A 57,671-nucleotide genomic window follows, 5' to 3' on the forward strand; every position below is an offset into this window, starting at 1 on the left:
CTTGTTTGTTTAGTTTTCAAAGAACAATTTTGTACGTTGTCACTCAGAAGCGACATTTGTTATATTATCATGCTCACAAAATTAAATCAACAACTTTTTTTAAAAAACTTCAGGAAGAATTTAAACAAAACTTCTCTAGTTTCGTTGTCGTTAACAGCGCGGTTTTTAATATACAACAAGCTAATAGCATACGTCAATACTATACAAATAAATTATTTAATTAAATTTACCAAAAATAAATGATAGTTAAGCTGCCTCATACTCAAAACACAAAAACCAAAAACCTAACAATTATTATATTTAACACATACATTTCATTTATATTTCGGAAACTAATAATTGTTTAGTTAAAATTGTAGCTATCCTAGCTTATCAGAAACTTCACACTGTAATTATGAGACTTTTCATTATTATGTTACATAATTTAATGATATAATTAGTTTAGTTACATTAAACCGCCCTGATTTTCACTATAGATGGAGGACGATATTATTGATTGAAAATGGAATATCTACAGATGCTATTGTTTTAGTTGCAGGCATCCTTTTAATTGTCGGTGTCTTAACCACGAAATTTTCTTCACGTCTTGGCGTGCCCTCTCTTGTTCTCTTCATGATGGTTGGTATGGCGATGGGAAGCTTTATATATTTTGATAACGCTAAGGTCGCTCAAATGATTGGGGTTTTAGCACTGGTTATTATCCTGTTTGAAGGTGGAATTCAAACAAACTGGTCCTCCCTACGACCGGTAATTATACCATCTCTCTCATTAGCTACATTTGGTGTCTTAATAACGTCTGGAATAGTAGCACTTGCAGTAAAATTGATTCTGGGTTTTGGGTGGCTAGAGTCTATTCTGTTTGGAGCTATTATTGGATCAACGGATGCTGCCGCTGTTTTTGCCGTCCTTAAAGGACAGAATATTAAACCGAGACTAGGCGCAACATTAGAAGCTGAATCAGGATCAAATGATCCCATGGCTGTATTTTTAACCGTTGCGATGATTGAGATGATTACTATCCCTGATTCGAGCATTTTATCCCTTATTGGTTCATTTTTCGTCCAAATGTTTGTTGGAGTCATTTTAGGTTTAGCCTTTGGAAAGATAGCTGTGTGGGGACTAAATCGAATTAACCTCGATGCTGGGGGATTGTATCCTGTATTTGCAACAGCCTTTGCCCTCCTAACTTACGGTATTACTGCTTTCTTTCACGGTAGTGGCTTACTAGCCGTTTACATTTCTGCGATCATTATCGGAAATTCAGATATTGCCTTTCGCCACTCCATTTTCCGTTTCTCAGAGGGCTTGGCTTGGATGATGCAAATTACGATGTTCGTTATTCTAGGGCTCCTCGTTTTCCCAAACGAATTATTTACTGCCGGAAATTTGCTCAATGGTATTTTAATTTCTATAATCCTTATTCTTATAGCGAGACCGGTGGCAGTTTATCTTTCTACAATCAAAATGAACTACGATCACAGAGAACGCATTTTTCTATCCTGGGCTGGTTTAAAAGGTGCTGTACCAATTGTATTGGCAACTTTTCCGTTACTGGCAAATATTGAAGGAAGCCACGAAATATTCAATGTCGTCTTTTTCGTTGTCTTAATCAGTTGTTTAGTTCAAGGCTCTACCATTACGCAATTAGCTGAGAAACTACATTTAGTAGGACCAAAGTTGTCTGAGCCTACACATTCTTTAGAATTAATCTCATTAGGTAAGGCAGATGCCGAAATGCTCGAATATCGGATGGAAGAAGACGCTGAAATTGTTGGCATGAGTTTATTAGATATTCCCTTCCCACCTGGTTCGCTTGTCAATGCTATTATTAGGGAGGATAAGTTGATTCCTCCAACTGGAAACACGGTATTAAAAGGGGGAGATTTTTTATACGTCCTCGCCCCTAGAAAACAGAAGAAAAGTATTAAAGAACTTCTTTCTAAAAAGAAAGACATGGGTACAGAACAAGTTGGTTAATAAAACCCAGCAACACGCCAATGTGTTGCTGGGTTTTTATTTTAGAAACTAATCATTACCTTTTAGTGATTATCCCAAAAACACTAAGTATATCAAAAAAATTTAACGAAATTTTTTTCGACAAAAAAACCCTAGCAATCTTCTAAATCCTTGTTATAATGATTTAAGATTTATTGAATACTTCATTGTAAAAAAAGGTGGGCATTATGGGAAAGACTACTTGTAGGTACGTTATTAACGCTTTAGGCAAAGGTGGAGAAACCTACTATACCCATTGCAAGGATAAAGCTGAAGTAAAAAAGTGGTTAGCTGAGCATGAGCACAGACTGTCAATGAAAGATGTAAAGATCATTGATAAGAATAAACACCCACTCTTGAATTGGTTATCCTTCCGATTTTAAAAGACAAGTAAAAGGCCGCATTCCAACTGGAGTGCGGCTTTTGGCATTTCGTTATTTCCCGATAAACATTTGAGTCCAGTGATGTCCTGAAGAATCATATCCTACACCGATATGAGTAAAATCCCGACTAAGAATATTCTTACGGTGTCCTGGGCTATCCATCCATGCCTGTACCACATCTTGTGGAGTTTGCTGTCCTTGAGCAATATTTTCTCCTGCAGTCTTATAGGTAACACCATTATCACGCATCATGTCAAAAGGTGATCCATACGTCGGACTTGTGTGTGAAAAATATCCATTTTTGCGCATATCTTCTGATTTCTTTTGGGCGACTCCACTTAATTTTGTATCTGCTTGTAAAGCTGGCAAACCATTTTGTCTACGCTGCTCATTTGTTAAATCAATTACCTGTTGGGCTGCCTGACTAATATTTGCTGGTGCCTGCTGCTGTTGTTGTGGTTGTTGTGGTTGTGCTGGTTGTGCTGGTTCCTGTTGATTAGTTGGAGCTGGTTGCCCAGATTGTCCTTGTTGAGCATTATTTGGTTCATTCTGTTGCGGAGTGTCTTTTCTCTGCTCCTGCTGATCATCCTCGCCTTGGCCATAGTGGCGTTCACCACGGCGAATTGGGACATATTGATACTTCGCTTCTCTTACTAAGATGGCTCTCGTATGTGGGTAATTTTTACTCGATTTATTTGTTTTATAACTGGAGATATTCATCTCCTTATTCTGGTTATTCTTACTATTTTTCTTTGTATTCGAGTTAGCCCCATATAAATTTACATCATCTTCACCATCGGCTCGATAATTATCGATGCCATTTCCACGGTTATTTGATTGGATTCTATTTCCGTTTCTTCTTGTTCCGGTAAAGTTTAAATCACCAGGTTCCTTTTCATAGTCCTCTGTTAGTGGACCATTATTATCAATACCATTATGGTCTTGTCTACCACTGTCATCGGTACGCCCGTTATTTCCTAGAATCCCCATTTGACTCCCTGTACCTGATGTCCCTACTTGATTGTTTCCTGTTGATTGATTTGTATCATTCGCACCACAGGCGACAAGACCTAACATTAAAACACTGGTAGCAATCAACCCAAGCTTTTTACTTTTCAAATTGTCCTTACCTCCTTTTGCATTTATCCCTCTTATTTTTCATTTTATTTACGAAAATATAGGTGGGAATTAATGAAAGGAGCCCCAAAAGATTGCTATTCAAACCATTTTCCCGTACATTTACCATATAACTGTTGAAAGGTGGATTGGTCTTTGCTCATCTCGCATCCCTATATTAAAGTACAACGGAAAATTACGGATAATGTACAACATATGATTGAAACAGAAGAATACTTAACACTTTTTTACGATAGTATAGAAAGTGAAACAGACTACTTTCGACTTCACGATATTTTAGATATATCATTTAAGTCCCTCACTAACAACAGTGGATTTTTATACCTCCATACAACAAGAGGTGTCTACCCTTTTCATACCAAATCTAATCCCCAGAAATTTATCCATACCTATCATAAGTTGAAAGAGAATGGTATCCGTTAACTCAATAAAATCAAACCCCATTTCACAATGAAATGGGGTTTAAGCATCTAGAAAAACCTTTTCCTACCTCTATCTTCCTTTAAAATCTCAACTGCTTCACGGAACCTTTGAGAGTGGACTATTTCCCGCTCACGTAGAAATCTTAATCCATCATTTAAATCTGGATCATCCGACATATCGATAATCCATTGATAGGTTGCTCTCGCCTTTTCCTCTGCCGCGATATCCTCATATAAATCCGCAATTGGGTCTCCTTTAGCCTGGATATACTCAGCAGTAAAAGGGTTCCCCGCAGTATTGTGATAAAATATAGCACTATCATGATTCACGTAATGGTCAGCTAAACCCGCCGCTTTCATCTGTTCAGGAGTTGCGTCTTTTGTTAATTTATATATCATTGTTGCAATCATTTCAAGATGAGCAAATTCTTCTGTCCCGATATCGTTAAGGAGTCCAATGACCTTATCCGGTATGGTATACCGCTGGTTAAGATATCTTAAAGCTGCAGCCAACTCCCCATCAGCCCCACCATATTGCTCAATTAAGTATTTCGCTAGCGTTGGGTTACACGTACTTACTTTTACGGGGTATTGTAATTTTTTCTCATAAATCCACATTACACACGGCCTCCTTACCTTATAAGTTGGGCTCCTACAATTTCACCTAGATTGACATCCATTTAAATTTGCCACGGCCATGGTGCTGAGCCCCAACTCCAATTCGCATCAGTGAAACTATTTCCGAAGTTTTGCAAAGGACCATACCTAGCTTCAAATTCCGTTTTCAGCTTTTTCGAATACTGAGTAAATTGATTAAATTGTTGCATAGCCGCCTGGTCATGCGGATGTGTATCAAGGTAAAGATTCAACTCAACAATCGCAAAGTCTACCGCTTGGATCTCCTCAAGTCGATCGTAGTAATCTTGTGGAAGTTGCTTTTGTTTCATCTATTTCCCCCTCTTTTCGCTTCATATGGATTTTCATAGTATTCATAAAAAACTGGCCATAAGGTTCCACGATATAGAGCTTCCTTCGGGGAAAATTGTGGTAAATTAGGTGGTTGAAAACCTATATAAAGTTGCGGTGGTGTCCAATAGTACTTAACCCCTATTGGTCGACAAGGATCAAACGGGCTGTGAAAAGGCTGATATGCCTTAATATTGGTAAACTGAGCCTTTGCTTGTTCGGACACAAAGCGCACCCCTTTCCTTTTCTCAATCATTGAATTATACACACACACAGATTGTCTATATGACCAAATAATATAGAGGCTCTCGGTGTTTTGTCTGAAAACTTGGAAATCTAAAGGAGAAAAGGAAAGGTTCAGCGAATATATGTTGATAATAGACCTTAAATCTAAAATTGGAGGTGGATCAATAGATGCTACGGGCTGAAAAAATCGAGAGGGAAAATTCTCTAGATGCAATTGAATTTTATTTTCAAAAAGGTTGGACAGATGGACTTCCGATTGTTCCCCCAACAGAAGAAAGAATTTATGAAATGTTAGCAAGCGTAAAAATGAGTCCGGACACCATAGTGGGTTCGATTCCAGAGCGAGGTCGTGTTTTTACCGCTGAACTAGTTGCCATTAATGCTGTCATGGCTGGTTGCTTACCAGGTTACTTTCCAGTAGTCATGGCTGCTGCTCAAGCCATATCAGAGCCAGATTTTGGTTTACACGGTCCAAGTGCAAGTACTCATGGTGCAGCTATTATGATTGCTGTAAATGGACCAATTACTAAGCAAATTGGCTTAAATGATGGCGCAAATGCATTAGGACCCGGGAATCGCGCAAACGCAACAATAGGGCGTGCCATACGACTTTTAATGATTAATGCCGGTGGCTCCCCGGAATTCGACAGATCGACACTTGGAACACCAGCGAAATATAGCTTCTGCTTCGCGGAAAAGGATACCGATTGGGAACCATTGCACGTTCAAAGGGGTTTTAGGATAGAGGAAAGCACCGTTACAGTTTTTGCATGTGAAGGTCCAAACCAGATCCAAAATCACAGTGCTCTTAGATCGGAAAACATTTTGAGGACAATGGCTGATCGAATGTCTCCACTGGGGAGCTTCAATATTGCAAGTGAAACAGAAATGGCCGTCATTCTCTGTCCAGAACATTACCAGCACCTGAACAAAGATGGATGGACAAAAGAAACTGTCCAGCAATTTTTATATGAACATGCTGCAAGAACTGTAAGTGAAATGAAAAAAGGTGGAATCATCGTGGAACCCCTTTTACCTAATGATGATAAAGTCTATAAACACGCAGTTCCCTCCCCTGACCATATCCTTTTGATGGTTGCTGGGGGCGAGGCAGGTCGATTTTCCGCCTGTATGCCTGGATGGTTTAGTTACAAACAATCGAAAGCGATTACAAAATCGATTAAAGCTGCAACTGGATTCACATGAAGTGAGTGTTGATCACCAATCCGTGCGGTTGGACTGTACTTATTAACATTTGAGCAATGAGACTAACCAATAGAGGGGAGACTTTATCATTGAGCATTATTGTTTATAATCCTACAAATGGTCCTAGTGTAAAAGAGAAGACTATGGCAAAGAGGAACCATCCTTTAGAAAACAGTGTAATCGGATTAATTGATAATGGTAAAAAAAATTCTAATGTAGTGATTGAACGAGCTGCATTTGGATTAAAAAACAAATATAAACTAAAAGAGGTCTACATCCATAATAAAAAATCCTTCTCCCATGGCCTAAACCCAGCGGAAGCAAAAATGCTTGCCGAAAAATGTGATTTTATCATCACTGGGGTTGGGGATTGAGGATCATGTAGCTCGGGCAGTTTGCTCGACGGAATTATTATGGAAGAACACGGTATCCCAACTGCGGTAATTATTACTAGCCCATTCTTTGCCTCAAGTAAGGCAATGGCAGTCTCTCAAGGGATTCCTGATTACCCTTTTGCTACGATTCCTCATCCTATTGCAGCGACTGAAGAATTAGTCTTACACGATTGGGTAGACAATATAATAGACGAGATAGAGAAGATACTTACAAGTGAAGAATCCTAAATCCCCATTAACATAATGATTGGATTACTAGCTATCGATGACCGTAGTACCTTTCCTTAGGGCCTAATTTCCACACCTTTCCGGGTCATTGGCTAGTCAAATTGACTTCTTTGATTTTGCCACTTCTGAATCAGCTAATATCAAATCATAGGATATAACTGCCAGGCTATTGTTCAACTGTCTAAGGATTAAAATCTCTCCTGTGGATAATCTAGTAGTGAAACTTTTACAAAAGGAGATGACACCATGACACAATCTCAAAGCCAACGAGAAAGATTTTGGAGAGAACGGAAACAAGAACAAAATCCGCATGGAAAAGTAAAATCCTTTGAACAGCTAGCCGAAGAAACCGGCAAAACCGAGAAAAGCAAACGTTCGTAGAAAGTTAGCAGTCCTCTACAGAAATAATCCGCCAATGTGGTGGGTTATTTTTATTTAACCAAATTAATTTATTGAACATTCCCACAAATTTAGATATAGTACGTATATAATGTTTCAAATGGTGAGGTGGACTGAATGCGACCAATAGTATTAGGGGTTTTAGCAGCGCTTTTTTTTGCTGTTACGTTTGTCGTAAACCGAGCGATGGACCTGGCTGGAGGTAGTTGGATTTGGAGCGCTTCCCTTCGATACATATTTATGGTTCCTTTTTTAGTCATTATTGTTTTAACACGTAAAAACCTTAAACAGCTGTTTTCAGTTATGAAAGAACACCCCAGAAGTTGGTTAGTCTGGAGCTTTATTGGATTTGGGTTATTCTATGCTCCCCTTTGCTTTGCTGCCGCGTACTCTCCTGGTTGGTTAATTGCAGGAACTTGGCAAATCACGATCATTTCAGGTTCCCTCCTAGCCCCACTCTTTTGGGTCACACTGGGGAACAAGAAGGTAAAAGGAAAAATTCCCCTTAAAGGTCTTATGTTGTCTATGATCATTCTAATAGGAATTATCCTGATGCAAATTGAACATGCTCAATCAATTCCTTTGGCTACAGTATTATTGGGAATTCTGCCAGTTATTATCGCTTCCTTCGCCTATCCACTAGGAAATCGTAAAATGATGGAAATCTGTGATGGTCGTTTAGATGCCTATCAAAGAGTTCTTGGAATGACCCTTGCTAGCTTGCCACTTTGGTTTCTATTATCGATTTATGGGTTATTTACAGTCGGAGCTCCTACTTTACAACAAGGCATACAGTCTTTAATTGTTGCTATTTCATCAGGGGTTATTGCAACCGTTCTATTTTTTATGGCTACTGATATGGTTAGAGGGAATATGCAAAAGCTAGCTGCTGTAGAAGCAACACAATCCATAGAAGTCCTGTTTGCATTAGTTGGAGAAATCATCATTTTATCCCTCCCGATTCCTACTCCACTTTCCTGGCTGGGGATATTAGTGGTGATTATAGGAATGGTCATTCATAGCTATGTATCAAGCATTGAAAAAGGACCTGCTACCACAACGATTAATGCTTAAGTTAACCTGAAAAGAGGCCAACATTTCGATGTCGGCCTCTTTCTTTGATTTGAATATTTCTTCTTCAATCAACCAGTATTTCTTAACCCAGCAGCCACACCACTAATGGTTAACAATACTTGTGTCACGAGTTCTTCGTCCGGCTCTTCGGTATTACGAATTTCTTTAATGAGTTCCACTTGGATAAAGTTAAGTGGGTCAACATATGGATTTCTTCGGTGGACAGATTCTTTAATGTTTGGAGTATGATCAAGCAACTCTTCATCCTCAACGATTTTCAAAAGAATCTCTTTTGTTTTGTTATATTCCTCAACAATATTAGAGAAAATTCGATCGGCCACTTCTTGATTCTTCACCAATTGGCTATACTCTTTTGCAGTAGTAATATCAGCCTTCATTAGGGCCATTTGCAAATTATCAATGGTTGAGCGGAAAAATGGCCACTCCTCGTACATTTCCTGCAGAAGTTTTAAGTTCTCTTCACTTTCTGCTGCAAAGCTTTCTAGCCCTGAACCTGCTGCATACCATCCTGGTAAAAGCTGGCGACTTTGCGTCCAAGCAAATACCCATGGAATCGCCCTTAAATTTTCAAACTCTGCGCTATTTTTTCGACTCATTGGACGAGAACCAATATTTAAGCCACCGATTTCCTGTAATGGTGTCGCTTCATTAAAATAGGTGATAAAATCAGAATCGGCAAAAACAAGGTCTTGATATTTTCTTAAAGACACTTCCGACATTTTCTCAATTGCCTCTACCCATCTTGCATCACGGTGATGCGTCTGTTCAGACTCATTTAAGACATGGGCAGCTGCACGCACTAAGGTTGAAGTGGCCTGTTCAAGACTTCTGTAGGCAATATCTTTAATTAAGTATCTAGAAGAAAGAACCTCCCCTTGCTCGGTAATTTTAATGCCTTCACCAAGAGTTTCTAACGGCTGGGACATTAAACTGCGATGCAATGGACCGCCTCCACGGCCAAGTGAACCTCCACGACCATGGAAAAACTTCAAGCCAATCTGATATTTCTTCGCCATTTCATGGATTTCAACCTGCGCCTTGTATAATTTCCAGTTCGCCGTTAAGGTTCCACCATCTTTACTTCCATCTGAATATCCTAGCATGATTTCCTGTTGGTTATTCAACTTTTTCAGATGTTCCCGATATAAAGGCATCTGGAACAGAGTTTCCATAATCTCTCGGCCAGCAGTTAAGTCATCTATCGTCTCTAACAATGGAGCCACATTCAAATCACTCTCCACTGCTCCATCTGCATGTAAGCGATAAATTCCCGCTTCTTTAGCTAATACAAGAACCTCAAGAATATCACTAGGTGATTGTGTCATCGAAATTAGATAAACGGATATAGACCTTTTCCCAAATGATTTATGCGCCTTTTTAATCAAGTTAAACACATCAAGCATTTTTTGAGTTTCCTTTGAGTAATCCTCATGCAACAATAGTAGGGAACGAGGATCAACAAGAATTCCTTGTAGGACCTTGATCTTTTCCTCTTCTGTTAATGCTTGATAATTCTCAGTGACTCGTGCTTTACGAAGAATTTCAGTAATGGCTGCTTCATGTTCCCCGCTATGGTTTCGTATATCAAGTGTAGCAAGATGGAAGCCAAATAGTTGTACCTGACGAATTAGTTTTTGTAGCATCTTTAGTTCGTGATTCGTTGGGTGATGCTGGTAAATACTTCTCTTAACCTGGTATAAATCTTCTAGTAGTTCTTCTGCAGATCTATAACCAATCTCAGACTCGCCAACTTCCTTTAAACGGTGAAGAATAACTGCAAATTTCCGGCGATAAACTTCATTTTCAATCGGCCATCTTCTGTTTTCTTCTAAATATGTTTCCTCTTCTTTTGGAAGAGATTCTAATAATTCAGTGCTTACTTTTACTCGCGTTGTTGCATGACTCATTCTCTTCATTAATTCAATAAGCACGTTTTTATACTTTTTCAATACAAGTCGTTTTTGTTTATTTAATGTTTCCCAAGTAACCTCAGGCGTAACATGCGGGTTTCCATCGCGGTCCCCACCAATCCAGGAGCCAAAATGCAAGAAATTCGGTACTTCCCACTGATGTTGTGGAAAGTGTTCCTCTAAACTCTCTTCTACTTCTTGATGGATTTCAGGAAGTACATCAAATAGAGTTTGGTCGAAATAATATAATCCATTTCTGACCTCATCAATAACTGTTGGTTTGCGATGACGTAGCTCATCAGTCTGCCAAAGAGCCATCATTTCATTATAGAGGCTTTCTTTTAATTTTTTTCGTTCCTTTGCAGAAAGCAATGGATTATCTAATGTTTTTAATATATCGGCAATCCGTTTTTGAAGCTCTAGGATTGACCTCTTAGTAGCCTCCGTAGGATGTGCTGTTATGACTAATTCCAGTGAGATTTTCTCGAGAACATTCTGGATAATTTCTGAACTAATTTGATTTTCTTTTAGTGCCTGAACCGCATGGTCTATAGAACCTGGTTGCGCTTGCACATCGGCTTGAAGTTGGTATTCTCGGCGTCTTCTAATCCGGTGATTTTGTTCGGCAATATTAACGAGATGAAAGTATACCGCAAAAGCACGAATAACTTGTTTTCTCATCTCGGGATTTAGTCCTGCAATTTCCTGTTTTATCTCATTATAGATTTCTGTATTAAAATCATTCCGAAGGTCCTTACACATCGTTCGAATCTTTTCTACCTTGTCTAAAAGTTCAATCTCACCCTGATAGACTAGGATTTCTCCAAGCATTCCACCTAACATTTTCACGTCCCGGCGCAATGGAAGACTACTATTATTTGTCACTAAACCTGTTGTCATTCTTTTCACCTTCCTACTGTTACAGTTCTTAGAATTTTTAAATAATATAACATAACTTTGGGAAAAGGTGTAGAAAAAAGTATTATTTTGATAGTATTTTTCTTTATTTAGCAGAAATTAAGGATATTTTCCTATGAAAAATTGATTCTTATTTAGAATATTTTAGAAGATACCCAGCGTAAAAAAAACGACACTCCTTAGAGTACCGCTTTTTATTCATCCTCTATTCTATCATTCATTTTGTCTAACATAGAAATTGCATCAACTAAATGATTATTAAAAATTTGTTTGGCTACCTCTAATAGTTGAATAATCATCGGGTCTCTAAGAGAATAGATCACTTGATTGCCTTCTTTTCTCCCTGTCACAATATTTTTGTTTCGTAGTACGGTTAGCTGTTGGGAAACGGCAGATCCCTCGCTCCCAATAAGTAGCTTCATCTCATTTACATTTTTATCTCCTTCTGACAATAATTCAAGAATCCGAATACGGATAGGATGGGCAAGTGCTTTAAAAAAATCCGCTTTAAACCTCTGCATTTCAAGATCCAATCGTTCTTCCTCTCTTTCAACTAGGGTCTTTTCTTTGCTCCACTTTGTGTTATTACAATTAAAACTCCTTGAATACGCTAGCTCTATTCAGTACACAGCCTGAAACTATTAACTAGAAAAAGCTGGCTGTTTCTCAACCGCATCATTTTTTGCTCCAGAAAGTTTATCGCATTCTCTAAAAGCAAAATGCTTACAGCCTAGGCATTTATTTTGATTGATTTCATTAAGCGCATAATTGATTGCTTCTCCTGTATGATCAAAAAAGTGATCTTCTCCTATGGTATCATATAACCCTGTTTTTTGTAGCAATTCCCTAGGTTGTTGTTGGATACCAGAAATAATCACAATTCCATGCTGTGAAAAATGGTTGACAATACTCGCAAAGTTGGATTCCCCTGTCGTATCCATAAAAGGAACCTTCCCCATCCTTAGCAGTAAAACCTTTGGCCGAAAATGAATGGTATTCATAATCGAATGTTCGAACGTTTGAGCTGCCCCAAAAAACAACGGGCCTTCTACATTATAAATGCTAATTTGTGGACAATCATGGGTTTGGGAGACAATCTGACTTTCCACTTTTTCATGTTTTTGATTCGGCAAGACCTTTGTGATCACCATTACATCACTCATTCGCTTCGTGAATAAAATTACCGCTAACACTAAACCTACTTCCACAGCAGCAGTTAAATTTACAAAGACAGTTAATAAAAAGGTTACAGTAAGAATAAGAGAGTCTGCAGTTTTTGTTTTTAATAGATGATAAAAAACATGTCTTTCGCTCATATTCCATGCGACTACCATAAGAATTGGTGCCATACTTGCAAGGGGTATTTTCGATGCATAAGGAGCGAACAATAACAAAACAAGTAGAACGACCACCCCATGGATGATACCAGACATGGGCGAAACTGCCCCGTTTTTTATATTAGTTGCGGTTCTGGCAATAGCTCCAGTTGCTGGAATCCCGCCAAATAAAGGTGCTACCATATTAGCAATTCCCTGCCCCACTAACTCTCGATTGCTATTATGTTTGCTATTTGACATTCCATCTGCAACAACGGCCGATAATAAGGATTCTATCGCTCCAAGAATCGCAATTACAAAAGCCGGTCGGATTAACAGCTGGATCTTTTCAAACGTGATTTCCGGAAATGCAAAATGAGGTAAGCTGTTGCTGATTTCCCCATAGGTCGAACCAATTGTCGCAACTTGACTTGGATACAAAAAAGTAGCTAGTAAAGTTGAAACAATTAACCCAATCAGTGGACCAGGAACCTTTGGAAATAACTTAGGAGTAAGGATCACCATAATCAAACAAATAAGTGCTGTCAAAATGCTGTAAATACTCATGCTATCAATATGGAAAACAATTTCTTTCATATTATCAATAAATAACTCGTGTTTTTCGACCCCTGATAGCCCTAGAAAATTCGGAATTTGACCTGTAAAAATAATGACCGCAATTCCAGCTGTAAATCCAATTGTAACTGGCCTTGGAATAAATTTGATTAACGAACCCAGTTTAAAAAGTCCCATTAATACGAGGATTATCCCTGCTAAAAAACCTGCAATTAACAGATTTTCAAAACCATAAGTCATTACAACACCAAACAATATCGGAATAAATGCTCCTGTTGGTCCACCTATTTGATATTTGGACCCACCGAATAAAGAAATAAGTATTCCTGCAATAATCGTTGTGTAGATCCCATACTCCGGTTTAACACCTGAAGCAATCGCAAATGCCATTCCTAATGGAATTGCAATGACACCAACCACAATCCCAGAAATCAAATCCTTTTGAAGCGCCTGAAGGGAGTATCCTTGATACCTCCCACGAAAAAACCCCTTTGGTAACACTTAAAATGGCCTCCATTTCTCCTTCTTAATATCTATATATCTGATTATTTGAATATATTACTATATGAATCTACACCTGTTTTCTGCTCCTGTCAAAGGTTTTATTCCTAAATGTTCCAGTAAATGGTTGGATTTGCTTCGTACACCTTCTAGTGAATGAGCTTCTACTTTCGTCCATCATTCTTTGTAATTATTCTAAGCTTGAGTCTCCTTAAGCAGTTATGATTATGGACCATTCTGTCCATACTGATTATCTGGGAGGATTATTATGACAAACCATATTGAAGGAACAATAGAACATCCTAGACTATCCGTCATTACCATTGTAGCCCGTATTTTATTAATCACTTTAGGAGCTTTGTTAATGGCTGTAGGGCTAGAAATCTTTCTAGTGCCAAACAATGTTGTCGATGGTGGGATTACTGGCATTTCAATTATGCTTGCTCATATAACAGGATGGCGGCTCGGTGTTTTCCTCTTCCTATTAAACCTTCCATTCGTTTATTTAGGATATAAACAAATTGGAAAGACCTTTGCATTATCAACCATTTACGGCATCACCTTGTTATCCATTTTTACTGTGCTTTTGCATCATTCAGAAGCGTTCACAGATGATGTGTTACTTGCAACAGTATTTGGTGGGATGCTCCTAGGAATTGGTGTTGGGATTGTGATTCGCAGTGGCGGTGCATTAGATGGTACGGAGATTCTCGCTATCCTAATAAGCAAAAAGTTTCCCCTTACAGTGGGGAATATCGTCATGTTCTTTAATTTCTTTATCTTAGGTACAGCGGGATTTGTTTTTACCTGGGACAGAGCGATGTATTCTCTCCTTACATATTATATTGCTTCGAAAGCGATTGACGCCGTTGTCGAAGGGTTTGAACAAACAAAATCAGTGTGGATTATTAGCGATTTTTCCAAGGAAATTGCTGACAGCATCAATGCACGGCTAGGCCGTGGAGTCACTTTTTTGCATGGAGCGGGAGCCTATACAGGTGATGATAAACGAGTCATCTTTGTGGTGATTAACCGGATTGAGGAATCAAAACTAACACGCATTGTCCAGTACTGGGATCCACATGCATTTCTTGCCATTGGAGATATCGCAGAAGTACGTGGAGGTCAATTTAAAAAGAAGGATATTCACTAGTAAGGATGAAAAAAGAATAAAACACAAAGACATCATTGTCCCAACAGCCGAATTCTTCTAAGGAGGAGTTCGGCTGTTATTGTTCTACCCTTTCCTTTGCAGGTTAGAATAGAACCTTTTTTTCTCTTTTTTTTTTGAAAAATAATTATATAACAGTATTGATTTTATTACCTCTGTTATAGTACAATGAATTTAACAACAAACCGACTGGGGGAATTAAAAAATGATGATGAAACCTACTGTAAAAGAATGCCGTGAATGTGGATGTAAGTTTGAGGAAAAACAAGAGTCTTATCTTTATGAATGTGAGCGTTGTATTTGTAGTCACGATGATTAAGCAACAGTAGAAGACCTTCTCTTTTGAGAAGGTCTTCTACTGTTGGTTAGCATAATTCGATTTTATATAGTTTACAAGTATTATATTATGTAAACCCATTTGATTGATTAACTCCACACAACATTCCCTCTCCGCATTGGTTGCCTCCAATAGTAGTGTTATCATAAATAGTAACAACATATCTGTAAGGTAAGATAATGAATCAATGTATTAAGGGGGAATGTTAAGTGCTTACTTTAAGCAACAAACACAATCCGCTAGAAAATAGCTCTTTAATTGAAAAATTCTCCTATCATAAACCCCAACTTAACTTGGCACTTAAAGAAACAGTCGAAACCCATGAGAGCCTAATCAAACAAACACCTTTAGCTCCACGACCTGAACCAAAACCAACACTTTTTTCTTCTATAAAAACGCTTGGCTCTGCCTTCGCACGATTTAGTACATTTGCCACAAAAGCAGACGCAAGTATTAGCGCCTATAACACCCACGTAGTGAATGATGAAGATATAGGTTCACCGGAATGGAAAAGGAACCTTGATAAAGAGTACCAAGCCCTTACTAAGAAAATAATAAGAGTGGTAAACCTATCAGACTTTGGTGCGATTGGAGATGGAAAAACAGATAACACAGCAGCCTTTAAAAAAGCAATTGGCAATGGTCAGGTAAAGGTGCTTGTCCCTGAAGGGGTGTTTGTAACAAATGGAGTTCGCCTACCATCTTGGACGTGTCTCATCGGGGTGGGAAAAGGAAAATCAATAATAAAATTGAGTGACCGCTCGCCGAAAGGCACTAGGCTTGTGACGAATTACAATCATTGGTTGGGGAATCATCATATCTCTGTTGAAGGAATGAGCCTAGATTGGAATGTCGAGCGCTTAGGAAATGCTGTCAAAACCTGCACATGGGGAAACCATTCTAGTTGCTTTACTTTCGCAAATGTCACCTTCGGTTGGGTAAAAAATGTGGAAGCGATTAACGCTGGGTTACATGGGTTTGATGTTTCTGCTTCCTTTTATGATTATTCCGGGGACGGGAATAAGGCCCGCGGGAGCAGTCAGTATATATGGCTCGACCAGTTAAACGCTTACGGATTTGGGGATGATGGAATTACTACTCATCATAGTGAGAATATCTTCATTTCTAACTGTCACCTTTCCGATCCAAGTGGGCGTGCCCATAAAAAAGGATTTTCAAATTCGAATGGGATTGAAGTGGACGATGGTTCAAGAAATGTTTGGTTGAAAAATAATTCGACTACAAGATGCTTTGGCGGTGTAGAAGTGAAAGCTCACCATAACTCTTCTGCAGGAAACAATGTCCACATCCTTGGCCATATATCTGTAAATGACAACCGCAGCTACAACTTTCGTCATATTGGCCACCATAAAAGGACCGATCCAAATTCTAAAACGGCCTATCACATCCAAGCGACGAATCTGATTTCCATTGCCCCAACCTTCACTGGTTTATACGAAGGCTCAACCCCTAGAGGAATGGTTATTTCAGCTTATGTTCATGTGGCTGTGAACCATTTTACTTTGATAGGAGATCCGGAATATGAATACCATAATAATCCAGTAATTGCGATTCAATATAAGGCTCGTAGTATCTATTTGAAAAATGTCTATATGCGTGACTTTCGATCTGCTAGTACGGATATTAGAATTTATGGAGGGGAACAACATGCAGACCATATTACATTACAAAACATTAAAATGGATTTCTCCTCCCCTGTAGCCATCGACATTGGGAAAAATGTGGCTAACGTGACTATTCAAAATCTCAATGCCGTTATTTCCAGTGGAAAATATGGCATAAAAGCAGATACAAAACCTTTCCAATGTACTGAGCTTGATATCAAAGGCTATTCTTCTCCTATTAAAATCAATCACACTAAGTAAAGGGTGTCCCTGAATGGGGCACCTTTTTATCTTTAACTGCCTTTTTCCTTATATTAAAGTCCCTTTGGTAGGTGTTAGAACAGTCGCAAGCCCTTCTATGAGTTTATGGCAAGTGAAAATTGTTTAAAACAAATGTCTTTTAATTTTCAAAAGCAATAAGGGTTGAGAAAATTGCCTTCTAAAAAGATCACAAACTTTTCTCTAATAGGAAAAATATGCTAAAATTTACTTATAATCTATCACTAATCTACATATGATAGATTCATATAGGTAAGATAGGGGGTTTGATAGATGACAGCAGGTGAATCGACAGCTATTCAAAAAACAAAGCACAAGAGCTCATCTAAAGTTAAGGTGGTAGAACGAGTATTTTTCATTATTTTTGGTGCGGTATTAATGGGCGTTGGAATAGAAGAATTCCTTGTACCCAATCAAATCCTTGATGGAGGGATTGTTGGGATCTCCATCATTCTATCCCATCTCACTGGATGGCGCCTTGGACCATTCATTTTTATCCTGAACATTCCGTTCTTCTTTATCGGCTACAAACAAATTGGTAAAACCTTCGCATTATCGACCCTTCTTGGAATTACTGTATTATCAATTACAACTACTCTTTTACATAACTTTCCTGTATTTACCGAAGATTTACTGCTTGCAACCGTTTTTGGTGGAATTGTTCTTGGGACAGGGGTTGGAATTGTCATTCGGTTTGGTGGCTCTCTTGATGGCACTGAAATTATGGCTATCTTAATGAACAAAAAGCTCCCCTTCTCTGTTGGTGAAGTGATTATGTTTTTTAATGTTTTTATTTTTGGAACTGCCGGTTTCATTTTTGGTTGGGACCGAGCTATGTACTCTCTCTTAGCCTATTTTATTGCTTTTAAGATAATAGATGTTGTCATTGCAGGGCTAGACGAATCCAAATCAGCTTGGATTATTAGTGATCAAGCGAAAGAAATCGGCGAAGCCATTCTCGCGCGACTTGGTCGTGGTGTTACTTATTTAAATGGTGAGGGTGCTTATACTGGTGATGATAAGAAGGTAATCTTTTGTGTTATTACTCGACTTGAGGAAGCAAAACTAAAAACGATCGTGGAAGAGATTGACTCCTCTGCCTTTCTCGCTGTTGGAAATATCGCCGAGGTTAGAGGAGGCCGATTTAAAAAGCGGGACATTCATTAGTCACTACTCCGAACGGAAGGAGCTTTTCACTCTTTTCGTTCTACTCTCTATTTCTACTAAAAACACTTTGACAACCTACCATCTATACGTTACTTTTAATATATTATAAAGGGGGGGTATGCTTGAATAAGGAGATTATTAAATTCTTAAGAAAAAGTCATAATTTAAACCAACGTGATTTTGCTAGGATTGTAAATTGTAGCTTTGCCTTGATTGCTTTAGTAGAGGTCGGAAAACGTAGAGTGACCGAAGATCTCGAGAGAAAGGTAAAGGATGCTTTTGATCTAGATGAAAGCCAGATACAATCTATTACAGCAATTATTAAAAGCTTTGGAGAAGGTGTACCGCCATTTATGTGATGCAGCGGTATTTTTTGTCCAAAAAAAGAGCTGCATCTAAGCAACCCTTCCCCACAGTTAAACATACCTTTAGAGCACTGCTTCTTTTCTTTCTAAATACCGTTCCATTTTTCTTTTTATCCGTTGTAAGGCATTGTCGATTGATTTGACGTGCGTATTGACATTTTGAGAGATTTCCACGTAGGAATGACCTGCAATATGCAGCTCTAAAACTCTTTTTTCTAAATCACTTAACTTTTCTGACATTTTACGTTCCAAATCACTTGCCTTTTCCTGATCAATAAGCATTTGGATTGGATCCATGTTTGTTGGCCCAGTAATAACATCCATCAAAGTGTGATTTGACTCCTCTTCATAAATAGGTTTGTTCAAAGAAACATAGGAATTCAATGGCCCGTGCTTTTGCCGTGTTGCTGATTTAACAGCTGTGATAATTTGCCTAGTAATACAAAGTTCAGCAAAAGCTTTAAAAGAAGACAACTTGTCCACTCTGAAGTCTCTAATTGCTTTGTAGAGCCCAATCATTCCTTCTTGAACAATGTCCTCTCTTTCGCCGCCTATTAAAAAATATCGACTAGCCTTAGCACGGACAAAGCTTCGGTATTTCTTCATTAAAAATTCCGAGGCTTCCCCATCACCATCTTGGAACAGTTGGACAAGAAATTCATCATTCATTTCGGCATAATCTTGCATCAGCTTTTCTTTGATGAGTACATTCACACTGTTACCTCCGACAATATTATTAGATTTGATGTTCCAAACTATTCCTAAAAGTATGAACACCTGACATATATTTTAATAGTAACCTAGTGTGGCGATAAAAGAAATTCAAACTTATCGACTTTTTCTTACAGAAATCGGAATAAACAAAAAAAGAAACACAGAAAACAGGCAAAAACGCTATATTTGCCTGTAGGGTTATTATTCTTTTTGTCGAATTTTCTTTAAAAGTTTTTAAAACACTTTAAAATATTTGCCCATTTTACCTTGTCATTTTATGTTTGTTAGCCAAAATTTAGGGGTTTCTGTTGTAGGAAAGAACTATTTCGTATAGTTATTTGCATTTAATTGGTTCAATTCTAATAGGTTGTCACTTCCTAGTAAATCATGGATGGCTTTCGGGACAGGCACCTTCATTCTAGTTTGCCGGTTAATCGTCGTTAAGACAACCTCCGCGGAAACAACCAACTCCTCCAGATGATTTACGATATCCTGTTTTAACGTATAACTTGTATTTCCGATCCGTTCTAAAGTTGTTGTGATGCTAAGTTTATTTTGGTTGAACACTTCTTTTTTATAACTTATTCCGACATGGACAACGACAGATTCCACACCGTTTAAAATGCTATAGCGGTACCATTCTTGTCTTGCTTGGTCTAAGTACCCAAATAATTCAACATTGTTAACATGCGCCTTCCCCGTCTCTGCGACAAGTTTCATTTCAGTATAAGCCATGTGTATCCCCCATGTAAGTTTTCTATCTATTGTTATTCCATCTTTTAGATTTAAAAACCTTCTTTTTCTTGGATAAGTTCGAAAAGAAAATTAATTATTCACTGTATTCATTTCGGTAGTAATCAAAATAATCCTGCATAATTAGCTATTTAAGGAAAATACTACCTAGGTATTTATTAATTTTCTCTTGATATAATATTGAAGTCTGAAGGAGAGATTTCATCATGAAGATAGTAAAGTCCGTTTTGATTTTAATTCTATTCCTAGGTATAGGTGCGACTGCTTGGTTTTATTACCCTCACTACCAAATCCATAAAATGAAAAATGATTCCATGGAGGTAGGGAAGGATTTGAGCAGAGAAACTTATTTAGATTATTACCGTCAATATAGCAAACAAGATATTCATCATCTTGCCATTGGAGACTCCATTATTCATGGTTTTGGTGTCGATGAAACAGAGAATTTAGTCTACAAATTTTCCAATCAGTTAGGTCACGAAATCAATAAAACGGTTCACTATACAAACAAAGGTAAAAACGGAATGACAAGCACCGGTTTAAATGAAATGATTAAAGCTGGGTTATTAGATGAGGCGATTAAGACGTCTGATATTATCACTGTTAATATTGGAGGTAATGATGTTCTCAAAACAGCAAAAAAGCAAGATTATTATGGAGCTGTTAAGTCCTTTGATACCCTACAGGAGACCTTTACAAAAAACCTAACTGAAATCTCGATGAAAATTAAGGAAATTAACCCTCGTGCCACCATTGTTTTACTGGAATTATATAACCCGCTGCCCGCTGATCATCAGTTTTCTGATTTAGCTGACAGTTTGCTTCCAAAATGGAATGTGAACATTTACGAAGTGGCACAACAAATACCATCTTCCATTGTTGTACAAACTACAAAAGTAATTAACAGCGATAATCCACAGAATTTATCGCAGGATGGCGTACATCCTAACTCCGCTGGTTATACGGCCATTACTACCCAAATACTCAAACAGTTCTCGAAAGAATATCGAAAGGAAGCAGTATAAGAAAACACAGCCCAAGGATTGTAGGGCTGTGTTTATTCCTTTTTAGGAAACGCAAAAAAACCACCCAGTTATATCATACAACTGGATGGTTTTTGTAGCAGTGTCCCAGAAGGGATTCGAACCCCCGACCTACAGTTTAGGAAACTGTTGCTCTATCCTACTGAGCTACTGAGACATTTAATAAAGCGACTCATTTATTATATGATAGCTTTTATAAAAATTCAAGGATAAAATAACCAAAACCGTACTCCTCCACTGTTAAGGAATTTGGTCTTAAAGCTGAAAAGGCAAAGCGAACAGTGGTTGTCACTGTCCGCTTTTTATTAAAACGCCTCTAGCTTGACATCGTCGCCGACAATCAAATCTGCTTCAGTGCACTCACGAATCTGTTCCACAGTAAAGTCTTTCGCGACTTCCACCAGCTTTAATCCATCGTCGGTAACGTGCATAACAGCGCGGTCGGTAATGATACAATCAACAACACCCTTCCCGGTAAGCGGAAGGCTACACTCTTTCAGGATTTTTGATTCACCATGTTTATTAACATGTTCCATGATGACGATGGTTTTTCGTGCTCCATGGACTAAGTCCATCGCACCACCCATCCCCTTCACCATTTTTCCAGGAATCATCCAGTTTGCTAAATCACCATTCTGAGAAACTTCCATGCCACCTAGAATTGCCACATCAACATGACCACCACGGATCATCGCAAACGATTCAGCACTATCGAAATAGACAGAACCAGGGATGACTGTAACAGTTTCTTTTCCAGCATTGATTAAGTCCGCATCGACCTCACCTTCTGTTGGATAAGGACCAATTCCCAGAAGACCATTCTCAGACTGAAGGACAACCTGCTTATTTTCACTGATAAAATTTGCTACCATTGTAGGCATTCCAATGCCTAAATTGACATAGTTGCCATCTTCAATTTCCTTTTCAGCACGTCTAGCGATTTTTTCCCTAGTGTTCACCATTACCCCTCCTTTATGACCTAATCGTTCTCCGTTCAATTCTCTTTTCCTGCTCTCCTTGGATGATGGACTGAACATAGATTCCTGGTGAGTGGATAAAATTTGGATCTAATTCTCCTACCTCGACAAGGTTTTCTACCTCAGCTATTGTTACCTTTCCAGCAGCCACCATCATCGAATTGAAGTTACGTGCTGTTTTTCGATAGATAAGGTTTCCCATCTTATCAGCTTGAAAAGCACGGACGAGACTGTAATCTGCGGTTAAAGATTCTTCAAGTAGATATTCCTTGCCGTTGTATACACGAACTTCCTTCCCTTCCGCAATTGGAGTACCAACACCAGCGGGAGTAAAGAAAGCTGGTATTCCTGCGCCTCCCGCACGAATCTTTTCTGCTAACGTTCCTTGGGGAGTTAGTTCTACCTCTATTTCCCCGGCTAGAAGCTGACGCTCAAATTCTTTATTTTCTCCAACATAGGAAGCGATAATTTTCTTAATCTGTTTGTTTCGCAACAATAGGCCAAGTCCCCAATCATCGACACCACAATTATTTGAGATAATCGTCAAATCCTTTGTTCCCTTTTCAGCTAAGGCTTGAATCAAATTTTCAGGTATGCCGCATAAGCCAAATCCACCAACCATTAAGGTCATACCATCCTCAATGCCTTCAACCGCCTTGGTAAAATCGGAATATAATTTCTTCATTCATTTCCCTCCTTATAACAGGATTGAGTAGTCTTTCCCAAAATGAACTTTTGATTGCCAACAATAGTTATACCGGATAAACTCCGTGCTTTCGTTCAGAGAATACCAGATACTTAGACATATAGACTTCAAGCCGTGCAGCAAGTTCCTCACGAAGACAATTTGGTTCCACAACATCATCAATAATAAGTTCTGAGGCAAGTCGGTAAATATCAATATCTTCCCGGTATTCTTCACGTTTTTCTGCAATGAAAGCTGCTCTCTCCTCTTCCGGAAGTGCGGCAATTTTGTTTGCGTAAACCGCGTTAACAGCTGCTTCTGGTCCCATTACCGCAATTGCAGCTGAAGGCAAAGCTATGCAACAATCAGGCTCAAACGCTGGACCTGCCATTGCATATAACCCTGCACCATAGGCCTTTCGCACAATAACGGTCATTTTCGGTACCGTCGCTTCACTCATAGCCGAGATCATTTTCGCACCGTGACGAATGATGCCTGCCTTTTCTACATTCGTACCAATCATAAAACCAGGCACATCAGCTAGGAATAAAAGCGGAATATGGTAGGCATCACATAGATTAATAAACTTTGCTGCTTTATCAGCACTATCATGGAAAAGGACCCCACCTTTTACCCTGGGCTGATTCGCAATAATTCCAACTGGCTGTCCATTGATTCGGGCAAGACAGGTAATGAGCTCTGGAGCAAACAGCTTTTTAATTTCACAAATCGAATCTTCATCAACTATACGGTCAATTAGCTGATACATATCAAATGGAGCATTTTGATTTTTGGGGATTAATTCTTCTATTGTTTTTTCAAATTGTGCAGGAGGTTTCGCCTCTGTTTGTAGTGGCTTTTCTGAGAAGTTATTTGGAAAATAAGTTAAGTATTTTTGGGCGTAAATAATGGCTTCTTCCTCGGTTTTCACTAGCACATCTCCACAACCAGAAACCGAGCAATGCATTTTTGCTCCACCCATTTGTTCAAGGGTTACCTTTTCCCCGATAACCATTTCAGCCATCCTTGGAGAACCTAAGTACATTGAAGCATTTCCTTCAACCATGACAACAACGTCACAAAATGCAGGGATATAGGCACCGCCAGCGGCAGAAGGTCCGAATAAAAGACAGATCTGAGGAACTTTCCCTGACATTTTCACCTGATTATAAAAGATTCGACCCGCGCCCCTTCGACCTGGAAACATTTCTAATTGATCTGTGATTCGCGCGCCAGCTGAGTCAACGAGATAAAGCATTGGGCAGCGTAGTTTTTCAGCTGTTTCCTGAATACGAATAATTTTCTCAACTGTTCTTTTTCCCCAAGATCCTGCCTTTATCGTGGAGTCATTGGCCATAACACAAACTGTGCGGCCATGGATTTTCCCGATGCCAGTAACAACGCCATCCGCAGGAAGGTCCCCAGCCAACACATTGGCAAACATTCCATCCTCTGCTTTTAGTCCATCATCAAATAATAAATTCAAGCGATCACGTACAAATAGTTTGCCTTGTTCTTTGTTCTTTTGGTGATACTTCTCTTGTCCTCCTTGTAAAACGGATTCTTTTTTTAACTCTAAGTCTGACTTTTTTGTATGTGTTTCGTTCACGATTCTTCTCCCCTTTGTCCGTAACTGTAGAAGAAAGATTTAATTTCTGCTTCTAATCACTCGAAAGTACCGTGTACCGTCTAGTGGTCTGCAGTTACAACTGATTGAATGTTATGTTTAGTAGTTTATCGCCCTTTATATTCCGGTGGGCGTTTTTCTGCAAAGGCTTTTAAACCTTCTAACCTGTCCTCAGAGGGGATCAATACATCATATGCTAACTCTTCTATTTTCAATCCAGTTGCTAGATCCACTTCAATCCCCTTATTGACAGCTTTTTTTGCTTGAATTAATGCAAGAGGCCCGTTTTTTGCCATTGTTTTAGCAAGGTCGAGCGCTTTTCCAAGCATCTCTGAGCGAGGAACAGCATACTCTAATATCCCTATCTTTTCTGCTTCCGAAGCAGTTAGGCGTTGGGCGGTAAAGATCAGTTCTTTTGCTTTTCCCAAGCCAATTAAACGCGGAAGTCGTTGGGTACCGCCTGCACCCGGGATAATGGCAAGAGAAGTTTCTGTTAAGCCTACTTTTGCTTCAAGAGCCCCCACTCGTATATCACAGGCTAACGCTAATTCAAGTCCCCCTCCAAAAGCAACTCCGTTAATTGCAGCAATAACCGGCTGGGGCAATGACTCAACCTCATTTATTGTCGCCCCAATCATGCGAACCGTTTGCTTTGCTTCAGCATCTGTCATATCTTTACGTTCCTTTAAATCTGCTCCGGCACAAAATGCCTTTTCACCTGAACTTGTTAGAATCACAACTCTGATTCCCATATCTTTTTTTATATCCGATAGCACCACTTGAAGTTCTGCTAACATCTGCCTAGATAACGCATTCGCAGCTTCAGGTCTGTTTAAAGTGACGATGGCAATCCCATCGGTTCTTTTTTCAACTATCACGGTTTTGACAACTGTTTCATTCATGAGATTCGCTCCTTTCCTTCTGCACGCAAAATCTCCATTTGTCTACTCTTTAGACTTCTTCCAAGTGTACGCTCAATCAATTGGGCTGATTTCAAGGTTGATTTCAGGTCAACCCCTGTTTCAATTCCCATCTCATGGAGCATATACAACAAATCTTCAGTGGCTACATTTCCGGAAGCACCTTTTGCATAAGGGCATCCACCTAAGCCTCCAAGCGCACTATCAAAGGTGGTTATGCCCATTTCTAATGATTTGACGATATTTGCGAGTGCGGTTCCTCTTGTATCATGGAAATGCATCGCGAGTTGGCTTGCATTAAAATGTGGCAGCAATTCATCAAGCAAATTTTCTACCTGGTTTGGAACACCAACGCCAATGGTTTCTCCTAACGACAACTCGTCAATTCCCATTGAGAAAAGGCGTTCGGCCACTTCCCGAACATGGAAAGGTGCCACATATCCATCATATGGACAGGCAATGACAGTAGAGATATACCCTCGCACTGTTTTGCCAGCCATTTTCGCTTCTTTCACCACTTCTTCCAAAACCGGATAAGTTTCTTTTATCGATTTATTAATATTGCTGCGATTATGCCCTTCGCTAGCGGACATGAAAACACTCACTTCATCTACGCCAGCCTCAAGGGCACGGTCAAGCCCTTTTATATTAGGAACAAGGGCAGCATAGGTGACACCCTTATTCCGTTTAATTCCCTTCAACACATCTGAAGCATCTGCCAGCTGAGGAATCCATTTAGGGTTTACAAATGAGCTTACCTCAATATAAGAAAGTCCTGTCTCTGAAAGCGTGTTAATCCATGAGATTTTATCATCCGAAAGGACTAATCGCTTTTCATTTTGCAATCCGTCTCGTGGAGCTACTTCCTTGATTGTCACGTTTTTTGGTAGTTTCAAAGAATCTGCCTCCTATTCAACATCCACAATCGTATCGCTATCGTTCACAAAATCTCCTTCTTGAACATATACCTTGGCAATCGTTCCGCCTTCTTCGACGCTAACTGGAATCTCCATTTTCATCGATTCAAGGATGACCACTTCTTGCCCTGCTTCTACTTGGTCGCCCTCTTTCACTAATACCTTCCATACATTTCCTGCCATACCTGCTTCGACTTTAGCCATTTGTCATTCTCCTTTACTTGGTTGATGTTAATGTTGGTAAGTAGTATTCATTTACAAATTGTGTCGTTGTATAACCTGATAAAAATTGCTTGTGACTAACGGTTTGTATCAGCATCGGGATGTTTGTTTTTATCCCTTCAATTTTGTACTCTTCAAGTGCCAACTTGAGTCTTGAACATGCTTCAAAGCGGGTTCCTCCCCAAGCAATCAGCTTCCCAATCATCGGGTCATAGAAAGGAGTTACTTGAGAGCCAGCTTCGATTGCACATTCATTTCGAATTCCATCACCTTGTGGCAGCTGGAATTCCGTGATTTTCCCAGGTGAAGGGAAGAAAGTCTTCGGATCTTCTGCATAAATTCTTACCTCAATAGCATGTCCGTTTCGCTTTACATCTTCTTTAGTAAAAGAGAGCTTCTCACCCACAGCCACTTTTAATTGCTCTTCAACAAGATCAAGACCAGTGATTTCCTCTGTTACGGGATGCTCGACTTGTAATCTCGTATTCATTTCAAGAAAATAGAAATTTTGCTCTTTATCTACTAGAAATTCAATCGTACCGGCGTTTGAATACCCAATATGTTGAGCAGCCTTTACTGCGGCCTCTAACATATTTGAGCGGGTTTCTTCATTAATAAAAGGCGATGGTGCTTCCTCTACCACTTTTTGGTTCCTTCGCTGAATCGAGCATTCTCTTTCCCAAAGTGGAACAACATTGCCGTGAGAATCGGCAAGAATCTGCACTTCAATATGATGCGGCTCATCAATATACTTTTCTAAAAACATTGCACCGTCCCCAAAAAAGGATTCTGCTCGTTTTTTATTTCCTGCAAATGCTTTTAAGAGCTCCTCCTCTGAATGAACAAGTTGCATGCCGATACCTCCACCACCAGCAGACGCTTTCAGCATGAGTGGATAGCCTATTTCCTTCGCAGCTAACACCGCTTCTTCTTCACTTTCAAGCGATGTGTTGATTCCCTCAATAATGGGGACGCCCGCTTCCTTCATTGTTTTACGTGCTTCAATTTTGCTGCCCATTGACGCAATAATTTCAGGAGATGGTCCAATAAACACAAGGTTTTCCTCATTACATTTCTTGGCGAATGCTGCATTTTCAGATAATAACCCATACCCAGGATGAACAGCTTCTGCCCCACTTTTCTTAGCGATTGAGATAATCTCATCAGCATTCAAATAACTCTGATTTACTGGGGGTTTTCCCACACAATAAGCTTCATCCGCCTCACGTACGAACAATGACTCCGCATCAGCTTCAGAATAAATTGCCACGGTTTTGATTCCGAGTTTTTGACAAGTACGGATCACTCTTAAAGCAATCTCACCACGGTTTGCAATTAATATTTTTGAGAACAAGGTAATCTCACCTTCCTTTCACTAAGTTAGTTGATTAATAGACTGTTCACGCAACTTAAATTTTTGGATTTTTCCTGAAGCTGTCATCGGATAAGCATCTGTAAAAAAGATTTTCCTTGGGATTTTATGGCGAGAAATTTTGCCTTTAAAATAGTCTTGGATTTCTTCTGCTGTTGCTGTCATATTGTCTTTTAAAATAATCCAGGCAATGACTTCTTCACCGTATTTTTCATCTGGAACACCAACCACCTGGGCATCGAGAACCTTAGGGTGGGTATAGAGGAATTCTTCTATCTCACGCGGGTAAATATTCTCACCACCACGAATGATCATATCCTTAAGGCGTCCTGTAATCCGACAATAACCATTTTGGTCCATCACCGCTAAATCGCCAGTATGTAGCCAGCCTTCTTCATCGATTGCTTCTCTTGTCGCATCCGGATTTTTATAATATCCTTTCATCACATGATAACCTCGTGTGCATAGCTCTCCTTGCTGGTTAAACGGTAATTCCGAGGAAGTTCCTGGTTGAACGATTTTCACCTCAACATTGGGAAGGGCTCTCCCAACAGTTTCAACTCTTAGTTCGAGTGGGTCGTCAGTCCGAGTTTGTGTGATAACAGGTGAAGATTCTGTTTGGCCGTAACAAATGGTGATTTCCGTCATGTTCATCTTATTGATTACATTTTTCATCACCTCTACTGGACAATTCGATCCAGCCATTACCCCTGTTCTTAGTGTAGACAAATCATAATTTTCAAAATTCGAATGATTCAATTCCGCAATAAACATCGTAGGAACACCATGAAGTGCCGTGCATCTCTCTTGTTCGACAGTCCTAAGCACCGTTTCCGGGTCAAACTCTTGAACGGGAACCATAGTTGCTCCAACACTGACTGCTGCAAGGGTACCAATCACGCAACCGAAGCAGTGAAAAAATGGGACTGGAATACATAACCGGTCTTCATCGGTCAGGTTCATACAATGTGCTATATTGTACCCATTATTCGTCAGGTTACTATGCGTAAGCATAACCCCCTTCGGAAATCCGGTGGTGCCCGAGGTGTATTGCATATTAATGACATCGTCAGGATCCAATTCTGCTGTTCGCTGTTGCAATTCTTCATTAGAAACTCTACTAGCCATTTTGATGATATCGGACCAATTAAATGCTCCGTTATATTTCTTTTCGCTAAAAACGATGACATTTTTTAAAAGTGGTAACCGTTTAGAGTTAAGCTGTCCCGGTGCTGAAGTTTCAAGTTCTGGACAAAGCTCGTAAATTGAGTCAATATAAGAATTCCCTCTAAAATCTTCAATTAAAAATAGGGTCGTTGCATCGGATTGTCTCAATAAATACTCTAATTCTGCTGAACGATAATTTGTGTTGACTGTGACTAGAACGGCTCCCATTTTCCCAGTTCCATATTGCAGGCTCACCCATTCTGGGATATTTGAAGCCCAAACAGCAACATTTTCCCCTTTTTCAATCCCAAGTGCCATCAAACCTTTGGCTACTTGTTCGCAAACATCATTGAATTCGCGATAAGAGTATCTTAGCCCACGATCCGGATATACGAGGGCATCTTGGTTAGGTATTTCCAATGCTTTCTCGGCTAACAGTTCACCAACAGTTTTACGAATCAATTCGGCCATTCATTTACCTCCTACAATTAACATCCTAAGTGACGGGCAATGACTAAGCGTTGAATCTCTGATGTTCCTTCGCCAATTTCCATTAATTTAATATCGCGCAAATGCCTTTCTACGTCATATTCCTTCATATAACCTGCACCACCATGAATCTGAATCGCTTGGTTACAAATGCGGAATCCTGCTTCTGATGCAAACAGTTTTGCAAACGCAGCTTCTTTTCCAAATGGCTTCCCTTGATCTTTTAACCACGCAGCCTTATACACTTGATTACGTGCCAGTTCTAACTCCATCGCCATATCAGCCAATTTAAATTGAATAGCTTGAAATTTAGATATAGACTGGCCAAACTGTTGACGCTCCTTTGCAAATTGAAGGGCTTTATCTAAAGCTGCTTGAGCAATCCCTACTGAAAGAGCAGCAATGGAAATACGCCCTCCATCAAGGGTAAATAAAAATTGACTAAACCCCTTCTTCTCATCACCAAGGAGATTTTCTCTTGGAACACGAACATTTTCCAAGATAATTTCACAAGTATTTGAGCCGCGAACACCCATTTTGTCGTAGTTGGAGGAGATGGTAACCCCTGGAGTATCACTTGGGACAATGATTGCTGATACAATATTTCGCCCATCTTCTCGTTTACCCGTGACAGCGGTTACAATAATTTGGCGGGAAAAGCTCGCATTTGTAATCCAGCATTTTTCTCCGTTAATAACCCATTCATCACCATCCAGTACCGCTCTCGTCCGAGTACCACCTGCATCAGAGCCAGCATTCGGTTCTGTTAGACCAAACGCACCCATTGTTTTTCCTTTCGCCATTGGCACTAGCCATTCCTGCTTTTGTTTTTCAGTTCCAAAATAATAAATTGGACTTGCCCCAAGACTCGTATTAGCTGCATAGCTTAACCCAGTCCCTCCACATGCTTTTCCTATTTCTTCTACGGCAATGCAATACGAGATTGTGTCACCGCCAGCACCACCATACTTCTCTGGGAACGGGATACCCAGTAACCCTAACTCTCCTAATCTCTCAAACGTTTCGTAGCGCATTTTAGAGGCTTCATCAATTTCACGTGCATATGGTTTAATTTCTTTTTCCGCAAAGTCTCTTACCATTTCCTGAAGCATTTGCTGTTCATTGGTTAATTCGAAATTCATCAGATTCTCTCCTTTTCAAACGGACTAGTCGGTCTGTTTTAACTATAAATATAAAACGATACTGATATGCACCAACAAGGTTCGTACCGACTGGTCGGTCTGTTATTGTTATTTTAATAGCCAGCTACTTTTCTATAGGCTGACCTTTAATTAAAAATAATTGTACATCTTTTTGACTCATTGCCTGTTCTGTTAGAAGCGAATGAAGTAATAAATCATTAAAGATGCGTGCAATCGATTCAATTGTTAATGGACCGTCTTTGTTAAACCATTTATACGTCCAATTCACCATGCCAATAATCGCCATGGTTGAGATTTCAGCGGGTACTTCAGCACGGAACTCTCCTTGTGCCTGCCCTTCTCGGATAACTTGAGTCAGGAGTTTTCGATAATCGTCACGCTTTTCATTAATTCTCTGATTAAATTCTCCGGTTAAGTACATGCTTTCTTGGTAAAAAACAGTAATATGTGGTTTATACAAGTCAAATACTTTGGTGAAAGATTGAATAATGGCACAAAGGCGAGTAACTGGTGTTTCAAAATCATCATATGCTTCACGTGCCTTTTCAAGAACATAGGAGATAAATACATCGTGGATGTGGTAGAGCAATTCATCTTTGGATTTAAAATTGTGGTAAAATCCCCCCTTTGATGTTCCAGATTCTAAGACGATCTGGTCAACCGTAACCCCGTGATACCCATTTTTCTCAAATAGTACAAGGGCTGTTTCAATGATTCGTGCCTTAAGCGTCTTTTTCATTTTCATCATCCTTTGGAAAAATAGTATCATAGAGTAAACGAGAAAATCAATTAATAATTCAAAATATACGGTTTATTACGAACATTATTGCAAAAAAAAACTTAGCAAACAGTATTTACCAATACTGTGGTTGCTAAGCTACTATCCTACAATATTTCAAATTCTATTTTACTAGTGGGAGGGCTATTACTTGCCCATCTTCAACAGCCCCGGCTTGGATCTCCCATTGTAAACTTCCTACTTCGCTCATTCCTGAAAGGGGAATGACGGCCTTTTCCTCTGGAATATTTGGAATTCCTTCATTCACTGCAGACATGATTGCACTGCGGTCTTCCACTGTCTTGGCTGCTTTCATTGCCTCCACTAATACAAATAAACCCTGATAGCTTAAAGAAGAGTCTGCAGTTGCATACTTCTCATTGAATTTTTCTTGATAGTTTTTCACAAATAACTTACTCGCCTCACTGCCAATTTGGTCAACTGGCAATACTCCAACTGAACCATTTAAATGTTCATACCCACCTATAACGCCGGACATTTCTTCCATTTTCGCTTGATCCATAATCATGTATGAACCTGTATAGCCTAATTCTTGAGCTTGTTTAACCACCTTGGCAGTCGGTTCTGATGGCCCGCCGACAAAAAGAACATCTGGTTTTTGTTTCAATACATTAGTCATAATAGTAAAGTAATCTGTGTCTTTAGCAAAATCAATTTCACCTTTAAAGACAAATTCTCCACCCATTTCTTCCCACACTGGTTCAATTACATTTAACCAATCTTTCCCATACTGAGAATTTGTTGGGATGAGCGCCATTTTCTTTCCGTAGTGTTCCATAATGTATTTACTAAAAGTTTTAGGCCAAATATTGTATTGAGGTGAGATTCCAATCATCATTTTATTTCCCTGCTCATACATCCTCGGCTCACTTGTTTGCGCCATGAGGATTACATTTTCTTTTTCATTAAAAGTCTGTGAGGCAAACACTCCCCCGCTGTGCGGAATCCAGACGGCAACAGGGTCATTTTCAGTGGCCATTCGCTGAACATTGACACCTGTTTCATTTGGCAAATATTTATCATCCATTGGAATCAGCTTGATTTTGTACGTTTTTCCTTCTATCTCAAAACCTGTTTCATTGATTTCATCAGCCGCCATTTTCAGTCCGTTTAACACATTTACGCCGTATTGTGCTGCAGCTCCACTTAATGGACCACTATACCCAACGACAACCTCATTTTCCCCAGCCTCCGCTGGTTTCGAACTTCCAGCTTCTTTACTCTTGCCGCCTGCACAAGCAACTAGACTTCCTACCAATAATATCAAAATCGCAAATAAACTTACCTGTTTTAGTCTCTTCAAATCGTTCCCTCCCCTATTTTCTAGCCTGAAGCTTTTTCAACTCCTGGTCCCTTAGTTCTCTTTTTAACAGCTTCCCTACACTGGATTTAGGAAGTTCGTCCCTAAATTCAATGTGCTTTGGTACCTTATAGGCTGCTAAGTACTGACCGCAAAATGAGATAATTTCATCTTCTGTCACTATTTTATTTTCCTTTAAAGCAATATAGGCTTTGACGGTTTCACCGCGGTATTCATCAGGAATGCCAATGACAATCACTTCTTTGATGGCAGGAATTTGATAAATAACCTCCTCAATTTCCCGAGGATAAATATTGTATCCACTTGCGATAATCATATCTTTTTTACGGTCCACGATGTAAAGATACCCTTCCTCATCCATATACGCGATATCACCTGTGTGAAGCCAGCCATCTCTAAGGACTACATTTGTTTCCTCAGGTTTATTCCAATATCCTTTCATAACTTGTGGTCCTTTAATAACTAGTTCACCTTTACTGCCAATTGGTGCCTCTTCAAACCCTTTATCCGTTTCAACGACAATCTTTGCAGTCGTATTGGGCAGAGGAACACCGACACTGCCCACTTTCACTCTTGAATAAGGTTGATTAGTCGTTCCAGATGTGGCTTCTGATAACCCATATCCATCAGAAAGAACCGCATCTTTACCCATTAATTTTTTGAATTGAAGATACTTTTCAAATGGCATAGGAGAACCGCCGCAAAAAAACGCTTTAATTTTATTGATTCCATATGTTTCAACGTGAGGAGCATTTAAAAGTGCATTATACATGGTGGGAACGCCAAAGAAGAATAATGGAGGGTCATTCTTGATGATATTGAGCACGGTCTCCGGCTCAAACCGAGGGAGAATAATTTGTTTGTAGCCAAAGCGGAAACCGGTTAAACATACATTGGCTAGTCCAAAAATATGAAAAAGCGGAAGAAAACTAATAGCCACTCTGTTCAAATCTTGCTGGGCTTCAAATCGTTTAAATAAAAATTCATTTACTATTTCTACCTGGTTGATAAAATTTTGATGCGTTAGCATAACACCTTTAGAGACACCAGTTGTTCCACCAGTATATTGGAGAACGGCAATATCCTCAATTGGATTAATGTTAATCTTCGGTGCTTTTGTTTGATACGTTTGAAGGAAATCATCCAAGTACTTATCTTCATTAGCAAGATGGATGTTAGTGTCTTCTTCAGTTTGGACGACGATAATTTTTCTTAGAGAAGTTTCATCTTGAACTCGCTTTACCCGCTCGTAAACTGTATCAGAACATATCATATACTCTGCCCCAGTATCATTTAACTGGTAAAGGATTTCCCGCTCAACGTACATAGGATTTGTCTGGACAACGATGCCTCCTAAACGGACAACACCAAAGAATGAAAAAACATAAGCTGGACCATTTTGCATCATGATTGATAAACGGTCCCCTTTTCTAAATCCCTGCTGATAAAGACATCCTGCGAGCCTCTCAGAAATCTCATAAACTTCTCGATATGTCCACTGCTTGTCATAAAACTCCAAGGAGATTTCAGAATCAAATCTTTTCACTGACTCCGCTAATAGATCTGACAGTGTCTTTTTTTCAATTGTGACATTCGAAACAACATCATTAGGATAAAAATGTAGCCAGCGTTTTTCTGTCATCTTCTTAACATTCCTCCTTTTCTATGTATTTAGAGTGTAATATTTTTTGAATATTCTATAAATAGTTATTCAACCTTAAGGTTTAAAACCCTGCATCTTTCAATTTATATTTTGAATTAATCATAATAGTTAAACGAAAAAGCCGAGCACTAGGGCTCGGCTTTTACATAAATCATTAACTTTCTTCGTGCAGAACTTTTTCCATCTCATCAAACTTGTGATGGATTGCATCATCAGGTTTTTTCGTAAGTAAGCTTACAAAAATAACGGCAAGTAGACTTAGGAAAAACCCTGGTATCATTTCATACATGAAATCTGCAAGAATATCAATGTTCGCCCAAATCAGAACGGTAACAGCACCAACAATCATGCCGGCTAAAGCACCCCATTTGGTCATTCGCTTCCAATAAAGACTTAATAATAAAACTGGTCCAAAAGCTGACCCAAAACCAGCCCAAGCATAACCTACTAGTCCTAAAATGGTGTCACTCGGATAGAGCGAAAGACTAACACCTACAATTGCGACAATCAGCACAGCTAAACGACCAACGAAAACTAATTCCTTATCACTAGCATTTCTTTTAAAGAAGGCTTTATAAAAGTCCTCCGTTAAGGAGCTAGAAGTAACAAGAAGCTGCGAGGAAATTGTACTCATAATCGCTGCCAATACTGCGGCAAGTAAAAATCCGGTAATATACGGATGGAATAAGACATCTGCAAAATAGATAAAGATTGTTTCAGAGTTTTCTAGCGTAGTTCCATTCATAGAATGATAAGCAGCACCAGCAAGACCTGTTAACATCGCTCCGATTAGGGAAACACCCATCCAGCCCATTCCAATCCTACGCGCAGATTTTAACTGTTTTAAACTTCCTACCGCCATAAAGCGTACGATAATATGTGGCTGACCAAAGTATCCAAGGCCCCAGGCTAATAACGAAAGGATTCCAATAAACGTTGTCCCTTTAAATAAATTCAGCATTGCTGGGTCAATACTTCTAATCTCATCCATCGTTGCGCCGACTCCACCTACCTGGGTGAAGGCAACAATCGGTACGAGAATGAGGGCTACAAACATGATTACCCCTTGAATAAAATCGGTCATACTTACCGCTAAGAACCCACCGAAAAGTGTATATGCTACGACCACACCGGCTGTGATCAATAATCCGGTTTGATAGTTCGCACCAAATGAACTTTCAAATAAGGTACCACCAGCTACTAGTCCAGATGAGGTATATAAAGTGTAAAAAACCAAAATAACAATCGCTGAAACAGTTCGGATCATTTTTGAGTGATCTTCGAATCGATTTTCTAAAAAGTCTGGAATTGTAATCGAATCGTTGGCCACTATAGTATAAGTTCGTAATCTAGGAGCTAGAACAATATAATTCACATACGCCCCGACAAATAACCCAATTGACAGCCATGCTTCTGAAAGACCCGATACAAACATCGCCCCGGGAAGTCCCATCATCATCCAGCCACTCATATCAGATGCACCAGCTGATAATGCCGTAACCGCTGGTCCAACTTTACGACCACCTAACATATAGTCAGAAAGGTCCGACGTCCGCCTGTAAGAATAGTATCCTACCAATAACATTACTAAAAAATAAACACCTAACGAAATAAATATTTCTACCTGCACCAAATCTCTCCCTTGTTGTTTTTTTCTTCTAAACTAGTAGAAATGGGCTTAATGAATAAGCCGACTTTTTAACCCTAACAAGGATTCCAAGGTATTTCAAGGGATACGGGTTAACCGACATGCTGTTTTCCCCTTGAAAACAAAGGATTTTTTAGGGTAAAGCCTTATTAGGATGGTATATTCGTAGCTTTGAACTTATATTACGGATAAAATTAATTTCCACCACTGTTAAAATATTACAAGTTTTTTGAATTTTCTTTCCTCTCTCTTTACCAGCACCCCATTTTTCATACAATTCTTCATTATTAAGATCGAATAATTAGCATGAATTTTGGAAATAAACCATATCAAAAAAAGAAGCAACTTATAAGCGGATCTGGTTTTGAATAGATTGTGATTCATTAGCTAATACATGTAAAATGGTTACTAAATCAGCTTTTTCTTCATCGGTTAACAATAGTAGTCTCCTAAACTGTTTGATGCAAAAGCTTGTGTTTGGATGAACGTCTCCATATAGTATTTGCTAAATCCCGCTCGATTTGATCTTACCTTAATGGGTGCTAAAGACAGTTACAAATAACAAAGGTAGGATTTATGGCTATAATTAGGAACAGTGTAAAGTTTTTTTCATTGGGCACTGAATGATATGCTCAAGAAACGAAAGTATCATTTGGGGGATTTTATAAAAAGGATAGATATGGTGAGGTGTGGCTTGATGACCAAGGTAACGATTTACAATGACCAATATCGTATTTTTGAAATGTTCTCCATTAGTCATTTTATTGTCCTTCTCCTCTTTCTTTTTGGCACCTTTGTCCTTTTTTTCTATCGTCATAATCTAAACCAACTGAAATGGAGACCCATAGAAATTGGGATTGCTTTATCATTGCTGTTTTTTGAACTCACCTTTCATGTCTGGTTACTTGCCTCATCCTATTGGAATGCAAGTGACTCTATCCCCATAGAGCTATGTAGTATTAGTTTATTTTTGACCATAATTTTACTGTTAACAGGCAAGAAAATTGTCTATGAATGGTTATTATTTACCGCTTTATTAGGAGCGACTCAGGCTTTAATCACACCTGTCTTAGTTTATGATTTTCCTCATATTCGTTTCTTTTACTTTTTCTATACTCATATCATGATGATTTGGGTTGCGTTGTATTTTACTTGGGTGAAAGGCTATCGCCCAACGCTTCGCTCAGTGGGGAAGGTTTTCGTTTTTCTTAATGTTGTACTTCCAATAGTTATGGTTGTAAATAAACTTGTGGATGGCAATTATATGTTCTTAAGTCACAAACCAAGGACCCCTAGTTTACTCGATTATCTCGGGCCCCATCCTTGGTATATCCTTTCTTTAGAAGGACTACTACTACTTTTAAGTCTAGTTGTCTGGTTCTTTTTTAGAGAAAAAGGCAACAAAGGTAATGATCATAAAATTCATGACAAAAGCTAACTCTTTTACTTATGGGTTAGCTTTTTTGCTTCCAAAATTTCTTTTTAGATAAAGAAAAAAGCACTGACTGTTCAGCACTTTAAAAAGTAATCTATTCTGGAAATAAACGACAATCATGTTCCAACGTATATATTCTTGCCGAAAAGAAAAATAAGTCATTGTAATTGTTACCAATATATTCGCTAATATGATGAAAGGCGGTTTTAAATCTTTCAATAAGTAGCCGTGAAGCTCGCTCATCCCACATGTAGGCGTTCACTCGGAGCAACTCTTCAGCTATTGTCTCCACTCTAAACTCCTCGACAATTAATTTTAACCGTAATAATTTCTCAGGGTGAGAGAGAGCGCCAAATGGGTGATTTTTTGCGTTTAATACAAGGTCGACAAATTCCTTCATATTCGTGGCTAACAAGATGGCTTTTTGTTGCTCTAATTCCATGTATTCACAACCTTTATCAAAAATATGACGTTAGTAAAATTTATGTAAACCGAGTAGTAGTTATTTCGTAAAAAAAAGAAACCGCCAATACCGGCAGCCCTCACACAATCCTAACTGTTCTCTGTCACAAGATTATAAGCATATTCCTTAAAAGAAAAGGAAAAAAGCTTTCGTTCTACACGTCCCTTTTCACTCGTAAATTTATACCAAGATTGACCGATATAAAAAGGATTTGAAATCATTTTATCTATAATTGATGAAATTTCAAATTCAGCCTGTTTGGGCTCGATTTTATCCTTAATGGATAGTGCTAGGACAAAATAGAGTTTATCCTTTTCTAGTTCGAGTAGTTTTAGATGATAGACTCCATGATTTCTATGATTAAAGGAGTCTAAAACATGCTCGATGCTTTTTTGAACTTCGATGTCATGTTTACTAGCTTCTGCCCAACTGGAAATAACAGGATCAAAAATGGACAATGTTAGGATAAAATGAGAGGCAAATTCGTTAGGGTCAAAGCCTTTTTCACTAAACTTTTCTTCTCCCTTGGGGATGACAATAAATTTTTTGTAGTCAGCAAAAAAGCAATTGCTCATTTTCGATACCTACCTTCTGCCTGGAGTTGAAAATATACGTCAAATTTCGATTAATAATTTATTCCACGCGCCCCCCCTAAAACCCTGTTATTTTTTCAAATTTCTCCAATTTGTTCATTTTTTTTGGTTTTTTTCTAACATTTTGTCGTCTTTGAAGAGCAAAATCCATAATGCTGAGCTCACTGAGAGCAGCAAACATTTACTAACAAGAAATGCGCTTTCAACCGGTTTGATAACCTATAAACTAGCAGTTCTTTAACCTATGCCCACACTCTTTACCAAGACAGCCTTTTATTAGATAAAAATAGAACTAGGGTTCTAATCCCTAGTTCTTAGTTGATTCAAATATGAGGTTTATGACCATGACTTCAGCTTGACTTCCGATTCTAAGTGGTGGACCCCATGTACCAAATCCTGACGAAACAAGCGAGTGAAGGCTTCCTTTTTGTAAGTATCCCCAATCATTTTCAAAGATTCGTCTGGTTATAAGATGCGCAGGAGCCATCTGCCCCCGATGAGTATGACCAGATAAAAGCAGATCGACTCCATTTTCTTCAGCAATATCAAGATCCTTTGGCTGGTGATCCATCATGATAATGGGTTTTGAATGGTCCAAATCCCTTACTATCTCCCTTACCTCTTTTCGTTTCTCGTCTGTTAGGTCATTCCTCCCCACAAGATAGAAATCGCCATGAATGAGTAAAGATTCATCCATGATCATGGTGATTCCTGCCTTTTCAACCTCTTCAATCAATACCTCAAGATCGTCTCCGTAATAATCATGATTCCCCGAAACAGCATATACCCCCAATGGAGCTTTTAACTTCGCCATGGTTTTTCCCATATCGTTTTCTATGTAAGGCTCAATATAATCATCGATAAGATCACCTGGAATTAAGATCATATCAGGTTGTATTTCATTTGCGATATCAACTAATCTTTGAAGATGTTTTTCCCCTACTATTTGTCCAAGATGGAGGTCAGATGCCATCATGATTTTGACAGCGTCAGCGTCTGTGTTTTTATTAATCTTTATATCGTACGTTCTAACAACTGGTGTCCAAGCATTATACAGGCCAAAACCTAATAGAAAGAGAAACGCCCCTATGATTGTAAGACCAATCCATAAAACGCCTCTTCTTTTTAAGATATAAACGAGGATATTTGCCAAAGGCAAAAGAATAAGGCTATAACCTATTACAACAATCCAAAGATAGCCCATTATTTTTATCGGAAGAAACAAACTAAATTGACCAATAAACATGGAAAGCGAAAGAAATGCGATGACCCCAATATATACCCATTTATTCATTCGCAGGCGTGTCGCTTTCAGCCACACCCATCCGTTAAAACCAACATAATAACATATGGCGGTATAAATAAGGATAAAAAGGATAATGGCAAATACAACTAAAAATGACATAGGTGATTACCTTTCTTTAGTACTATTTGATAATGATTATATCCTTTTTCCTAAGCTTGAGGAACTATTTAGGCTTCAAAACCTACCTTGTCTTACAATGCACATCGTATTACAATGTATATAAAGCTAGATTTGGAGGAAATGTCATGAGGGAAATTGAAATGTATGTGGAAAAAATCACCTTAGGTTTACCCCTATCTAACAATGAAAAAGAGGATATAAAAGAAGAAATAATCTCCCATCTTGAGGAACATATTAATGAACTGCTTTCCTATGGTTGGGAAGAAGAAAAAGCGATTGATCTTGCAATTCAATCCTTCGGCGATGCAAACAAAATTCATAAAGAAATGAAGAAGGCTATTTTCCCATTTTATAAAATCGTAAGGGCTCTTTTCGGTGCTTTATTCATGACAATTGGCATGTGCTACATATCCTATGCCGGGATGGAGTTTTACAATCCCCAGTTTGACAATATCCAATCTCTTGAGTATTACTTGATGGTTTTTCTTTTATTTACGTTTTTCGTCGCTGTTGGTGAGTTATTGTTTGAAGGAATTATTCAGGAATCTAGATTAAATTGGTTGGCTAACCCTTGGGTCTTTTGTTTAATTCCCCTCATTATCGCAACATTTGTTTCTCTCCACAATTGGACTCAAAGACCAGAACATTATCATAACGGTTTATGGCTAGACCTATTTAGCGTACATATTGGAATTTTTCTTTATCTGTTATCCCGTGAATTGTTTACCTATCTCTTAGTACCACGAGTAGTTAAACACATGAACCTGTAAACTAACTGGTTTGATTCCAACTCTAATATTTGTCAAAATGAAAATGCTACTCTTTATTGAGTAGCATTTTGTGGAGATGTTTTAGCTTCAAGCCTTCTCCGTAGTTCGTTAAATTCTTTTTTGCCATGGATAAAGGTCAATCCCTTTTGGATTGACTCTGTGACCTCCACCATTAGGTTTGCCTTTAACTGTGCGTCAGCTAATGCATACCAATAAAACCAGGCATCCATTTCTTTAATTTTCGCTTCATAATAACTCATTACTTGAGGGTAATACTGACGATAAAGGTCTTCGTCACTCACCAAACCTTTACTTGCCCATGTTAAGACATCGACAAGAAAGGCATCACAGCAATATCGCTCCCATAAAGCTAAACTAGTTTGATTCTCCCCTTTTAACAGTTCCATTCTATGAAAGAAACGTGGTTCTATTATCCTTTTTAAAGTGTTTTCTTCCCAACGATAGATTTCCAGCTTATTTCCGGCAGAAGCTCCAATTCCCCATGCTATAACAAACTCTCCTACACCATCCCCCGTGATGTCTTCAAAGCCTGCATATTCAATATCAAAGCCTTCACTTGTAGTTTCCCAAATTTTTTTCCACTGGTTTCCTTCTTTTTTTAGGAGTAATGCATGCAACTTCCCCAGCCCGTTCTCCAATCGATAGGTGACCATCATTTCCTGTTGACCATCTTGATCAAAATCAAACACCTGAATTGAACTTACTGAATCCGGTGTATTTGGTATTATGAATTCAGCTTCGGTTGGCAATAATTCCTTTACTGTTTCATACAAGGGCTGAAGTTCCGTTTTGGCAGCAACGGTTGTTCCAAGAGGCTGTAGAAAAACGAGAAGAAAAATGATAAATACCCATACTTTCTTTTTCAAAATTGCTAACTCCTTTTTACAGAAGACTACTTCGCCTTATATTGCCCCGTCAAATAAGGTTTTATTTAATAAATATGCTATTTTTTTCCTCCATATTAGAAAGAGCGCAACATATTGCTTTGTCTTCTTAGCTTTTTAATTATGAGAGAAAAGAGTTTGCAAATGACTATTATGAACAACATCGTTTATCTTGCGTATAATCGGTTTTGATTTTAACAACATTTCTTCGAAACAGCCTTTTATAAAGAACTCAAGCGAATTCTACACATGAAAAAAAAACTGCTGACTCATACTACAATAGAGGTGAATCCATTTTGAAATATCTTTGTATACTTGGACTTATTTTTTTTACCCTACCCATTCAGGCTAACGCTTCTGATTCCCTGTTGATTCTTCATGAACAGGAGCCTTTTGTCAGAATAAACAAAGCCGACTTTTCTATGCCGATTATAGGATACCCATTTATCGATACCGATGAGTTTATCCACTTAACAGAGGAGTTGGATAAGCATGTTCGTCAACCTGCCGTTGATGCGAAAATCGATGATACTGGAAAAATCATTCCTGAAAGTGCTGGTGTCGAATTAAATAAGGATCGGTTTGAAGAGGAGTTTTATTCCTTTTTCCACAAAGGAAATCTATCGACCATTCATCTCCCGGTTCGAAGAATCTATCCTCGTGTTGACAGTGAATTACTTGCGAATATCCGAACAAAGCTTATTGGTCATTATGTCACCTATTTTAATAGTAGGAATAAACAACGGTCTCATAACATAAGCCTTGCTGCCGAGGCCATTAATAATCATGTTGTTTTCCCGGGTGAAACCTTTTCATTCAATCAAACAGTAGGAATGCGCACAAAAGAAAAAGGGTATTTGCCTGCGCCTATTATTGTTAGAGGTGAACTTTCTGAAGGCATCGGGGGCGGAATTTGCCAAGTTTCCTCTACCCTTTTTAATGCAGTGGACCGTTCAGGATTACAAATTGTTAAACGGTATTCCCACAGTAAGCGTGTTCCCTATGTCCCACCCGGTAGGGATGCTACGGTTAGTTGGTATGGGCCAGATTTTTCATTTAAAAACATCTATAACCAACCTATTCTAATAAGAACACAAGCAAAGTCCGGGATGATGGCAGTCATGATGTTTTCCTCCGATGACATTAATGTCCAACCACGACAAATCCCAAGTATGGGCGACTTTAGATAACTCATTTTTATTACACTAAGGACAACAAAAAAGATCAAACCTGTGTAGGTTTGATCTTTCCATTTAAACCAATATTATTGTGTGACATTTTCATCAAGTGAACGAACTTCCTTTGGAGACTTTCCAGTAAAGAACCAAGTAGCCACTAAGAGGATAATAACTACAACTAGGGCAATTATTGTGTTACCGGTAATTCCAATAATAATAAACCCGACAGATGCAATACCTGCACTAAGTAAGGCATATGGTAGCTGCGTCATAACGTGATCAATATGATTCGATCCAGCACCGGTTGATGAAAGAATGGTTGTATCTGATATTGGTGAACAATGGTCCCCAAACACAGCTCCACTTAGGACAGCAGCCATAGCTGGTAGAATAAGCGAGATATCCGAAACAGCTGCAATTTCACCTGCTATTGGGAGCAGAATACCAAATGAGCCCCAAGATGTTCCTGTTGCAAAAGCCATAAATCCAGCTAGAATGAACAAAATGACCGGTAAATAAGAGATATTTAAGTTTGCATTTTGGACGACTCCTGCTAAGTAGGTACCTGTTTCAAGTCTTCCGATTAAATCCCCAATAGTCCAAGCAAATAGTAAGATGTAAACTGCCGGAAGCATAGACTTTAGCCCAGCTACAACTCCACTGCCCAAGACCTTCGCTTCGACACCACGTAATACCAGAGCCTGTCGTGCAAACATCAGCATGGTAACCACAAAACCAGAAAGTCCACCCAGAATCAATGATAATGTGACATCTGTATTTTCAAAGATTTTTAAGATGGTCGTGTCGCCTTCAGTAGCTTGTGCACCTGTCCATACCATTGCACCAACTGTTCCAATAAAAAGAGCTAGGATCGGCCAAATCAAATCACCTATTGTTCCTGTCCGACTTGTAGGCAAATCTTCTTTTAACTCACCAGGCACTGGCTTACTAGGGTCAAAAACTTGACCTTCATTGATTGCTCGATTTTCATGAATTTTCATTGATCCTAAATTCACATTTTTCAGCACAGCAATAAACACTAACCCAAGTGCCGCCCAAACATAAAAGTTCATCGGAACCATCTGCATAAATGCCGAGAATGCACTGTATTCCGTTACGCCATGGGAAGTAAGAATTGTACCAATTAAGACAATAATAGTCGCTCCCCAGCTTGATACAGGTGACACTACACATATTGGTGCAGAAGTTGAGTCGATTATATAAGCTAGTTTTGCTCTTGATACCCTTTGTCGATCAGTGATTGGCCGTGTTACTTGCCCAACAGCTAAAGCATTAAAATAATCATCAATAAAAATAATAATCCCAAGGATAACCCCAATTAATTGAGCACCAGCACGAGTTTTCACTCGCTTCATCGCCCAATCACCAAAAGCCTTACTTCCACCTGAAATAGATATAAATGCAGTGATAATTCCTAGCAATAGCAAGAATAAAATGATATAGACGCTAGAGGTATTAAGTGCTCCTTCTGAGATGAAGATCCCCTTCACCGCATCCCAAATGATTGCTAAGGTCTTACCAATATTGAAGTCTGCCAGCAAAATAGCTGCTGCAACAATTCCGAAACCTAAGGATAAAAGTACTCGCCTTGTGATTACCACCATTAAGATTGCCAACAGTGGTGGCAGTACAGAAAAAAATGTGTTCTCCATTCCTTTGTCCTCCTCCTATTTTTTGAAGGGGGGAACTTACCATGAAAGAGAAAGAATAGATTTATCTATGATGCTCTCTTCAATACAAAAAAGAGCAACGATAGAGAAAAATCTATCGTTGCTCTTTTATAAGCAACTAATTTCTCCATCACGACCTGTAGCTCCTCATTATGGAGGTTTCCCACATAATGACAGTGTTACTCTTATTCAAAGTAACCCCAGCCAATCAACCTTTGACAAGTTAAATGACTTCGGCAGTATTTCCTTTCAACTGTGATCATTGTTGTCATCCTCACACAGTTTACTATTAAATCCCGCGCCTCTACCCCATCGGAATGATAAGGTTCATATATAATTTTCTATACTAATATATCAATTCTACCTCTATTTGACAATATAAAAATCATTGGAATTTATATATATTAGTTTGTAAACGTCATCAAGTTCCATTTCTTTTATTTGTGAAATTTCCCCGATTGTTGAATGTAGCATTCTTGGTCTCGTTTGCTTTCCTACAAATGGACCTTTAAACGACCATGGACCATCTGTTTCAACCATCATTAAATCTAAAGGAAATCCTTGAACGATTTCTTGGATCTCCTCTTCATACAATAGATCTGGTGTAACAGAGATATGGTACCTATTAGTCTTAAGTCTTTCGAGCAGCTTTTTTTCACCCTTAAACCAATGAAAGTGCGCATTCTTAACTGTATGTTTTTCAAGTAAATCACATACAATATGGGCATCATCATAGACAGCATGTAAGACGACAGGCTTGTCTAATTGAACTGCTAATTTAATAAAGGATTCTAAGACTTCAATATATTGAGCATACGATTGTACCAGTTTATTTTTCTTCCTAAGATAATATGGCAATCCTATTTCACCGATTGCTACAGTTTCATCCTTCTTTGTATGTATCCATGAAAACAGTTGTGCAAGCTGATCATCTGAGGGAATCTCTTGTTCTGGATGCCACCCAAAAGCTGGACGGATTGATGGGTGAATTTTAGCTAAGGATAAGTTTCTTTTACAAGATTCCAAGTTCATGGACACGGAAACAAGCGCGTCAACTTCAGATACTATTTCACTAATTTCTCTATCCTTATATCTATCTAAATGAATATGGGTGTCGATAATCTTTCGCATATTTTTTCCTCCAATCGTATAACCGAACGTTCATATGTTACATATTTTTCTCCTATCAAAAAGGAAGTGTATTATGACCAAAAAGAAATCACCTGTTATGTTGCGTATTAATATTCTTTTCTTTCTTGTATTTATCCTCTTTTCTCTGCTAATTTTAAGACTTGGAATTGTTCAAATAGTCCATGGTGAAGATTATAAACGTGAACTAAATCGGAAAGATGATTACACTGTCAATAATCCCGTTCCCCGCGGGCGGATGCTTGACCGCAACTTACAGATTATCGTTGATAATGAAGCAAAAAAAGCCATCACCTATACCAATGAAGGACATAGTCAAAAAGAGAAACTCGAGATAGCCAGAAAACTAGCAAAACTAATTGATAAAAAAACAGATCGCATTCGGGAACGAGACAAAAAGGATTTTTGGATGATAAAATACCCCGAACAAGCAGACAAGCTTATAACCACGGAAGAAAGAAACCAAATCAAACAAAAGAAGCTTAGTTCTGATCAAATATATAAATTGAAATTAGCTAGAATAACACAAGAAAGATTGAACGAACTCACAGACGAGGATCTTGAAGTGCTCGCCATCTTTCGTTTATTAAACATTGGGAATAAATTCTCTCCGCAAATAGTTAAGAATAACGACGTTAGTAGTGAAGAATTTGCACTTGTTAGCGAAAATCTCGAAAGTCTCCCAGGAATCAACACAACCATTGATTGGGAACGTTCTTATCAATTTGACCAAACCCTAAAGTCTGTACTTGGGGCTGTCAGTTCCTCTGAAGAAGGATTGCCAGCAGATCATCTTGATGACTTCTTATCCAGAGGCTATTCCAGAAATGATCGTGTCGGTAAAAGTTATTTAGAAAGTCAATATGAAGATGTCCTTCATGGTAGAGAACAAAAAGTTACCCACATAACAGATAAAAAGGGGCATTTACTTGATACTAGGGTGAAAACGAGTGGGGATCGCGGTAAGGATTTAATTCTCGCTATTGATATCGAATTACAAAAAAAAATTGATTCCATTATTCAGGAAGAACTTTGGGCCGCTAAGAATCATCCAGGAACGAATCTACTTGACCGCGCCTATGTGGTATTAATGAACCCTTTTTCGGGTGAAATTTTAAGTATGTCTGGAAAAAGACTCGTTCAAAACAAGGATACAGGCAAAACAGAAATGATTGATGATGCCTTAGGAAATATTACAACCACCTATAGTGTTGGATCGGTTGTAAAAGGTGCTACTGTTCTAACTGGTTTTAAAACTGGGGTGATAAAACCAAATACATACTTTGATGATAAGGGAATTAAAATTAAAGCGACCCCATTAAAAGCCTCTTATTCGTATCTTGGGGTACTTAATGAAGTGGATGCATTAAAAAAATCATCGAATGTCTATATGTTTCATACCGCGATTAGAATCGGTCAAGGCCACTATCAATACAATGAGCCTCTAAATCTTAATCCAGATGCATTTACTATTATCCGAAACTCGTTTGCATCTTTCGGCCTGGGAGTTAGAACAGGGATTGATCTTCCAAATGAACAATCAGGATATAAAGGTGGGAGTAAGCTACCTGGATACGCATTAGACCTTGTTATTGGTCAGTATGATACGTATTCAACCATGCAATTGGCGCAATATGTATCCGCAATTGCAAATGGTGGCTATCGGATGCAACCCCGGATTGTTAGAGAGGTACTTGAACCCCTTAATTCATCAGAAAAAATAGGAGCTGTATACAATGAGTTTGAACCTGTCGTATTAAACACAATTGATGTAAAAAAGGAATGGCTTGGTCGGGTCCAACTCGGCTTCAAAAAGGCATTAACTGAACATGGAGGAACTGGAGTAAACTTCTTCAGAAATGCCCCCTACTCTCCAGCAGGGAAAACAGGGACAGCACAGGCGTTTTATGACGGTCCGCTCAGAAATAACTATGGAAAAGTCCCACCTGAGGTATTAAATTTAAGTCTAGTTGCCTATGCACCTTTTCATCAACCTGAAGTTGCAATGGCTGTGATGGTTCCTTGGGCGTATCAAGGAAAGGAAGACCACAAGGCAAATCTTAAAATCGGCCGCAGGGCAATGGATGCGTATTTCGAACTTAAAAAACATAGAAACAAATGAACCGGAAAGGTTACAAGTTTAGCTTGTAACCTTTTTTGTTATATATTTTGTGCAACCCTCACACTAACGGTCTTATGAATTTTCTGTTATAGTATGATTTAGATTGCATGAAAGAAAGGAAATAAACGAATAATGAAATGCTTTTCAATTGACTTAGATGGAACACTATTAAATTCGAACCATGAGGTATCTCCTGAAAATGCAAGAATCCTTAAGGAGCTACAGGATCAAGGCCATTATCTTATTTTAAACACAGGCAGAGCCTACGGAGATGTTAAAAAAATCAAAGCAATTCAAGAGATGGAACTTCCAATTTTTTGTGTGAACGGATCTGTATTATACTCCGAGGAAGGAAAAATGTTATATGAAGCAACCATCCCCCTCTCAGTATATAAAGACTTATTTCCAATTCTAAAGGAAATGGGAGTAGGGATTTTAGTTTATACGAATGAAGGCGGACTTCCTTCCACCTTGCCTCCGCTCCATAATAAAACAAGAGCCGAGCTTGATACCCTATTTAATGAGTTTGATTACGATATGATCCTAACTAAGGAGGATCTAAAAATTTACAAACTCATTGCTTTGGTCTATCCAGACCAACTTGCAAAAATTGAGGAAGTAAAGAAAGCTTTGTTCGGCAAATTTGCCCTTACAATGGCTTCATCCTTTCCTAATAACGTGGAAATTACTTCTGGTGAAGCACACAAAGGGAAAGCGCTACTACGCTACCAGCAAATGATGGATGTGAAATTTGACGAAATTATAGCTTTTGGTGATGGAGGAAATGATCTTGGCCAGTTTGAGGTTGCGGACATCGCAGTTGCTATGGGCAATGCACCTCTCTATATCCAACAAGAAGCAGATATCGTCACAAAGACAAATGATGAAGACGGATTCGCTTACGCTGTTCGTCATTTATTAAATCACTAATAAAAGAAAAGGAGCTAAGGGAAATGAATTCCCTAGCTCCTTTTCAAAGTCACTCATTAGGAAAGTCCGTGCATTTCTTCTTCTGCTTCATCCCAAGGAACTGTGTATGCTTGACCTTTGGAACAAAAGATCGAGGAAGAAGTATATTTTGCATCAGCATTTTTATTATAGGCCTTCTTTTCAATAACCTCATTGGGGTTGTGACACCGATCATACCCATCAAACAGAAGACTTACTGAACCTTTACCATGAGTATAGGCTGCTATTTTCCCTGGATAGTTCATAAAGGTCGCCACCGGAACAGTTCCAGTAATGATGGCTTTATCTCCAATCGTTTTTGGTGGATTGAAACTTCCGTGCGCTGCTTGTATATCGGATAAGACTCGCCCCATATGATCAAGATCTACTTTAATTTTATATTGATACACAGGTTCAAGCAAAAGATTTTCTGCCTTTTCAAGTCCCTGCCTAATCGCACGGAAAGTAGCTTCTCTAAAGTCTCCACCTGAAGTATGTTTATTGTGAGCTCTACCGGTCAATAAGGTAACCTTCACATCAGTCAATGGAGAGCCTGTTAACAAGCCGTGATGTTCCTGTTCAAAAAGATGATGCCTAATAAGGTTTTGGTTTCCAGCACTTAAGTCGTCCGCGTGACATTGATTTTCAAATAGAATTCCTCGATTTCTTTCAATTGGTTGTATTCTTAGATGAACCTCAGCATAATGACCTAAAGGTTCAAAATGCCCATACCCAATCACCTCTGAGTCGATGGACTCTTTATACAAAATTTCCGGTTCTTCAAAGGAAACTTTCAACCCAAAACGCTCCATAACCAGTTGCTCCAAGACTTCTAACTGAATGGTTCCCATAACATGTAGGTGAATTTCTTGTAAATTCTCTTCCCATACAACATTTAACGAGGGATCTTCGGCGTCTAACGTCCGAAAATACCTTAATGCTTCTTTACTATTTATCCCTTTTTCAAATATCACTTTAGATTTTAATGTAGGCACCATTTCATAAATGGCCTTTTCTCGAACTTCTCCTACTCCTTCTCCGATAGCCGTACTCGTCAACCCAACCACCGCAAACAACTGACCAGCCTCGATAGAATCAACTGTTTTATACTTTGTTCCATTATAAATGCGTATTTGAGTCACCTTTTCAGAAATCGGATTGTCTTTTGAGCCATAGGTAATTTCATTCCGAACTCTTAATGAACCCTTTGTTGCTTTGATAAAAGTGAGTCTCATCCCATTTTCATCATGGCGTATTTTATAAACTTTTCCACAGAAAGAACTCTCATTTTCATTTCTGTAATCTGTTACCGTTAACATGTCTAAGTTTTCCAAAAAACTTGAAACACCTTTGTCTTGAAGAGCCGACCCACTAGCACATAGAAAGATTTGATTCTCTTTAATCATCTTCTGTAACGCATCTATCCAACGCTCTTTTTCATATCCATTTTCCATATAATAATCTAGCAGATTTTCATTTCGTTCAGCAACGAATTCTACGAACTCCTCCCTCATATCCTCAGTTAACAGTGAATCATTGAGCTCTAATACATCCTCTGTTAAGTTCTGTTTAATTTCTTCAATTACTCGCTTTACAGCGGCCCCTTCTCGATCATTTTTATTAATAAAGAAAAAGGTCGGTACTTTATGTTTACTTAATAGGTCCCAAACTGTCTCGGTATGCCCCTCAATTCCTTCAACCGCACTAATAATAACAATTGCATAGTCCATCACCTGGATGGCCCGTTCCATCTCTGGTGAAAAATCGATATGACCAGGCGTATCGATTAAATGATAAGTTGAATCCTTGTATGTAAACGTTGCTTGATCAGCAAAAACTGTAATTCCACGCTGTTTCTCAATCTCATGACTATCAAGAAATGCATCCTTATGATCCACACGTCCCCTATGCCGAATGCTTTTTGTATGGTACAGAAGCTGCTCAGAAAAGGTCGTTTTTCCAGCATCTACATGCGCTAATACGCCAATGGTTTTGTTCATAACTGTCCCTCAATCCGCGAAATCTTTTTCTCTACTAATTATACCAAACAATAAGCTTACTAGCGGATTGCATTCTGCTCCACCATACTGTTCTTTTTTCTTAGTATGAGTGCCAGCCTTTTAAATCTCCTGCATTTAAATACGTTTTGACTATCTTATCGGCACTGGTATCCATGTTTTCAAGAGCTGTATTCACTTCAATGTCATAGGCTTCGTTTTGCTGATGAACATATTTCAGTTGTTTTTTGGACAAACCTAGACTTCGATCACCTCGTTCCATTTCTCTTTTTTCTAGCTCATTTTGTGGACAATGGACCCCCACGAAGTAAACAGGATACCCCTCGAGTGTACTCAAGCAATCTCTTAAAGTATCATCATTATGAAGAATTTGATCGACCACCAAGTTAATTCCAGAATCAGAAAACATCCTAATTGTTCGGTGAAAATAATACTCGGTTGAGACTGGAATTAACCTTTGGTTTTCCCGGTCTTCCATACGCTCGATCACCATATCAAAATCATCAATACTATAATGAAAGTGATCCGGCAGCCTTTTGACTATAGCTTTCGCTAGAGAAGATTTTCCTGAACTCGAAACACCATTTAATAAAATTATCTTTCCCCTTGTCATCTCTAAGTCCTCCATATTTCCAGTTAATACAAGTAGAATAGTGCAAAGTGTTTTTAAAGGCAATGAAAATGATGTAAAAAACCCTCACTTAGGGGAGGTCAAAAAGCGACCAATCTAAGTGAGGGTTTATTTTAGTTAAAGCGCTGACGAACTTTTCTAATAAATACCATTGCAAGGATTCCAATGATAGCTAGATATAATTCTATCACCCATATGCTTTCAGTATATCCTGTTTGGTAAAAAACAATTGGAAAGTCAATCATTGCATGAATGAGAATGGCATAGATGACATAGGAAAATCTCTTTTTAACTACCGCTAATAACACCAACAAACTAAAAGCAATTTGCATCCAAACAGCAAAGAAACGCTCCGGGATGCCCCACAAAGCAATGCCTACGCCTTGATTGATCAATAAATCTTTTACAGCCGTTATTTGCTCAGGTGGAAGTTGGCCAGCCATCGTGGAATCAAACGTTCCGGTATTAATCAAAGTTGCAAAAATGATATTGGGTAATGTTGCGGTTAAAGCAATGACAATCGCTTCAATTCCTCCCCAACCAACACCAAAAGAAATCCCGCCTTTATAATCTAGATATTTCTTTAAGAGCCAAGTAAACAAGATGAACCGACCTAATTCTTCAAATGTACCAGCAGCCAGTCCTCCATAAAGGCCAAATATCCAAGGGTGCTCGGCATAATTCGGAAAGTTAGTAATAACGACTACATGTAAGATTTTTTCAAAGATCTGAGTGAATACAATAAAACCAATGCTTCCAATGATAATAGGTTTTACTGATATGCCAATCGTCTTTTTAAAATATAAAATAAATGCAGGAAATAACAATATGGCAAAAATAACAAATCCAATCATTGAACCAATCAATGCATTACTAACCATAATAGATTCCTCCCCCTATATCTCCCTAACTCACTTGTTTTCTGTTGTAATGATCGTGGATAACGTTCTTTTGCGCCTTGTTGGACTATCTTCATTTTCAACCAATTTCATTACTCCCTGTTGCAAGTGCTGTATAAATTCAATATATTCCTCATCTGTAGCATAAAATGACACTTGCCGATAGCCTGCACCATCTTTTTCCATATCGAATTCCTTTTGACTTACATATTTCTCGAAATCAGCCTTGACGGTCGTTATGAATTTCATAAAATAATTCTTGTGTTCTTCTGGGCTCCAATTTGAAATGTCCTCAGCCGTAATAGATGCTGAATCAGTGGCGAGCGCATAGATTTTTTCTATCGTTCCCCTTACTGGATTTTCTGCAACTACCTTGAGGATATTAGCATCTAATAACTTGTTTATATGTCTGTATAAGGTTGCTTGTGGGATATCTGGCAGTTTCCCACCAATCTGTTGGCTTGATAATTTTTTTCCATTAATTAAGGTTTGAACGATTCTCATTCTAACTGGATGCAAAACGATGTCTGCCTTCGTTTCCTTCATTAATTAACAACCACCTTCCTCTCCGTATTATTATCGAAAGTGATAATAATACACAAAAAAACTGCTAATGTACTTAAGTGAACAAATCACAACTGAAACTAGAACGTATTATTACCATTCTCAATAATGAGAATAATACTGTTGCTAAAATTTGTCAATATGAAAAGAAGCATTCCGCAAAAGATATGAGTGAACTGATCGTTATTTTATGATGGGGGAAATGATGTAAATCAATACTAAGCAGCACCAACTTTAATTGCTATTGGTAATTCCCCACCATATTTAATAAGGAGACTGATATCATTACTAAAATGCTTAAAATGGTTTTTTTGCTTATGCCGTTATCACCCTTTCACACTTTTAGGAGGCATTTGCCATAATAGCCCCCTTCCCTCTCAGAATGAATCGAATCGAAACGGAAACGATAAGGGAAACCAGCTAATTGTCTTGAAAAGGAGGAGATTAAATAATGTACCTCACTTCTATTGATGAAGTAGAAAACTTTATCCAACAAAACGAGTTAAGTTTTCTTTATGTCTTAACCAATGGTTGAAGTGTTTGCCACAGTTTACTTCCTCAGGTGGAGGATATTCTTAAAGAGTTTTCTCGTATTAAATTAGCGACGATTAATGCAGAAGAAGTGCCCGAAATTGCAGGTTATTTGATGGCTTTTACCGTGCCTGTTTTGGTTTTATATTATGATGGAAAAGAGGTTTTAAGGGAAGCACGAATTGTTCATTTAGAAAAATTCCAAGAAGACATTAAACGGATTTATGAAAGCATTTAACCCAGATTTCACTTTCATATAAAAAGGGAAAAGCCTTCATTCTAATGTGAAGGCTTTTTTGTTCTATGTTGGAATCAATGCATCCCTTTCCATTCGCCTTGGTTTTTGGATGATTTCTTCCTTTTTTCTTTTTCCTTATGTGCTCGGTTAGCTACTGCACTACCAAGTTCTTTCGAGAATTCTGAATCCGTCTTACTCGAGTCAAAACCCTGTTTATTTTTTTGTGCTGCATCATTTTTCTTCGTACGTTTTGCCATTTGGTATCCCCCCTTGATTGTTATTATGGAAAAGGATCAGGGAAATATCCTCATGACTCTTTGGTAAAATCTATTAAAAAAGGTGAATTAGATTTCACGGTAATATCTTAAAGAAACGTATTTTTCATCCATACTGTTGCCAAAACTCTGTTGTTCTTCCGCAAAAACAAACCCTTTTGCCTCATAAAAAGGTATACCTTTTTGATTCCCTTTTGCTACTGATACCCACTGTTGTGTTGCTCCTTTTTCTGTTTGCACTTCTGTAAGAACATTCAACAAGAGGGTACCGATCCCTTCTCTCCTTCTTTCTGGATCTAAATATAAAACAAAGACCTCACTGATATTTTTCCCAATCATTCCGCCACCTATTGCACCAACAACTTCTCCAGCCTCAATCGCAACAAACCAGCCATCCCACCCCTCGGATTCAACGGTAATCTCTTCCCGGATGCGTTCAAGATGATAAAATTCCGCTATGGTTCTTTCTATGTATTCCTGTGAGTGAGTATCCTTGTAGGTCGCCCGATAGGCTTGCGAACAAACTTTTGAAATTCCTTCAGCATGCGTGATATCTGCACGTTTAATGTCCACTCTTTTTCCTCCCACCCAAATAAAATATATTTTTAACAAAACTTAAACCTGGGAAATGACAACCCAGTTTTTAATTGATCATCCTTGTGTATCAAGTGGCTCCAACCGCGATTCGATTGCCTGTCTTTGATCCTCAAAGTATGGGGGCAAGGCAAGGGTTTCACCTAACTGCTCGAAAGATTCATCCCCTTCAAAGCCAGGTCCATCCGTAGCTAATTCGAACAAGATGCCGTTCGGCTCACGGAAATAAAGAGAACGGAAATAATATCTTTCCACAAAGCCTGAACTAGGGATTCGATTTTCTTTAAGGAAGGCAACCCATTTGCGCAATTCATCTTCACTTTCCACACGAAATGCAACATGGTGCACACTTCCTCTACCAGCTCGTTCACGAGGAAGATCTGCCTGTACAATAATATGGACCTCTGCACCATTTCCTCCTTCTCCAGTCTCAAATACGGTTACATCATGTTGGCCGGCAGAAAGATTGTATTTCCCACTTTCTCGATACCCTAATATTTGTGTTAAAACCCGCTCCGTTGGTCTCAAATCGGCAACGGTCAACACGACCGGACCGAGCCCAAAGATTGCATGCTCAACTAGAACAGGACTTTTATCCCAAGCCTTCCCCCCCGAAACTCCCTTGTTATTCTCATCAGAAATGAGGGCTAGGCGCTGATTTTCAAAATCCCTGAAAAACAATGATTTTTTTCCATTCATTTCTGTCAACTCATCATGTTCAACATTATATTTTTCAAAACGCTTTTTCCAATATTGAAGAGACTCATCTGATGGTACCCGTAAAGTTGTCAATGAGATGCTGTTTGTCCCTGGATAGGTTCGGCCGGCATTTCGAATTTCAAAAAAAGTTAAATCTGTTCCAGGATTTCCTCTTTCGTCTGCATAAAACAGATGATACATTGAGGTTTCATCCTGGTTTACTGTTTTTTTCACTAATCTCATTCCGAGTGTATTTGTATAGAATTCATAGTTTCTTTTGGCATCTTTGGTAATGGCAGAAACATGATGCTGCCCTTTTAATGGTTTTAATTGCATGTTCAAACCCCTTTATTTGGTCCTTTTTTATCATTGTAGTTCTTAATGGGTAGAGTTTCCAATAACATGCTCTTTAAACACTCCTACATGGGAAGACTCTCTGAAAAACCTTAAATTGAAGTTTCTGTGAAACATTTAACAAAAATGAAAATTAGAAGGGTTTTTATGTAACAATAAAGAAGAAATAAGGTTAGTACATTTTATACCTCAATTAGAATAATTGGAGGTGCACAAGATGCACATGAGTGAACCTTTAAAGGGAAGCCTGGTGCAGCTAGAGAATCTTACAGAAAAAGACCTTCCTGTATTATGGGACCTCCTCTTTAATGAGGATTATCCAGAATGGAGAAAATGGGATTCACCGTATCTTACCTTACAACCTATTGAATACGAGAAGTTCTATGACCAAATGCTCAACTTAATGAAACAGGAACTAGATAAGCAATTGCTGATTAAGGTTTCAGACAATATTATCGGTGTTTTATTTTACGATTGGGAACATGAATCTTCAAATTCACTAGAAATTGGAATTGCTATTTACCACCCCACTTATCGAGATGATCAGTATGTCGCAGATGCCTTAATAACATGGATGGACTTTTTATTTTACACCTTTCCCATTCCCCGAATTGGATTAACAACATGGTCTGGAAATGAACGAATGATCAAAATCGGGAAAGAACTAGGCATGATGGAGGAAGGACGTATTCGCAAAAGTCGCCTTTATCGAGGGAAATATTATGACAGTATTAAGCTTGGTATCTTAAGAGAAGAGTATGAAAATTTAACAATAAAGAAGAACAATCCATCCATTATGGATATTTAATAAATCTCACAAAGAAGCTTGGGTCTTTTTACGGTTCCAAGCTTTTTATTATTTTTCCAATGAAGAGATTGCCTAATAGTTAAAGAATAATTGTTCACAATCAGTAGAATTCGCATTACTTACAAATAACCACCATGTTACAATTATTAGAATAAAAAAGGAGGTTCAGCAATGAGTTGGGTATCCATACTTACTTTGTCACCCATTTTAATGATATTATTCTACATAGCTATATTTGTTTTTATTATACGTTTTTCAATGAAAGTGCTTAAAAATCAAAAGGAAAACAACGAAATTCTTAAAAAAATCTATAACAAGTTAGATCAGAAAAATTAGAAGAGCTGGCCCTCTATACAGGAATAATGTTTTGGCGGTTCGCCTACTACATAAGGCTGTGTTAAAGTACCTTGTTGTTTTTCATACATGGTAGGAGCGGAAGGCACGGAGACTCCTGCGGGAATGCATTCGGACTCCAGCTTCCGTTTTCTGCCCGGGCCTGTCCAAACATTTCCGTTTTTTACCCTGAGACTATCCGATCACAACCCTCAATCGGACTCCATTTCCGTTTTTCACCCTGAGACTGTCCGAACACAACCCTCATTCGGACTCCATTTCCGTTTTTTCACCCTGAGACTGTCCGAACTAAAGTTAGTCTAAAAAGTGGACACGTGAAAATGAGATTTTATTTATAATAAAAATATCATTTAAAAGGACGTGTTCAAAATGGGGAAGCACTTTTCACAAGAGTATAAAGAATATGTATCAAAGTTAGTGGTTGAGGAAGGCAGAAAGGCATCAGATGTGGCTTATGAATTAGAAATTTCATATAAGACTATCTGTAGATGGGTCAAGAATTATAGAGAGGAATTAAATTCTAATCAGTCTGGAGAAGTTTATATTACCCCTTCTGAGTTAGAAAAGCTGAAAAAACAACATGAAAAAGAGATACAACAACTAAAAGAGGAGAATGCAATCCTAAAAAAGGCGATGCACATCTTCACCAAAAACCAAGAGTAATTTATACCTTCATCCAAGCCCACCGTGATGAACATACTGTTGTGAAGATGTGCGAAGTGTTAGAGGTATCACCAAGCGGTTTTTATAAATGGTTAAGGACTCAAAGTAAACCTCGCTCTGAAAAAGAAGCCTATAAGGATGAAATTAAGCAAAAGATCAGTAAGTCTTTCCACGAAAGTATGGGGACTTATGGCAGTCCTAGAGTGCATAATGACTTAGTAGAGTGGGGATATAGCATATCGGAGA

Annotated in this window: 56 protein-coding genes, 1 tRNA gene and 1 riboswitch (1 of these 58 running past the window's edge); of the genes, 21 read left to right on the forward strand and 36 right to left on the reverse strand. The window is 38.6% G+C overall.

All coding sequences use genetic code 11. The features are described from left to right. The first annotated feature begins 492 nt into the window (after positions 1–492). Entirely contained in the window at positions 493–1,977 is a 1,485-nt protein-coding gene (locus H0185_RS01550; protein WP_246628956.1) for a potassium/proton antiporter, read from the forward strand. Positions 1,978–2,183: 206 nt separating this feature from the next. Next, positions 2,184–2,378, forward strand: coding sequence for a hypothetical protein (locus tag H0185_RS01555; RefSeq protein WP_221870542.1), 195 nt, complete (start codon positions 2,184–2,186; stop codon positions 2,376–2,378). A 51-nt stretch (positions 2,379–2,429) separates the two neighbouring features. Here H0185_RS01555 and H0185_RS23890 read toward each other — a convergent pair whose 3' ends face one another. The 4 genes from H0185_RS23890 to H0185_RS01575 all read right to left on the reverse strand — a co-directional run bounded on the left by H0185_RS23890 (position 2,430) and on the right by H0185_RS01575 (position 5,129). Then, positions 2,430–3,497 carry a CAP domain-containing protein gene (locus H0185_RS23890; RefSeq protein ID WP_246628957.1) on the reverse strand — a complete coding sequence of 356 codons (1,068 nt, stop codon included), beginning with the start codon at positions 3,495–3,497 and terminating at the stop codon, positions 2,430–2,432. A 488-nt stretch (positions 3,498–3,985) separates the two neighbouring features. After that, positions 3,986–4,555 (reverse strand): manganese catalase family protein, encoded by a 570-nt coding sequence (locus H0185_RS01565; protein ID WP_221870544.1) that lies wholly within the window; start codon positions 4,553–4,555, stop codon positions 3,986–3,988. Between the two features lie 62 nt (positions 4,556–4,617). Further along, entirely contained in the window at positions 4,618–4,884 is a 267-nt protein-coding gene (locus H0185_RS01570; protein ID WP_221870546.1) for a spore coat protein CotJB, read from the reverse strand. Further along, positions 4,881–5,129, reverse strand: a complete 249-nt coding sequence (locus tag H0185_RS01575; RefSeq protein ID WP_343223060.1) for a spore coat associated protein CotJA — start codon at positions 5,127–5,129, stop codon at positions 4,881–4,883. Before H0185_RS01575 ends, H0185_RS01570 begins: the two co-directional genes overlap by 4 nt. A 188-nt stretch (positions 5,130–5,317) precedes the next feature. Between H0185_RS01575 and H0185_RS01580 the strand changes: the two genes are divergently transcribed. The 4 genes from H0185_RS01580 to H0185_RS01600 all read left to right on the forward strand — a co-directional run bounded on the left by H0185_RS01580 (position 5,318) and on the right by H0185_RS01600 (position 8,451). Then, a complete protein-coding gene (locus H0185_RS01580; RefSeq protein WP_221870549.1) occupies positions 5,318–6,355 on the forward strand; it encodes a hypothetical protein in 1,038 nt (345 codons plus the stop codon). A gap of 89 nt (positions 6,356–6,444) precedes the next feature. After that, the gene (locus tag H0185_RS24180) at positions 6,445–6,978 is read left to right on the forward strand and encodes a UGSC family (seleno)protein (RefSeq protein ID WP_281427509.1); all 534 of its coding nucleotides are present in this window, start codon (positions 6,445–6,447) and stop codon (positions 6,976–6,978) included. 246 nt (positions 6,979–7,224) lie between these two features. Beyond that, the gene (locus H0185_RS01595; protein WP_221870554.1) at positions 7,225–7,359 is read left to right on the forward strand and encodes a DUF6254 family protein; all 135 of its coding nucleotides are present in this window, start codon (positions 7,225–7,227) and stop codon (positions 7,357–7,359) included. Between the two features lie 135 nt (positions 7,360–7,494). Then, positions 7,495–8,451: a DMT family transporter gene (locus H0185_RS01600; RefSeq protein WP_221870556.1), complete on the forward strand. Its 957-nt coding sequence runs from the start codon at positions 7,495–7,497 to the stop codon at positions 8,449–8,451. A gap of 68 nt (positions 8,452–8,519) precedes the next feature. Here the strand turns inward: H0185_RS01600 and ppc are convergent, their stop codons facing one another. From ppc to H0185_RS01615, 3 genes are all read right to left on the reverse strand, one after another. Continuing rightward, positions 8,520–11,282 (reverse strand): phosphoenolpyruvate carboxylase, encoded by a 2,763-nt coding sequence (gene ppc / locus H0185_RS01605; RefSeq protein WP_221870558.1) that lies wholly within the window; start codon positions 11,280–11,282, stop codon positions 8,520–8,522. A 212-nt stretch (positions 11,283–11,494) separates the two neighbouring features. Next, positions 11,495–11,833: an ArsR/SmtB family transcription factor gene (locus H0185_RS01610; protein ID WP_221870559.1), complete on the reverse strand. Its 339-nt coding sequence runs from the start codon at positions 11,831–11,833 to the stop codon at positions 11,495–11,497. Between the two features lie 108 nt (positions 11,834–11,941). Next, a complete protein-coding gene (locus H0185_RS01615; RefSeq protein WP_221870561.1) occupies positions 11,942–13,693 on the reverse strand; it encodes a SulP family inorganic anion transporter in 1,752 nt (583 codons plus the stop codon). A gap of 268 nt (positions 13,694–13,961) precedes the next feature. On the opposite strand from H0185_RS01615, the gene H0185_RS01620 reads away from it, so the two are divergent. The 5 genes from H0185_RS01620 (at position 13,962) to H0185_RS01640 (ending at position 18,631) form a co-directional block, all read left to right on the forward strand. After that, complete coding sequence (locus tag H0185_RS01620; RefSeq protein ID WP_221870563.1) at positions 13,962–14,846, forward strand: YitT family protein; 885 nt, start codon at positions 13,962–13,964, stop codon at positions 14,844–14,846. A 229-nt stretch (positions 14,847–15,075) separates the two neighbouring features. Next, on the forward strand, positions 15,076–15,183 hold the full coding sequence (gene yhfH, locus H0185_RS01625; protein ID WP_425515804.1) for a protein YhfH: 108 nt from the start codon (positions 15,076–15,078) through the stop codon (positions 15,181–15,183). Positions 15,184–15,410: 227 nt separating this feature from the next. Beyond that, positions 15,411–17,087 carry a glycosyl hydrolase family 28-related protein gene (locus H0185_RS01630; protein ID WP_221870566.1) on the forward strand — a complete coding sequence of 559 codons (1,677 nt, stop codon included), beginning with the start codon at positions 15,411–15,413 and terminating at the stop codon, positions 17,085–17,087. Positions 17,088–17,378: 291 nt separating this feature from the next. Beyond that, on the forward strand, positions 17,379–18,272 hold the full coding sequence (locus H0185_RS01635) for a YitT family protein (protein ID WP_221870567.1): 894 nt from the start codon (positions 17,379–17,381) through the stop codon (positions 18,270–18,272). Positions 18,273–18,394: 122 nt separating this feature from the next. Further along, positions 18,395–18,631: a helix-turn-helix domain-containing protein gene (locus tag H0185_RS01640; RefSeq protein ID WP_221870569.1), complete on the forward strand. Its 237-nt coding sequence runs from the start codon at positions 18,395–18,397 to the stop codon at positions 18,629–18,631. 69 nt (positions 18,632–18,700) lie between these two features. Here the strand turns inward: H0185_RS01640 and sigH are convergent, their stop codons facing one another. Both sigH and H0185_RS01650 read right to left on the reverse strand, forming a co-directional pair. Continuing rightward, complete coding sequence (sigH, locus tag H0185_RS01645; RefSeq protein ID WP_425515801.1) at positions 18,701–19,414, reverse strand: RNA polymerase sporulation sigma factor SigH; 714 nt, start codon at positions 19,412–19,414, stop codon at positions 18,701–18,703. Between the two features lie 258 nt (positions 19,415–19,672). After that, on the reverse strand, positions 19,673–20,086 hold the full coding sequence (locus H0185_RS01650; RefSeq protein WP_221870571.1) for an acyl-CoA thioesterase: 414 nt from the start codon (positions 20,084–20,086) through the stop codon (positions 19,673–19,675). A gap of 224 nt (positions 20,087–20,310) precedes the next feature. Between H0185_RS01650 and H0185_RS01655 the strand changes: the two genes are divergently transcribed. Next, positions 20,311–21,129 (forward strand): GDSL-type esterase/lipase family protein, encoded by an 819-nt coding sequence (locus tag H0185_RS01655; RefSeq protein ID WP_221870573.1) that lies wholly within the window; start codon positions 20,311–20,313, stop codon positions 21,127–21,129. Positions 21,130–21,230: 101 nt separating this feature from the next. On the opposite strand, the gene H0185_RS01660 is transcribed toward H0185_RS01655, so the two are convergent. From H0185_RS01660 to putP, 14 genes are all read right to left on the reverse strand, one after another. Beyond that, positions 21,231–21,304 (reverse strand) — tRNA-Arg (locus H0185_RS01660). A gap of 148 nt (positions 21,305–21,452) precedes the next feature. Further along, on the reverse strand, positions 21,453–22,109 hold the full coding sequence (locus H0185_RS01665) for a CoA transferase subunit B (RefSeq protein WP_221870575.1): 657 nt from the start codon (positions 22,107–22,109) through the stop codon (positions 21,453–21,455). A gap of 10 nt (positions 22,110–22,119) precedes the next feature. Further along, positions 22,120–22,809, reverse strand: coding sequence for a CoA transferase subunit A (locus tag H0185_RS01670; RefSeq protein WP_221870577.1), 690 nt, complete (start codon positions 22,807–22,809; stop codon positions 22,120–22,122). Between the two features lie 67 nt (positions 22,810–22,876). Next, entirely contained in the window at positions 22,877–24,418 is a 1,542-nt protein-coding gene (locus H0185_RS01675; RefSeq protein WP_221870578.1) for an acyl-CoA carboxylase subunit beta, read from the reverse strand. Positions 24,419–24,543: 125 nt separating this feature from the next. Continuing rightward, complete coding sequence (locus H0185_RS01680) at positions 24,544–25,338, reverse strand: enoyl-CoA hydratase (RefSeq protein WP_221870580.1); 795 nt, start codon at positions 25,336–25,338, stop codon at positions 24,544–24,546. Beyond that, positions 25,335–26,252 (reverse strand): hydroxymethylglutaryl-CoA lyase, encoded by a 918-nt coding sequence (locus tag H0185_RS01685; RefSeq protein ID WP_221870582.1) that lies wholly within the window; start codon positions 26,250–26,252, stop codon positions 25,335–25,337. Before H0185_RS01685 ends, H0185_RS01680 begins: the two co-directional genes overlap by 4 nt. Positions 26,253–26,264: 12 nt before the next feature. Then, positions 26,265–26,477 (reverse strand): acetyl-CoA carboxylase biotin carboxyl carrier protein subunit, encoded by a 213-nt coding sequence (locus H0185_RS01690; protein WP_221870584.1) that lies wholly within the window; start codon positions 26,475–26,477, stop codon positions 26,265–26,267. Between the two features lie 13 nt (positions 26,478–26,490). Further along, positions 26,491–27,849: an acetyl-CoA carboxylase biotin carboxylase subunit gene (locus H0185_RS01695; protein ID WP_221870586.1), complete on the reverse strand. Its 1,359-nt coding sequence runs from the start codon at positions 27,847–27,849 to the stop codon at positions 26,491–26,493. Between the two features lie 21 nt (positions 27,850–27,870). Beyond that, on the reverse strand, positions 27,871–29,505 hold the full coding sequence (locus tag H0185_RS01700; protein ID WP_246628958.1) for an AMP-binding protein: 1,635 nt from the start codon (positions 29,503–29,505) through the stop codon (positions 27,871–27,873). A gap of 17 nt (positions 29,506–29,522) precedes the next feature. Further along, positions 29,523–30,665 carry an acyl-CoA dehydrogenase gene (locus H0185_RS01705; protein WP_221870589.1) on the reverse strand — a complete coding sequence of 381 codons (1,143 nt, stop codon included), beginning with the start codon at positions 30,663–30,665 and terminating at the stop codon, positions 29,523–29,525. 124 nt (positions 30,666–30,789) lie between these two features. Beyond that, positions 30,790–31,425, reverse strand: a complete 636-nt coding sequence (locus tag H0185_RS01710) for a TetR/AcrR family transcriptional regulator (protein WP_425515802.1) — start codon at positions 31,423–31,425, stop codon at positions 30,790–30,792. A gap of 163 nt (positions 31,426–31,588) precedes the next feature. Then, positions 31,589–32,788, reverse strand: coding sequence for an ABC transporter substrate-binding protein (locus H0185_RS01715; RefSeq protein WP_221870593.1), 1,200 nt, complete (start codon positions 32,786–32,788; stop codon positions 31,589–31,591). A 13-nt stretch (positions 32,789–32,801) separates the two neighbouring features. Continuing rightward, a complete protein-coding gene (locus H0185_RS01720) occupies positions 32,802–34,448 on the reverse strand; it encodes a long-chain-fatty-acid--CoA ligase (RefSeq protein WP_221870595.1) in 1,647 nt (548 codons plus the stop codon). Positions 34,449–34,623: 175 nt separating this feature from the next. Then, positions 34,624–36,099 carry a sodium/proline symporter PutP gene (putP, locus tag H0185_RS01725; RefSeq protein WP_221870597.1) on the reverse strand — a complete coding sequence of 492 codons (1,476 nt, stop codon included), beginning with the start codon at positions 36,097–36,099 and terminating at the stop codon, positions 34,624–34,626. Between the two features lie 715 nt (positions 36,100–36,814). Between putP and H0185_RS01730 the strand changes: the two genes are divergently transcribed. Further along, positions 36,815–37,555, forward strand: coding sequence for a YwaF family protein (locus H0185_RS01730; RefSeq protein ID WP_221870599.1), 741 nt, complete (start codon positions 36,815–36,817; stop codon positions 37,553–37,555). Between the two features lie 91 nt (positions 37,556–37,646). Here H0185_RS01730 and H0185_RS01735 read toward each other — a convergent pair whose 3' ends face one another. The 3 genes from H0185_RS01735 to H0185_RS01745 form a co-directional block, all read right to left on the reverse strand. Next, the gene (locus H0185_RS01735) at positions 37,647–37,994 is read right to left on the reverse strand and encodes a hypothetical protein (RefSeq protein ID WP_221870601.1); all 348 of its coding nucleotides are present in this window, start codon (positions 37,992–37,994) and stop codon (positions 37,647–37,649) included. A 110-nt stretch (positions 37,995–38,104) separates the two neighbouring features. After that, the gene (locus H0185_RS01740) at positions 38,105–38,590 is read right to left on the reverse strand and encodes a hypothetical protein (protein WP_221870603.1); all 486 of its coding nucleotides are present in this window, start codon (positions 38,588–38,590) and stop codon (positions 38,105–38,107) included. Between the two features lie 325 nt (positions 38,591–38,915). Next, a complete protein-coding gene (locus H0185_RS01745; RefSeq protein WP_221870605.1) occupies positions 38,916–40,013 on the reverse strand; it encodes a metallophosphoesterase in 1,098 nt (365 codons plus the stop codon). A gap of 146 nt (positions 40,014–40,159) precedes the next feature. Between H0185_RS01745 and H0185_RS01750 the strand changes: the two genes are divergently transcribed. Further along, the gene (locus H0185_RS01750) at positions 40,160–40,804 is read left to right on the forward strand and encodes a permease prefix domain 1-containing protein (RefSeq protein ID WP_221870607.1); all 645 of its coding nucleotides are present in this window, start codon (positions 40,160–40,162) and stop codon (positions 40,802–40,804) included. Between the two features lie 53 nt (positions 40,805–40,857). On the opposite strand, the gene H0185_RS01755 is transcribed toward H0185_RS01750, so the two are convergent. Further along, on the reverse strand, positions 40,858–41,691 hold the full coding sequence (locus H0185_RS01755) for an FG-GAP repeat domain-containing protein (RefSeq protein WP_221870609.1): 834 nt from the start codon (positions 41,689–41,691) through the stop codon (positions 40,858–40,860). 314 nt (positions 41,692–42,005) lie between these two features. Between H0185_RS01755 and H0185_RS01760 the strand changes: the two genes are divergently transcribed. Further along, positions 42,006–42,899, forward strand: coding sequence for a VanW family protein (locus tag H0185_RS01760; RefSeq protein ID WP_425515803.1), 894 nt, complete (start codon positions 42,006–42,008; stop codon positions 42,897–42,899). A gap of 74 nt (positions 42,900–42,973) precedes the next feature. Here H0185_RS01760 and H0185_RS01765 read toward each other — a convergent pair whose 3' ends face one another. Then, a complete protein-coding gene (locus H0185_RS01765; RefSeq protein ID WP_221870611.1) occupies positions 42,974–44,560 on the reverse strand; it encodes a Na+/H+ antiporter NhaC family protein in 1,587 nt (528 codons plus the stop codon). Positions 44,561–44,710: 150 nt separating this feature from the next. Further along, positions 44,711–44,893: riboswitch (Lysine riboswitch) on the reverse strand. A gap of 51 nt (positions 44,894–44,944) precedes the next feature. Then, complete coding sequence (locus H0185_RS01770) at positions 44,945–45,709, reverse strand: TatD family hydrolase (RefSeq protein WP_221870613.1); 765 nt, start codon at positions 45,707–45,709, stop codon at positions 44,945–44,947. Between the two features lie 73 nt (positions 45,710–45,782). Here H0185_RS01770 and H0185_RS01775 point away from each other — a divergent pair, with 73 nt between their 5' ends. Together H0185_RS01775 and H0185_RS01780 are read left to right on the forward strand one after the other, a co-directional pair. Continuing rightward, positions 45,783–47,849, forward strand: a complete 2,067-nt coding sequence (locus tag H0185_RS01775; protein WP_221870615.1) for a peptidoglycan D,D-transpeptidase FtsI family protein — start codon at positions 45,783–45,785, stop codon at positions 47,847–47,849. Between the two features lie 132 nt (positions 47,850–47,981). Then, entirely contained in the window at positions 47,982–48,779 is a 798-nt protein-coding gene (locus H0185_RS01780) for an HAD family hydrolase (protein WP_221870617.1), read from the forward strand. A gap of 56 nt (positions 48,780–48,835) precedes the next feature. Here H0185_RS01780 and H0185_RS01785 read toward each other — a convergent pair whose 3' ends face one another. The 4 genes from H0185_RS01785 to H0185_RS01800 all read right to left on the reverse strand — a co-directional run bounded on the left by H0185_RS01785 (position 48,836) and on the right by H0185_RS01800 (position 52,891). Beyond that, positions 48,836–50,797, reverse strand: coding sequence for a GTP-binding protein (locus tag H0185_RS01785; RefSeq protein ID WP_221870619.1), 1,962 nt, complete (start codon positions 50,795–50,797; stop codon positions 48,836–48,838). Positions 50,798–50,897: 100 nt separating this feature from the next. Beyond that, the gene (locus tag H0185_RS01790) at positions 50,898–51,428 is read right to left on the reverse strand and encodes a chloramphenicol phosphotransferase CPT family protein (RefSeq protein ID WP_221870621.1); all 531 of its coding nucleotides are present in this window, start codon (positions 51,426–51,428) and stop codon (positions 50,898–50,900) included. Between the two features lie 131 nt (positions 51,429–51,559). Continuing rightward, a complete protein-coding gene (locus tag H0185_RS01795) occupies positions 51,560–52,327 on the reverse strand; it encodes a YhfC family intramembrane metalloprotease (protein WP_221870623.1) in 768 nt (255 codons plus the stop codon). Between the two features lie 30 nt (positions 52,328–52,357). Further along, positions 52,358–52,891, reverse strand: a complete 534-nt coding sequence (locus H0185_RS01800) for a helix-turn-helix domain-containing protein (protein WP_221870625.1) — start codon at positions 52,889–52,891, stop codon at positions 52,358–52,360. A gap of 580 nt (positions 52,892–53,471) precedes the next feature. Here H0185_RS01800 and H0185_RS01805 point away from each other — a divergent pair. Next, on the forward strand, positions 53,472–53,678 hold the full coding sequence (locus H0185_RS01805) for a thioredoxin family protein (RefSeq protein WP_343223061.1): 207 nt from the start codon (positions 53,472–53,474) through the stop codon (positions 53,676–53,678). A 74-nt stretch (positions 53,679–53,752) separates the two neighbouring features. Here H0185_RS01805 and H0185_RS01810 read toward each other — a convergent pair whose 3' ends face one another. From H0185_RS01810 to H0185_RS01820, 3 genes are all read right to left on the reverse strand, one after another. Further along, a complete protein-coding gene (locus H0185_RS01810; RefSeq protein ID WP_221870627.1) occupies positions 53,753–53,935 on the reverse strand; it encodes a hypothetical protein in 183 nt (60 codons plus the stop codon). An 87-nt stretch (positions 53,936–54,022) separates the two neighbouring features. Next, the gene (locus tag H0185_RS01815) at positions 54,023–54,526 is read right to left on the reverse strand and encodes a GNAT family N-acetyltransferase (RefSeq protein WP_221870629.1); all 504 of its coding nucleotides are present in this window, start codon (positions 54,524–54,526) and stop codon (positions 54,023–54,025) included. A 78-nt stretch (positions 54,527–54,604) separates the two neighbouring features. Continuing rightward, positions 54,605–55,582: a ring-cleaving dioxygenase gene (locus H0185_RS01820; protein ID WP_221870631.1), complete on the reverse strand. Its 978-nt coding sequence runs from the start codon at positions 55,580–55,582 to the stop codon at positions 54,605–54,607. A gap of 235 nt (positions 55,583–55,817) precedes the next feature. On the opposite strand from H0185_RS01820, the gene H0185_RS01825 reads away from it, so the two are divergent. From H0185_RS01825 to H0185_RS01835, 3 genes are all read left to right on the forward strand, one after another. Next, positions 55,818–56,408 (forward strand): GNAT family N-acetyltransferase, encoded by a 591-nt coding sequence (locus H0185_RS01825; protein ID WP_246628960.1) that lies wholly within the window; start codon positions 55,818–55,820, stop codon positions 56,406–56,408. Between the two features lie 723 nt (positions 56,409–57,131). Next, on the forward strand, positions 57,132–57,425 hold the full coding sequence (locus H0185_RS01830; protein ID WP_221870632.1) for a transposase: 294 nt from the start codon (positions 57,132–57,134) through the stop codon (positions 57,423–57,425). An 11-nt stretch (positions 57,426–57,436) separates the two neighbouring features. Further along, on the forward strand, positions 57,437–57,671 hold the beginning of the coding sequence (locus tag H0185_RS01835) for an IS3 family transposase (protein WP_343223066.1). The gene runs 641 nt beyond the window's last position; the window shows 235 of its 876 coding nt (coding positions 1–235); its start codon is at positions 57,437–57,439; the stop codon falls past the right edge of the window.

This window comes from Mesobacillus maritimus, assembly GCF_019749255.1.
GTDB classification, from domain to species: Bacteria; Bacillota; Bacilli; order Bacillales; family Cytobacillaceae; genus Mesobacillus_B; species Mesobacillus_B maritimus_A.

Excerpts from the sequence above, each read along its gene's own strand:
- H0185_RS01705 (WP_221870589.1), bottom strand. The coding sequence starts at position 30,665 with ATGAATTTCGAATTAACCAATGAACAGCAAATGCTTCAGGAAATGGTA.
- H0185_RS01820 (WP_221870631.1), bottom strand. The coding sequence starts at position 55,582 with ATGCAATTAAAACCATTAAAAGGGCAGCATCATGTTTCTGCCATTACC.
- H0185_RS01825 (WP_246628960.1), top strand. The coding sequence starts at position 55,818 with ATGCACATGAGTGAACCTTTAAAGGGAAGCCTGGTGCAGCTAGAGAAT.
- H0185_RS01780 (WP_221870617.1), top strand. The coding sequence starts at position 47,982 with ATGAAATGCTTTTCAATTGACTTAGATGGAACACTATTAAATTCGAAC.
- H0185_RS01775 (WP_221870615.1), top strand. The coding sequence starts at position 45,783 with ATGACCAAAAAGAAATCACCTGTTATGTTGCGTATTAATATTCTTTTC.
- yhfH (WP_425515804.1), top strand. The coding sequence starts at position 15,076 with ATGAAACCTACTGTAAAAGAATGCCGTGAATGTGGATGTAAGTTTGAG.
- H0185_RS01800 (WP_221870625.1), bottom strand. The coding sequence starts at position 52,891 with ATGAAGGAAACGAAGGCAGACATCGTTTTGCATCCAGTTAGAATGAGA.
- H0185_RS01720 (WP_221870595.1), bottom strand. The coding sequence starts at position 34,448 with ATGACAGAAAAACGCTGGCTACATTTTTATCCTAATGATGTTGTTTCG.
- H0185_RS01620 (WP_221870563.1), top strand. The coding sequence starts at position 13,962 with ATGACAAACCATATTGAAGGAACAATAGAACATCCTAGACTATCCGTC.
- H0185_RS01690 (WP_221870584.1), bottom strand. The coding sequence starts at position 26,477 with ATGGCTAAAGTCGAAGCAGGTATGGCAGGAAATGTATGGAAGGTATTA.
- H0185_RS01635 (WP_221870567.1), top strand. The coding sequence starts at position 17,379 with ATGACAGCAGGTGAATCGACAGCTATTCAAAAAACAAAGCACAAGAGC.
- H0185_RS01710 (WP_425515802.1), bottom strand. The coding sequence starts at position 31,425 with ATGAAAAAGACGCTTAAGGCACGAATCATTGAAACAGCCCTTGTACTA.
- H0185_RS01740 (WP_221870603.1), bottom strand. The coding sequence starts at position 38,590 with ATGAGCAATTGCTTTTTTGCTGACTACAAAAAATTTATTGTCATCCCC.
- H0185_RS01750 (WP_221870607.1), top strand. The coding sequence starts at position 40,160 with ATGAGGGAAATTGAAATGTATGTGGAAAAAATCACCTTAGGTTTACCC.
- H0185_RS01655 (WP_221870573.1), top strand. The coding sequence starts at position 20,311 with ATGAAGATAGTAAAGTCCGTTTTGATTTTAATTCTATTCCTAGGTATA.
- H0185_RS01580 (WP_221870549.1), top strand. The coding sequence starts at position 5,318 with ATGCTACGGGCTGAAAAAATCGAGAGGGAAAATTCTCTAGATGCAATT.
- H0185_RS01570 (WP_221870546.1), bottom strand. The coding sequence starts at position 4,884 with ATGAAACAAAAGCAACTTCCACAAGATTACTACGATCGACTTGAGGAG.
- H0185_RS01770 (WP_221870613.1), bottom strand. The coding sequence starts at position 45,709 with ATGCGAAAGATTATCGACACCCATATTCATTTAGATAGATATAAGGAT.
- H0185_RS01600 (WP_221870556.1), top strand. The coding sequence starts at position 7,495 with ATGCGACCAATAGTATTAGGGGTTTTAGCAGCGCTTTTTTTTGCTGTT.
- H0185_RS01745 (WP_221870605.1), bottom strand. The coding sequence starts at position 40,013 with ATGTCATTTTTAGTTGTATTTGCCATTATCCTTTTTATCCTTATTTAT.
- H0185_RS01790 (WP_221870621.1), bottom strand. The coding sequence starts at position 51,428 with ATGACAAGGGGAAAGATAATTTTATTAAATGGTGTTTCGAGTTCAGGA.
- H0185_RS01555 (WP_221870542.1), top strand. The coding sequence starts at position 2,184 with ATGGGAAAGACTACTTGTAGGTACGTTATTAACGCTTTAGGCAAAGGT.
- H0185_RS01785 (WP_221870619.1), bottom strand. The coding sequence starts at position 50,797 with ATGAACAAAACCATTGGCGTATTAGCGCATGTAGATGCTGGAAAAACG.
- H0185_RS01765 (WP_221870611.1), bottom strand. The coding sequence starts at position 44,560 with ATGGAGAACACATTTTTTTCTGTACTGCCACCACTGTTGGCAATCTTA.
- H0185_RS01730 (WP_221870599.1), top strand. The coding sequence starts at position 36,815 with ATGACCAAGGTAACGATTTACAATGACCAATATCGTATTTTTGAAATG.
- H0185_RS01830 (WP_221870632.1), top strand. The coding sequence starts at position 57,132 with ATGGGGAAGCACTTTTCACAAGAGTATAAAGAATATGTATCAAAGTTA.
- H0185_RS01680 (WP_221870580.1), bottom strand. The coding sequence starts at position 25,338 with ATGAATGAAACAGTTGTCAAAACCGTGATAGTTGAAAAAAGAACCGAT.
- H0185_RS01565 (WP_221870544.1), bottom strand. The coding sequence starts at position 4,555 with ATGTGGATTTATGAGAAAAAATTACAATACCCCGTAAAAGTAAGTACG.
- H0185_RS01795 (WP_221870623.1), bottom strand. The coding sequence starts at position 52,327 with ATGGTTAGTAATGCATTGATTGGTTCAATGATTGGATTTGTTATTTTT.
- H0185_RS01810 (WP_221870627.1), bottom strand. The coding sequence starts at position 53,935 with ATGGCAAAACGTACGAAGAAAAATGATGCAGCACAAAAAAATAAACAG.
- H0185_RS01700 (WP_246628958.1), bottom strand. The coding sequence starts at position 29,505 with ATGGCCGAATTGATTCGTAAAACTGTTGGTGAACTGTTAGCCGAGAAA.
- H0185_RS01670 (WP_221870577.1), bottom strand. The coding sequence starts at position 22,809 with ATGAAGAAATTATATTCCGATTTTACCAAGGCGGTTGAAGGCATTGAG.
- H0185_RS01735 (WP_221870601.1), bottom strand. The coding sequence starts at position 37,994 with ATGGAATTAGAGCAACAAAAAGCCATCTTGTTAGCCACGAATATGAAG.
- H0185_RS01595 (WP_221870554.1), top strand. The coding sequence starts at position 7,225 with ATGACACAATCTCAAAGCCAACGAGAAAGATTTTGGAGAGAACGGAAA.
- H0185_RS01650 (WP_221870571.1), bottom strand. The coding sequence starts at position 20,086 with ATGGCTTATACTGAAATGAAACTTGTCGCAGAGACGGGGAAGGCGCAT.
- ppc (WP_221870558.1), bottom strand. The coding sequence starts at position 11,282 with ATGACAACAGGTTTAGTGACAAATAATAGTAGTCTTCCATTGCGCCGG.
- H0185_RS01665 (WP_221870575.1), bottom strand. The coding sequence starts at position 22,109 with ATGGTGAACACTAGGGAAAAAATCGCTAGACGTGCTGAAAAGGAAATT.